Annotated in this window: 46 protein-coding genes (2 of these 46 only partly in view); 29 read left to right on the top strand and 17 right to left on the bottom strand. The window is 68.3% G+C overall.

All coding sequences use genetic code 11. The features are described 5' to 3' along the window. From lepA to FHR84_RS14990, 6 genes are all read left to right on the top strand, one after another. Nucleotides 1-1242: the 3' portion of a translation elongation factor 4 gene (gene lepA / locus FHR84_RS14965; protein ID WP_179536124.1), read on the top strand. It extends 612 nt beyond the left edge of the window; 1242 of the gene's 1854 nt are visible here — the last part of the coding sequence; its start codon lies off the left edge, out of view; the stop codon is at nt 1240-1242. Nucleotides 1243-1421: 179 nt separating this feature from the next. Next, the gene (locus tag FHR84_RS14970) at nt 1422-1895 is read left to right on the top strand and encodes an OsmC family protein (protein ID WP_179536125.1); all 474 of its coding nucleotides are present in this window, start codon (nt 1422-1424) and stop codon (nt 1893-1895) included. A gap of 645 nt (nt 1896-2540) precedes the next feature. After that, nucleotides 2541-4904 (top strand): arylsulfatase, encoded by a 2364-nt coding sequence (locus FHR84_RS14975; protein WP_179536126.1) that lies wholly within the window; start codon nt 2541-2543, stop codon nt 4902-4904. Next, nucleotides 4897-5853, top strand: a complete 957-nt coding sequence (locus FHR84_RS14980) for a formylglycine-generating enzyme family protein (RefSeq protein WP_179536127.1) — start codon at nt 4897-4899, stop codon at nt 5851-5853. Before FHR84_RS14975 ends, FHR84_RS14980 begins: the two co-directional genes overlap by 8 nt. A gap of 127 nt (nt 5854-5980) precedes the next feature. Then, on the top strand, nt 5981-6889 hold the full coding sequence (locus FHR84_RS14985) for a LysR family transcriptional regulator (protein ID WP_179536128.1): 909 nt from the start codon (nt 5981-5983) through the stop codon (nt 6887-6889). A 557-nt stretch (nt 6890-7446) separates the two neighbouring features. Then, entirely contained in the window at nt 7447-9069 is a 1623-nt protein-coding gene (locus FHR84_RS14990) for a BCCT family transporter (protein WP_343075289.1), read from the top strand. A 274-nt stretch (nt 9070-9343) separates the two neighbouring features. On the opposite strand, the gene FHR84_RS14995 is transcribed toward FHR84_RS14990, so the two are convergent. Further along, nucleotides 9344-10816, bottom strand: coding sequence for an XRE family transcriptional regulator (locus tag FHR84_RS14995; protein ID WP_179536129.1), 1473 nt, complete (start codon nt 10814-10816; stop codon nt 9344-9346). Between the two features lie 116 nt (nt 10817-10932). Between FHR84_RS14995 and aceA the strand changes: the two genes are divergently transcribed. The 7 genes from aceA to FHR84_RS15030 all read left to right on the top strand — a co-directional run bounded on the left by aceA (nt 10933) and on the right by FHR84_RS15030 (nt 18851). After that, nucleotides 10933-12255, top strand: coding sequence for an isocitrate lyase (aceA, locus tag FHR84_RS15000; RefSeq protein ID WP_179536130.1), 1323 nt, complete (start codon nt 10933-10935; stop codon nt 12253-12255). Nucleotides 12256-12767: 512 nt separating this feature from the next. Next, nucleotides 12768-14267, top strand: coding sequence for a CoA-acylating methylmalonate-semialdehyde dehydrogenase (locus tag FHR84_RS15005; protein ID WP_179536131.1), 1500 nt, complete (start codon nt 12768-12770; stop codon nt 14265-14267). A gap of 179 nt (nt 14268-14446) precedes the next feature. Continuing rightward, nucleotides 14447-15628: an acyl-CoA dehydrogenase family protein gene (locus FHR84_RS15010; protein WP_343075290.1), complete on the top strand. Its 1182-nt coding sequence runs from the start codon at nt 14447-14449 to the stop codon at nt 15626-15628. Then, entirely contained in the window at nt 15625-16683 is a 1059-nt protein-coding gene (locus FHR84_RS15015; RefSeq protein WP_179536132.1) for an enoyl-CoA hydratase/isomerase family protein, read from the top strand. The genes FHR84_RS15010 and FHR84_RS15015 overlap by 4 nt, the downstream gene beginning before the upstream one ends. A gap of 54 nt (nt 16684-16737) precedes the next feature. Further along, nucleotides 16738-17628, top strand: coding sequence for a 3-hydroxyisobutyrate dehydrogenase (mmsB, locus tag FHR84_RS15020; protein ID WP_179536133.1), 891 nt, complete (start codon nt 16738-16740; stop codon nt 17626-17628). 200 nt (nt 17629-17828) lie between these two features. Next, the gene (locus FHR84_RS15025) at nt 17829-18113 is read left to right on the top strand and encodes a hypothetical protein (RefSeq protein WP_179536266.1); all 285 of its coding nucleotides are present in this window, start codon (nt 17829-17831) and stop codon (nt 18111-18113) included. A 360-nt stretch (nt 18114-18473) separates the two neighbouring features. Beyond that, nucleotides 18474-18851 (top strand): barstar family protein, encoded by a 378-nt coding sequence (locus FHR84_RS15030; protein ID WP_343075291.1) that lies wholly within the window; start codon nt 18474-18476, stop codon nt 18849-18851. 104 nt (nt 18852-18955) lie between these two features. Here the strand turns inward: FHR84_RS15030 and FHR84_RS15035 are convergent, their stop codons facing one another. After that, the gene (locus FHR84_RS15035; RefSeq protein ID WP_179536135.1) at nt 18956-19732 is read right to left on the bottom strand and encodes an enoyl-CoA hydratase-related protein; all 777 of its coding nucleotides are present in this window, start codon (nt 19730-19732) and stop codon (nt 18956-18958) included. Nucleotides 19733-20011: 279 nt separating this feature from the next. Then, nucleotides 20012-21691 carry a delta-60 repeat domain-containing protein gene (locus tag FHR84_RS15040; protein WP_179536136.1) on the bottom strand — a complete coding sequence of 560 codons (1680 nt, stop codon included), beginning with the start codon at nt 21689-21691 and terminating at the stop codon, nt 20012-20014. A 287-nt stretch (nt 21692-21978) separates the two neighbouring features. On the opposite strand from FHR84_RS15040, the gene FHR84_RS15045 reads away from it, so the two are divergent. Next, the gene (locus FHR84_RS15045) at nt 21979-25110 is read left to right on the top strand and encodes an RHS repeat-associated core domain-containing protein (RefSeq protein WP_179536137.1); all 3132 of its coding nucleotides are present in this window, start codon (nt 21979-21981) and stop codon (nt 25108-25110) included. An 805-nt stretch (nt 25111-25915) separates the two neighbouring features. Here the strand turns inward: FHR84_RS15045 and FHR84_RS15050 are convergent. From FHR84_RS15050 to FHR84_RS15065, 4 genes are all read right to left on the bottom strand, one after another. Continuing rightward, complete coding sequence (locus FHR84_RS15050) at nt 25916-26116, bottom strand: DUF397 domain-containing protein (protein ID WP_179536138.1); 201 nt, start codon at nt 26114-26116, stop codon at nt 25916-25918. A gap of 22 nt (nt 26117-26138) precedes the next feature. Continuing rightward, a complete protein-coding gene (locus FHR84_RS15055; RefSeq protein WP_179536139.1) occupies nt 26139-26606 on the bottom strand; it encodes a DUF5753 domain-containing protein in 468 nt (155 codons plus the stop codon). Between the two features lie 166 nt (nt 26607-26772). After that, on the bottom strand, nt 26773-29256 hold the full coding sequence (locus FHR84_RS15060) for an ADP-ribosylglycohydrolase family protein (RefSeq protein WP_343075292.1): 2484 nt from the start codon (nt 29254-29256) through the stop codon (nt 26773-26775). 14 nt (nt 29257-29270) lie between these two features. Beyond that, nucleotides 29271-34334: a type VII secretion system-associated protein gene (locus FHR84_RS15065; RefSeq protein WP_179536140.1), complete on the bottom strand. Its 5064-nt coding sequence runs from the start codon at nt 34332-34334 to the stop codon at nt 29271-29273. 731 nt (nt 34335-35065) lie between these two features. Here FHR84_RS15065 and FHR84_RS15070 point away from each other — a divergent pair. Together FHR84_RS15070 and FHR84_RS15075 are read left to right on the top strand one after the other, a co-directional pair. Then, nucleotides 35066-36004: a DUF5818 domain-containing protein gene (locus tag FHR84_RS15070; RefSeq protein ID WP_179536141.1), complete on the top strand. Its 939-nt coding sequence runs from the start codon at nt 35066-35068 to the stop codon at nt 36002-36004. A gap of 183 nt (nt 36005-36187) precedes the next feature. Further along, the gene (locus FHR84_RS15075) at nt 36188-36982 is read left to right on the top strand and encodes an FkbM family methyltransferase (RefSeq protein WP_179536142.1); all 795 of its coding nucleotides are present in this window, start codon (nt 36188-36190) and stop codon (nt 36980-36982) included. A 161-nt stretch (nt 36983-37143) separates the two neighbouring features. On the opposite strand, the gene FHR84_RS15080 is transcribed toward FHR84_RS15075, so the two are convergent. From FHR84_RS15080 to FHR84_RS23320, 7 genes are all read right to left on the bottom strand, one after another. Beyond that, nucleotides 37144-37908 carry a sirohydrochlorin chelatase gene (locus FHR84_RS15080; protein WP_179536143.1) on the bottom strand — a complete coding sequence of 255 codons (765 nt, stop codon included), beginning with the start codon at nt 37906-37908 and terminating at the stop codon, nt 37144-37146. Nucleotides 37909-37923: 15 nt separating this feature from the next. Next, a complete protein-coding gene (locus tag FHR84_RS15085) occupies nt 37924-39279 on the bottom strand; it encodes a sulfate adenylyltransferase subunit 1 (protein WP_179536144.1) in 1356 nt (451 codons plus the stop codon). Beyond that, nucleotides 39279-40241: a sulfate adenylyltransferase subunit CysD gene (gene cysD, locus FHR84_RS15090; RefSeq protein WP_218862913.1), complete on the bottom strand. Its 963-nt coding sequence runs from the start codon at nt 40239-40241 to the stop codon at nt 39279-39281. The genes FHR84_RS15085 and cysD overlap by 1 nt, the downstream gene beginning before the upstream one ends. A 113-nt stretch (nt 40242-40354) precedes the next feature. After that, nucleotides 40355-41080, bottom strand: a complete 726-nt coding sequence (locus tag FHR84_RS15095; protein ID WP_179536145.1) for a phosphoadenylyl-sulfate reductase — start codon at nt 41078-41080, stop codon at nt 40355-40357. Then, complete coding sequence (locus FHR84_RS23315; protein WP_343075293.1) at nt 41077-41268, bottom strand: hypothetical protein; 192 nt, start codon at nt 41266-41268, stop codon at nt 41077-41079. The genes FHR84_RS15095 and FHR84_RS23315 overlap by 4 nt, the downstream gene beginning before the upstream one ends. Beyond that, nucleotides 41265-42977, bottom strand: coding sequence for a nitrite/sulfite reductase (locus tag FHR84_RS15100; RefSeq protein ID WP_179536146.1), 1713 nt, complete (start codon nt 42975-42977; stop codon nt 41265-41267). Before FHR84_RS15100 ends, FHR84_RS23315 begins: the two co-directional genes overlap by 4 nt. Before the next feature lie 123 nt (nt 42978-43100). Continuing rightward, on the bottom strand, nt 43101-43193 hold the full coding sequence (locus FHR84_RS23320) for a putative leader peptide (RefSeq protein WP_342751275.1): 93 nt from the start codon (nt 43191-43193) through the stop codon (nt 43101-43103). A 133-nt stretch (nt 43194-43326) separates the two neighbouring features. On the opposite strand from FHR84_RS23320, the gene hemW reads away from it, so the two are divergent. The 5 genes from hemW (at nt 43327) to FHR84_RS15125 (ending at nt 48616) form a co-directional block, all read left to right on the top strand. Then, nucleotides 43327-44553, top strand: a complete 1227-nt coding sequence (hemW, locus tag FHR84_RS15105) for a radical SAM family heme chaperone HemW (RefSeq protein ID WP_179536147.1) — start codon at nt 43327-43329, stop codon at nt 44551-44553. 203 nt (nt 44554-44756) lie between these two features. Then, nucleotides 44757-45782, top strand: coding sequence for a heat-inducible transcriptional repressor HrcA (gene hrcA / locus FHR84_RS15110; RefSeq protein ID WP_179536269.1), 1026 nt, complete (start codon nt 44757-44759; stop codon nt 45780-45782). Between the two features lie 89 nt (nt 45783-45871). Continuing rightward, nucleotides 45872-47050, top strand: coding sequence for a molecular chaperone DnaJ (dnaJ, locus tag FHR84_RS15115; protein WP_179536148.1), 1179 nt, complete (start codon nt 45872-45874; stop codon nt 47048-47050). A 372-nt stretch (nt 47051-47422) separates the two neighbouring features. Continuing rightward, on the top strand, nt 47423-48163 hold the full coding sequence (locus FHR84_RS15120) for a 16S rRNA (uracil(1498)-N(3))-methyltransferase (protein ID WP_179536149.1): 741 nt from the start codon (nt 47423-47425) through the stop codon (nt 48161-48163). A 93-nt stretch (nt 48164-48256) separates the two neighbouring features. Then, nucleotides 48257-48616 carry a histidine triad nucleotide-binding protein gene (locus tag FHR84_RS15125; protein WP_179536150.1) on the top strand — a complete coding sequence of 120 codons (360 nt, stop codon included), beginning with the start codon at nt 48257-48259 and terminating at the stop codon, nt 48614-48616. Nucleotides 48617-48661: 45 nt separating this feature from the next. Here the strand turns inward: FHR84_RS15125 and FHR84_RS15130 are convergent, their stop codons facing one another. Further along, nucleotides 48662-49489, bottom strand: a complete 828-nt coding sequence (locus FHR84_RS15130) for an MBL fold metallo-hydrolase (RefSeq protein WP_179536151.1) — start codon at nt 49487-49489, stop codon at nt 48662-48664. 187 nt (nt 49490-49676) lie between these two features. Between FHR84_RS15130 and FHR84_RS22495 the strand changes: the two genes are divergently transcribed. Genes FHR84_RS22495 through FHR84_RS15150 form a run of 4 tightly spaced genes read left to right on the top strand, consistent with a single transcriptional unit; the run spans nt 49677 to nt 53005 of the window. Next, complete coding sequence (locus FHR84_RS22495; protein ID WP_179536270.1) at nt 49677-50750, top strand: PhoH family protein; 1074 nt, start codon at nt 49677-49679, stop codon at nt 50748-50750. Next, on the top strand, nt 50747-51307 hold the full coding sequence (gene ybeY, locus FHR84_RS15140) for an rRNA maturation RNase YbeY (protein ID WP_179536152.1): 561 nt from the start codon (nt 50747-50749) through the stop codon (nt 51305-51307). The genes FHR84_RS22495 and ybeY overlap by 4 nt, the downstream gene beginning before the upstream one ends. 14 nt (nt 51308-51321) lie before the next feature. Beyond that, nucleotides 51322-52647 carry a hemolysin family protein gene (locus FHR84_RS15145; RefSeq protein ID WP_179536153.1) on the top strand — a complete coding sequence of 442 codons (1326 nt, stop codon included), beginning with the start codon at nt 51322-51324 and terminating at the stop codon, nt 52645-52647. Beyond that, nucleotides 52640-53005, top strand: coding sequence for a cytidine deaminase (locus FHR84_RS15150; protein ID WP_179536154.1), 366 nt, complete (start codon nt 52640-52642; stop codon nt 53003-53005). Before FHR84_RS15145 ends, FHR84_RS15150 begins: the two co-directional genes overlap by 8 nt. 64 nt (nt 53006-53069) lie before the next feature. Here FHR84_RS15150 and FHR84_RS15155 read toward each other — a convergent pair whose 3' ends face one another. After that, the gene (locus FHR84_RS15155) at nt 53070-53570 is read right to left on the bottom strand and encodes a MarR family winged helix-turn-helix transcriptional regulator (protein WP_179536155.1); all 501 of its coding nucleotides are present in this window, start codon (nt 53568-53570) and stop codon (nt 53070-53072) included. Nucleotides 53571-53648: 78 nt separating this feature from the next. On the opposite strand from FHR84_RS15155, the gene FHR84_RS15160 reads away from it, so the two are divergent. Further along, nucleotides 53649-55400, top strand: a complete 1752-nt coding sequence (locus FHR84_RS15160) for a chloride channel protein (protein WP_179536156.1) — start codon at nt 53649-53651, stop codon at nt 55398-55400. Nucleotides 55401-55424: 24 nt separating this feature from the next. Continuing rightward, the gene (gene era / locus FHR84_RS15165) at nt 55425-56333 is read left to right on the top strand and encodes a GTPase Era (protein ID WP_179536157.1); all 909 of its coding nucleotides are present in this window, start codon (nt 55425-55427) and stop codon (nt 56331-56333) included. A 134-nt stretch (nt 56334-56467) separates the two neighbouring features. Here the strand turns inward: era and FHR84_RS15170 are convergent, their stop codons facing one another. Continuing rightward, the gene (locus FHR84_RS15170) at nt 56468-56920 is read right to left on the bottom strand and encodes a DUF4190 domain-containing protein (RefSeq protein ID WP_179536158.1); all 453 of its coding nucleotides are present in this window, start codon (nt 56918-56920) and stop codon (nt 56468-56470) included. 211 nt (nt 56921-57131) lie between these two features. Between FHR84_RS15170 and FHR84_RS22500 the strand changes: the two genes are divergently transcribed. Beyond that, nucleotides 57132-57536, top strand: coding sequence for a DUF2752 domain-containing protein (locus FHR84_RS22500; protein ID WP_343075294.1), 405 nt, complete (start codon nt 57132-57134; stop codon nt 57534-57536). 28 nt (nt 57537-57564) lie between these two features. Further along, a protein-coding gene (gene recO / locus FHR84_RS15180) for a DNA repair protein RecO (RefSeq protein ID WP_179536159.1) crosses the window boundary here: on the top strand, nt 57565-57671 show its beginning. The gene runs 787 nt beyond the window's last position; the window shows 107 of its 894 coding nt (coding positions 1-107); its start codon is at nt 57565-57567; the stop codon falls past the right edge of the window.

Consider the following 57671-nt stretch of genomic DNA (forward strand, 5'->3'; position numbering starts at 1 on the left):
ATCTTCGACTCGGTCTACGACACCTACCGGGGTGTCATCACCTACATCCGCGTGGTCGACGGCAAGATCACTCCACGGGAGAAGATCCGGATGATGTCCACCGGGGCCACCCACGAGTTGTTGGAAGTGGGGATCATCTCGCCGGACCAGAAGCCCTCCGAAGGGCTCGGGGTCGGCGAGGTCGGTTACCTGATCACCGGGGTCAAGGACGTCCGCCAGTCCAGGGTCGGTGACACCGTCACCTTCGCGAAGAACGGCGCGGAACAGGCGCTTCCCGGTTACCGGGACCCGATCCCGATGGTTTACGCCGGGCTTTACCCGATCGAGGGCTCCGACTACCCGGTCCTGCGGGACGCGCTGGACAAGTTGCTGCTCAACGACGCCGCGCTGACCTACGAGCCCGAGACCTCGGGAGCCCTCGGCTTCGGATTCCGCTGCGGTTTCCTCGGACTGCTGCACCTGGAGATCACCAGGGCGCGGCTGGAGCGCGAGTACAACCTGAACCTCATCTCCACCGCACCGAACGTGGTCTACAACGTCCTGCTGCAGGACGGCACCGAGGTCGAGGTCACCAACCCCTCCGACTGGCCCGAGAACAAGATCCAGGAGGTGCGCGAGCCGATCGCCAAGTGCACCGTGATCGCCCCGTCCGAGTTCGTCGGCGCGATCATGGAGCTGTGCCAGAGCCGGCGCGGACAGCTCGACAGCATGGACTACCTCTCCGAGAGCCGCGTCGAGCTGCGCTACACCATGCCGCTGGGCGAGATCGTGTTCGACTTCTTCGACCACCTCAAGTCGCGCACGCGCGGTTACGCCTCCATGGACTACGAGGAGTCCGGAACGCAGGCCGCGGATCTGGTCAAGGTGGACATCCTGCTGCAGCACGAGCCCGTGGACGCGTTCAGCGCGATCGTGCACAAGGACAACGCCTACTCCTATGGCGCGCGGATGGCCTCGAAACTGCGCGAGCTGATCCCGCGTCAGCAGTTCGAAGTACCGGTCCAGGCCGCGGTGGGATCGCGGATCATAGCTCGCGAGACGATCCGCGCCATGCGCAAGGACGTTCTCGCCAAGTGCTACGGCGGTGACATCAGCCGTAAGCGCAAGCTGCTGGAGAAGCAGAAGGAAGGCAAGAAGAAGATGAAGACGGTCGGTCGCGTCGAGGTCCCGCAGGAGGCCTTCGTGGCCGCGCTGTCCACGGACGACTCGGCCAAGGACGACTCCTCCAAGGGCAAGAAGTAAGGACTCACGGAGCTTTGCGGGGGCGGCCGGGTGCCTCATGTGAGTCGGCACCGCGGGATCGTCGCGGTGCGCGTGGAGCGGACCGCTGCCCTTCGGCGCGTTCGTCTCCCCGCGTGTCAGGGGGCCGTAGTTGAATCGCTTCCCGTGGTCACCGATGCGGATTTCGGGAGGGGACAGCAATGTCCGAAGGGCACGAATACACCACTGTGGTGCGGTGGACGGGCAACCGGGGCAGCGGCACCGAAACGTACCGTTCCTACGGTCGCGAGCACGTCGTCGAAGTGGCTGGCAAGCCCGTCCTGCACGGATCCGCCGATCCGGCCTTCCTGGGTGATCCGGGGCTGATGAACCCGGAGGAACTGCTGGTCGCCGCGCTCGCGGAGTGCCACATGCTCTGGTACCTGGGGATCTGTGCCTCTTCCGGGGTGGTGGTCACGGACTACCGCGACCCCGCCGCGGGCACCATGGTCGAGGAAACGGCCGGAGGCGGGCGGTTCACCGAGGTGGTGCTGCGTCCGGTCGTCACCGTGCGGGACGAGTCGATGCGGGAGAGCGCGTCGAAGGCGCACGAGCAGGCGCACCGCAGGTGCTTCATCGCTAATTCCGTCAACTTCCCGGTACGTCACGAGCCGGAGATCCACGCGGAGTCCTGATCGAGGTTGCCCGCTCGGTTCTTGTGGCGGTGCGAACCGCTCGGGTGGTCGTTCCGGCTCCGGCGGCGCCGAAGCCGAAGTAGCGCACCGGTCGTCGAGGCGACGGGAAAGCACCGATCAGCGCGAGGCCGCTTCCGTGCGGCACCGGCCCGGGACCGGTGCCGCACTCGTCCGCGGGGCGCTCCCGCCGCGGGAATCGTGCGCGCACCGGATTGATCCGAATGCCCTTGGCGCTCGCTCGGGCGACCGCTCGGACCCGCGAGCTGCGGTGGCAGCGATGCGCCCTCTCCCCGTCTTGTGGTTTGCGATACCCATATAGAAATTATCTATGGGATAGATTCAAAAATTGTCTGAAGTGTGCCCCGCATGGTCTCTGCGCTGGGGATTGAGTTTGCTTTTTTTCGATTCTGCGGCGATGTCGCGGGGGAGATTGGCCGCGGCGGGGGTTGCGTTTGTTTCGGTGTCGGATAGTATGCCCGTCGAATAACGGCAGAGCTCGGTCCTTTAATTGTCCGCGCCTGTTGTTCCGCCGCGGGTTCACGTGTCGAACGATCAAAGGCGATCTTTTCTGGCTACCGTGGTTTTCCGGTTTTGAGCGGTCCGGATCGCATGCTGTCGCAATCCCCACAGTGCAGGAGGTCGAACATGGGAGACGCGGAGATGTCGCGCACACGTCTGCCGATCTCGGGAAAGCCCCGGCAGAATCCCACCTCATTGGACATCCACTCGCAGGACCCGCCGTTCACTCCCCCGGAGCAGGTGAGCGCCCCCGAAGGAGCACCGAACGTGGTCGTCGTGCTGCTCGACGACATGGGCTTCGGAGCTCCGAGCGCCTTCGGCGGACCGTGCGAGATGCCCACCGCGGAGCGGTTGGCCGCGGGCGGACTGCGCTACACGCGTTTCCACGTCACAGCGGTCTGTTCCCCGACCAGGCAGTCCCTGCTGACCGGACGCAACCACCATTCCGTGGGGATGGGGGTGACGACCGAGATGGCCAGCGCCGCGCCCGGCTACGACGGGACACGTCCCCTGAGCGCGGGAACGATCGGGCAGATCCTGGCGGGCAACGGTTACAACACCGGCGCTTTCGGGAAGTGGCACCAGACCCCGGCACGGGACGTGAGCGCGGCCGGGCCGTTCGACCGCTGGCCCACCGGTGAGGGCTTCGAGAAGTTCTACGGCTTCCTGTGCGCGGAGATGAACCACTGGTACCCGGTGCTGTTCGACGGAACCACCCCGGTGGAGCCCACGCGCCGCCCGGAGGACGGCTACCACCTCTCCGAGGACCTCGTGGACCGCGCGATCGACTGGGTCAGGGACCAGAAGTCGCTCAAACCCGACAACCCGTTCTTCGCGTACCTGCCGTTCGGAGCGACCCACGCCCCGTACCACGTCCCGAAGGAGTACCGGGACAAGTACCGCGGGGCGTTCGACCACGGCTGGGACCGACAGCGCGAGATCACCCTGCGGCGGCAGAAGGAGCAGGGCGTCGTTCCGCCGGACACGGAGCTGGCCCCGTGGGCTGAAGGGGTTCCGCACTGGGACGAGCTCTCCGAGGCCGAGCGCGAGTCGGCGGCTTCGCTGATGGAGCTGTACGCGGGTTTCGCCGAACACACCGACGACCAGATCGGTCGTTTCGTCGACGCGCTGGAGGAGCGGGGGGAGCTGGACAACACCCTGTTCATCTACATCCTCGGGGACAACGGAGCCTCCGCCGAGGGCGGGCTCGGCGGGACCCTCAACGAGCACCGCTACGCCAGCGGCATCCCGGACGACGCGGAGACGATCAACCGGTACCGCGAGGAGCTTGGAGACCCCAGCACGCACGCGCACTACCCGGTCGGTTGGGCGCTGGCGATGAACACGCCCTACCAGTGGACGAAGCAGGTCGCCTCGCACTTCGGCGGGACCAGGGACGGGATGATCGTCCACTGGCCGCGCGGTATCGCCGAACCGGGCGGGATCCGCAACCAGTTCCACCACGTCATCGACGTGCTGCCCACGGTCCTGGAGGCCGCGGGGATTCCGGAGCCCGCGGAAGTCAACGGTGTGCCCCAGCAGTCCGTCGAGGGCACGAGCATGGTCTACACCTTCAACGACTCCGCTGCCGCCGACCGTCATCGGATCCAGTACTTCGAGATGGTGGGCAACAGGGGCATCTACCACGACGGCTGGATGGCGGTCACCCGGCACGGAACCCCGTGGGAAATGGTGCAGGACGGTTCGGAGAGCAACTTCGACGACGACCGGTGGGAGCTCTACAACACCAATGTGGACTGGAGCCAGGCCCGCGACATCTCCGCCGAGTACCCGGACAAGCTGCGGGAGCTGCAGCAGCTGTTCCTGGTCGAGGCCGGCCGCCACAACGTCTTCCCGCTCGACGACCGCATGACGGAACGGGAGAACCCGCGGGAGGCCGGGCGACGTGACCTGCACGGTGATCGCAGGACGATCACCTTCCCCGCCTCGGCCTCGCGGTTGACCGAGGAGACGGCTCCCAACGTCAAGAACCGTTCGCACACGCTCACCGCGCGCTGCGAGATCCCCGAAGCCGGGGCTGCGGGCGTCCTGGTGGCCCAGGGCGGGCGTTTCGGCGGTTGGTCCCTGTACGTGCACGAGGGCAGGGCCTGCTACGCGTACAACTACTTCGGTCTCGAGGTGTACCGGGTGCGGGATTCCGAACCGCTGAGCACGGGGGAACACGAGATCGTGCTCGAGTTCTCCTACGACGGAGGTGGTGTCGGCATGGGAGGCACCGCGACCCTCTCCGTGGACGGTGCGAAGGTCGCCGAGGGGCGGGTCGGAGCCACCATTCCCTACTACTTCGCCTTCGACGAGACGTTCGACGTCGGTGTGGACCGCGCTTCGCCGGTCACCGAGGACTACCCCGTCGTCGACAACGCTTTCACGGGAACACTGCACGCGGTGCGCGTGGACCTCGGCGACGACCTGCACAGCGACAGCGACAGCGAGCTGGGGCGTGAAAGGTTCAGGGCGGCCCATGAGTGAGCGGGATGAGAAACCGGCCTGCTGCGCCCCCTCGGCGGGACGTGCCACGACGTCGTCCGTGGAAGAGCCGGTGGGCGGGGGCGAGGTCCGCTCCGGTTCCACCGCGGGACTCGTGCGGATCGACGGAGGCGTCTTCCGCATGGGCGAGGAGCGGGAGCACGCCTACGCGCAGGACGGTGAGGGGCCGGTGCGCGAGGTGCGGCTCGATCCGTACTGGATCTCTCCCACGGTGGTGACGGTCGCGGAGTTCGCCGCTTTCGTGGACGCGACCGGGCACCGGACCGACGCCGAGCTGTGGGGGTGGTCGTTCGTGTTCGGCGGCCTTCTCCCCGACGAGTTCCCACCCACGCGAGGGGTGGCAGCTGCACCCTGGTGGCGCCAGGTCGAGGGGGCCTACTGGTGGTGCCCGGAGGGCCCGCACTCCGATGTGGTCCAGCGTTCGGAGCACCCGGTCACGCACGTGTCCTTCCGGGACGCGCACGCCTACTGCGCCTGGGCGGGGTTGCGGCTGCCGACCGAGGCGGAGTGGGAGTACGCGGCGCGCGGCGGCCTGGACGGCTGCGCCTTCCCGTGGGGCGACGAGCTGGAACCTTCGGGCGAGCACAGGATGAACGTGTGGCAGGGTGAGTTCCCCGGGCGCAACGAATGCGCCGACGGCTGGTACGGCACCTGCCCGGTGGACGAGTTCGCCCCGAACGGTTACGGGCTGTACAACATGACCGGCAACGTGTGGGAGTGGTGCGCGGACTGGTTCGATCCCGATTACCCGGCCGGAGACGTCGGAACGAACCCGAAGGGGCCTCCGGGAGGGCAGCGCCGCAGCGCACGTGGTGGTTCCTACCTGTGCCACGAGTCCCACTGCCGTCGTTACCGGGTGTCGGCACGGCAGGGTGTTACCCCGGACTCCTCGATCGGCAACGTCGGTTTCCGGTGTGTCCGCGACGTGTAGTGCCGCTTCGGCCGGTGTGCCCGTTCCGCGGTCAGGAGCGGGCACCCGGCGAGTCGCTCCGCGGGCCCTCCCGAGCCGAGTCAGCGGGGTCCTGCCGGTCGAGCACGGCGAGTGGAAGGTCGGATGCATGGAACGCAGGGAGCTGGAGTACTTCCTGGCCATAGCCGAGTGCGGGAGCTTCACCGCGGCGGCGCAGACGCTGCGCGTCGCGCAGCCCTCTCTGTCGCACGCGATCGCGACGCTGGAGACCCGACTTGGAGGCAGGGTCTTTCACCGGCTCCCCCAGGGCGTTTCCCTGACCCCGGCGGGCGAGGCCCTGATAGAGCCCGCGCGCCAGGTGATGCGCGACCTGAGCACGGCGACCGAATCGGTGCGCGAGGTGCTCGGTCTGGCCGGAGGGAGGCTGGACATCGTCGCGCAGACGACGTTGGCGGTGGACCCGCTCGCGGAGCTGGTCGGGTCGTTCCTGCGCGCGCACCCGAAGGTCGCGGTGCACATCGCCGATCCCGAGCTCGGCCGGGACGTGACGGCCGCCGTGCGCGCGGGCGAGTGCGAGCTCGGCATGGTCGACTCGACGGAGGAGGTGGTGGAGGATCTCGCCAGCATGGTGCTGCCCGGCAGGGAGATCCAGGCGGTGCTGCCGGCCTCGGCGGCACCGGGGGACCGCGCGGAGCTGACTCCGGCTGACCTCGCCGAGCTGGACTGGGTGAGCACCCCCGAGGGAACCGCGACCCGCGAAGTGATCGAGAACACCGTGGGCGTCCAGCGCGGCGGTCCGAACGTGATGGTGGAGACCGCGCACCAGGCCATGATCGTGCCGAGCGTGCTGGCCGGAGCGGGCGCCACCCTGCTGCCCGCTTCGATGGCCGGTGAGGCCGGAAAGCAGGGGGCCACGATCATGTCGCTGCGCCCCCGGGTGATCCGCCGCGGGGTGCTGTTCTGGCGTCGCGGCCCGCTTTCTCCCTCGGCGGCGGAGTTCGTGCGGCTGGTCGAGGAGCTCGTGCGACGTGGGCCGGGAGACCGCTCCCGAGGGTAGTGGTGTGGTGCGGGGGCGGACCGACGGCCGCCGTTCGCCCCGCACCGCGAAGTGGAGCGGGTCGCCCCACGCCGGAAGGCGAGACGATTCGACTCGGAATCGTGCGTCTTTCCGGGACCGAGAGGGTCGATGGCCCGTGGATTGTTCAAGACCCGCTTCGGATGGCAGCGATCAGGGCGCCGAACGGCGAATACGCCACCGGTTTCCTTGATCTGCTGGAATTCTGAGCAATCCTGGTTGTGCTTTTCCTCGGTGTGAGGCACCGCGGGAGGAAGGGAGGTGTGGTATGGCGAGGTTGGCGTTGGCGGGGTGGCCGCCCGGCTGGTAGGCGGGGCGCTGAAGATGACGTTCGAGGTTTCGGTGTCCCGAGCTTCGTTGTCACGGCCATCGCCGGGAAATGCTCGAGATCGCTCGCACCGGACTCCGAACCGCCCGCGAGGGATTCGGATGCTCCGCCGAGTTTGAGTTCGCTGCGCACGCCGGGCTCCGTGACTCCAGGGATCGTTGACAGCGTCCGCTTTGCCCGCATGTCCCCGACATCGTAGATAGTGATTTCTGTGCAAACATCAAAAACGAATCGTTCCGCGGTCGGATCCGTTTTCTTCGTCTCCGTCGCGGCCACGGCGCTGGTCGTCCTGTGGGGCGCGGTGGCGCCGAAGAGCTTCGGCGCGATCACCAATCGAATTTTCGACCACGTCGTGCTGGATCTGAGCTGGTTCTTCCTGCTCGCGGCGAACCTCTTCCTGGTCTTCGTGATCTACCTGGGGCTGAGCAGATACGGCAGGATCAAACTCGGGAAGAAGAACGACAGCCCCGATTTCGGTCGCTTGTCCTGGTTCGCCATGATGTTTCAGGCCGGCATGGGGCCCTCCATCATTTTCTGGGGCCTGGCCGAGCCGCTGTCGCACTATGCCAACGTGCCGTTCGGTCTTGCCGAGCCCGGCTCGCAAGAGGCCGCCGGGGTGGCCGTTCAGTACTCCTTTTTCCACTGGGCGCTGCACCCCTGGGCGATCTATGCCACCGCCGGCCTGGCCGTGGCCTACTTCACCCATCGCAGGGGTGAGAAGGCACTGATCAGCGCCATCTTCCGGCCCTTGTTCGGAGACCGCGTGGACGGTCCCCTGGGAAAGACGCTCGACATCCTGGCGGTGCTGGCGGTCGTGTTCGGTATCGCCGTCGCCCTGGGACAGGCCGGACTGCAGTTGACAGCGGGGCTCGGTCAGACGTTCGGGCTGCCCACCGTGGTGTTGGTGCAGCTCGTGGTCCTCGGCCTCACCACGGCGGCGTTCATGATCTCGGCGACGACGCGGATCGAGCACGGCATCAAGTGGCTCGCCAACATCAGCATGCTCATCGCCCCGCTGCTGCTGGTCTTCTACTTCGTCGTCGGACCGACCGTCACACAGCTCAACGTCTTCACCGAAGGCATCGGTGACTACCTGACCAACATCGTTCCGATGAGCTTCCGGCTGGACGCGTTCAGCGCCAACACGGAGTGGTTGGGGAGCTGGACCGTTTTCTACTGGTCCTGGTGGATCGCCTGGGCCCCGTACGTGGGGATGTTCATGGCTCGCATCTCCCGTGGACGCAGCATCCGCGAGTTCGTCGGCGCCACCGTGCTCGTTCCCAGCTTGGTCAGCGCGATCTGGATCGCCGTGTTCGGTGGAGCGGCGCTGCAGCTGGCTCGCGCCGGGCAGGCCTCCGACATCGCCGAGACCGTGGCGCAGAGCCCGGCTGCGGGGATGTTCGTCTTCATCCAGGAGTACCCGCTGCCCCTCCTCATGTCGATCATCACACTGGTGGTGCTGTGGGTGTTCTTCGTGGCCAGCGCCGATTCCGGCACCGTGGTGCTGGGCGAGCTGTCCAGCGGTGGCTCCCCGAATCCCAAGGTCTGGGTCCGGCTTCTCTGGGGACTCCTGCTGGCGGGCGTCGCGGCGGTCCTGCTGGTCTCCGGTGGGCTCGGCGCGCTCCAGAAGGCCTCGGTGCTCATCGGGGCACCGTTCGCGATCGTTCTGATCGGCATCTGCGTGGCCTTCTTCAAGACCCTGTCGAGGGAGCACGGGCCCCGCGTGGAGGAACAGCCGTGCGGCCGGCCCGCCGACTCCGAGCACCAGGAGGATCAGGAAGCCCGGAGGACCGGGAGCGAGGAACCTCGCGACGAGCCCGTGCACCTTCCGTGACTACCGCGGACGATCACGGCCGTCCGCGGTAGCCGGATTCCGGTCCCGGTGTTCCGGAGCCGGGGTCATCGTGCTCGGATTGGTGGAGTGTGTGCTGTGGCCGAGGAGACCAAGGGCGAGTCGCAGGCCGAGGCCGGCGGCGGGATCGCCCTCTCCCCGCGGCTCCGGCGCACGGGCCACCACGTCGGCTCGATGAACGCGCCACGTGGAGGGGCCGATCGGTGTCCGGCCGGTCGCCGTCCGGCTTGATCGGCCCCGTCCCGGGGCCGCCGTGTCACTGGTGCGACTCCAGGAACGCGTAGACGTCGGCCTCGTCCACGCCGGGGAAGGTGTCCGAGGGCAGCGCCGAGAGCACGTGCGAGTGAGCCCGGGCCGACGGCCAGACCATTCCCTGCCAGCGATTGGCCAGTTCGGTGGGGGGACGTTGGCAGCACTCCCCGTTCGGGCAGCCCGACTTGGAGTGGTTCGTGGTTTCCCGCCCCCGGAACCAGCGCGATTCCGTGTAGGGAACCCCCAGCGTGATCGCGAAGTCGCGCCCCCTGCTGGGGTCGACGTGGGCGACGCACCAGTGCGTGGCCCCCGGCTTGTCGGTGTACTGGTAGTGGGTGGAGTAGCGGTCCGGCGAGGCGAAGACCTGCCTGCCCGCCCAGTACCGGCACATCCGCTGTCCCTCGATCGCCCCGGTGGGGTCGGCGGGGAACTCCAACCCGTCGTTGGCGTAGGCCTTGTAGATGATTCCGGTCTCGTCGTTGCGCACGAAGTGGCACACCAGGTCCAGGTACTGGGTCGCCAGGTTGGTGAAGCGGTGCGCGGCCATCTCGTAGGAGACGGAGAAGACGTCGCGGAGGTCCTCCACGGCCAGGTCGCGGTCGGCCTTGGCCTGGCGGAGGAAGGGGACCGCCGAGCTCTCCGGGATCAGCACTGCGGCGGCGAAGTAGTTCGCCTCGACGCGTTGGCGCAGGAAGTCCGCGAAGTCGCGCGGCTGCCGGTGCCCCAGGCTGAGGTGCCCGAGGGTCTGCAGCAGGATCGTCCGCGGGCTGTGCATGCCCAGGGACTCGCGTCGCAGGAAGATCCTCTTGTGGCGCAGGTCGGTGACCGAGCGCACGGAGCGGGGCAGGTCGGTGACGAACCGCAGGCCGTATCCGAGATGGGTCGCGATGGACTGGATCAGTCCCTCGGAGAGCGGGCCGCCGTGGTAGCCGACGCGGCGCAGTATCTCGTCCGCCGACCTCTCGATCTCGGGGAAGTAGTTGCCGTGTTCGCGCATCATGCTGCGCAGCTCGGCGTTGGCCGCGCGGGCTTCCTCCGGGGTGGCGACCCGTTTGGTCTCCCTGCGGCGCAGCTCCTCGTAGAGCGCCAGCACGTGTTCCAGCACGTCGGTGGGGACCCGCTTGGTGACTTTCAGCGGTGGAACGTCGAGCTGCTGGTACAGCGGGTCGAGCTGTGCCTGCTCCACGGCTATCTCCAGCTCGGCACGCCTGTTCGGCGGTTTCTTCGACAGCAGCTCGTCCACCGTGCTGCCGAGGGCAGTGGCGAGTGACCTGAGTAACGAGAGCTTGGGTTCGCGGTGCCCGTTCTCCAGCAGTGAGAGCTGCGAGGGGGCTCTGTCCACGCGTTTTCCCAGCTCGGAAAGGGTGAGTCCTGCTGCTTTGCGCGTGTGGCGCAGCCGCTGGCCGAACACCAGCAGGTCCTGCTCCGTGGAAAAAGTACCGGCTTCTTCCGCTGTCTCGGTCGTGAACTCCGACATGAGCTTCACTGTAGCAGAAAAAATACGAAATTTTGCTTCGATGGCTCCTCGTTTTTTCTTGCTGTAGCACCAACACTGGGATCAACAGGCCGCAAGCGATCGGAAAGGTGAAAGCCATGAGCCCTCAACCCGGCACCCGCGAACAGGCTCTGCAGGCAGCCAAGGACCTCCAGCACGACTGGGAGACGAACCCGCGCTGGAAGGGCGTTGAGCGCACCTACTCCGCAAGCGACGTCATCCGCCTCCGCGGCTCCGTGCAGGAGGAGAACACGCTGGCCCGGCTGGGCGCCGAGCGCCTGTGGGAGCTGCTGCGGGACAACGACTACATCCACGCCCTCGGCGCGCTGACCGGAAACCAGGCCGTCCAGCAGGTCCGCGCGGGTCTGCAGGCCATCTACCTGTCCGGTTGGCAGGTCGCCGCCGACGCCAACCTCGCGGGCGAGACCTACCCGGACCAGAGCCTGTACCCCGCGAACTCGGTCCCGCAGGTGGTCCGCAGGATCAACAACGCCCTCAAGAGGGCGGACCAGGTCTCCTGGGCCGAGGCGCTGGACCCCGAGGCGACCGAGGTGGAGCAGGAGGACCGGCACTGGCTGGCCCCGATCGTCGCCGACGCCGAGGCCGGGTTCGGCGGTGTGCTCAACGCCTACGAGCTCATGAAGGGCATGATCCAGGCGGGTGCCGCCGGTGTGCACTGGGAGGACCAGCTCGCTTCCGAGAAGAAGTGCGGCCACCTCGGGGGCAAGGTGCTCATCCCCACCAGCCAGCACGTCAAGACGCTCAACTCGGCGAGGTTGGCCGCTGACGTCGCGGGAGTTCCGACGCTGGTCGTGGCCCGCACCGACGCGCAGGCGGCCACGCTGCTGACCAGCGACGTGGACGAGCGGGACCAGAAGTTCGTCACCGGCGAGCGCACCGCCGAGGGCTTCTACAAGGTGAACAACGGCCTCGAGCCGTGCATCGAGCGCGGTCTCGCCTACGCGCCCTACGCCGATCTGATCTGGATGGAGACCTCGACTCCCGATCTGGACGTGGCCAGGAAGTTCGCCGAGTCGATCAAGGCCCAGTACCCGGACAAGATGCTGGCCTACAACTGCTCTCCCTCGTTCAACTGGCGCAAGAACCTGGACGACAGCACCATCGCCAAGTTCCAGCGGGAGCTCAGCCAGATGGGCTACAAGTTCCAGTTCATCACGCTGGCCGGCTTCCACGCGCTGAACCACGGCATGTTCGACCTGGCCAAGAACTACGCCACGGACGACATGGCCGCCTACGTCGACCTCCAGGAGAAGGAGTTCGCGGCGGAGAAGGACGGCTACACCGCGACGAAGCACCAGCGCGAGGCGGGCACCGGTTACTTCGACCAGATCAGCATGGCCGTGAACCCCGAGTCCTCGACCACCGCTCTGGCCGGCTCCACCGAGACCGCACAGTTCTGATCCGACGGTCCGGCCGTCCCGGCGGAGGGTGACGGCGCGTGGGCGGGCTTCTTGCGGCGTCGAGCCCGCCCGCCCGTCCGGCCCTCGGGGCAGGGGCGCACCCGCCGAGAGGAGTGTCGGACGAGCTCGGCGGAGTGGAGTCCCTCCGGAACGGTCCGTTCGGACCATGACTCCCGAAAACCGTGAACGTCCCGCGGGACGTTCACCCAAGACGCACCAGCGGCCCTGTGGCGGGGTGTGATGATCGCGATGGTGCGAGTGGGCGGGAACCCGGATCGGCGGGTTCCCGCCCACGCTTGTGCGCCCGGGGCGTCCCGGGCGATCCGCCGTTCGTGGCGTGCGTGAAACCTTCCCGGAGCCTTCCGGTCCGGCCCCTCCGCTCACACAATCGTGTTGTGGCGTAGAACACCCTGTTGCGTGGTGGCACGATCGATGAATGATTGGGCTACCAAAAGTTTGGCTTCCTAGTGGTGGAAGCGGGCGAGCGGTCCAGGGGAAGGGTGCGTAGCGGAATGACCAACGAGCTCGAGCACTTCATCGGCGGCAAGCGCGTCGCGGGAACCTCGGGGACCCAAGGCGAGGTCTTCGATCCGAACACGGGAACGGTCCAGGCCAGGGTGCCGTTCGCCACCTCGGGGGAGGTGGACGCCGCCGTGCGCGGCGCGGCCGAGGCACAACGCGAATGGGCGAGTTGGAACCCCCAGCGCAGGGCGCGGGTCCTGATGAGGTTCCTCGAGCTGTGCAACGAGGAGATGGACTCGCTGGCTCGGCTGCTGGCCTCCGAGCACGGCAAGACCGTGCCGGACGCGCGCGGCGACGTGCAGCGCGGCCTCGAGGTCGTCGAGTTCGCCGCGGGAATCCCGCACCTGCTCAAGGGCGAGTACACCGAAGGAGCGGGCACGGGCATCGACGTCTACTCGATGCGGCAGCCGCTCGGTGTCGTCGCCGGCATCACCCCGTTCAACTTCCCGGCGATGATCCCGCTGTGGAAGGCCGCCCCCGCGATCGCCTGCGGTAACTCCTTCGTGCTCAAGCCGTCCGAGCGCGACCCCTCCGTGCCGCTGCGCCTGGCCGAGCTGTTCGTCGAGGCGGGGCTGCCCCCCGGGGTGCTGAACGTGGTCAACGGTGACAGGACGGCCGTGGACGCGCTGCTCACCCACCGGGAAGTGGAGGCCGTCGGTTTCGTCGGCTCCTCCGACATCGCCGAGTACATCTATTCGACCGCGGCCGCGCACGGCAAGCGCGCACAGTGCTTCGGCGGCGCGAAGAACCACATGATCATCATGCCGGACGCCGACCTGGACCAGGCGGTCGAAGCCCTGGTGGGAGCGGGATACGGCTCGGCGGGCGAGCGCTGCATGGCCGTATCGGTGGCCGTGCCCGTCGGGCAGCCCACGGCGGATGCGCTCGTCGAGAAGCTGAACGAACGGGTCCGGGGACTGCGGATCGGCACGAGCTTCGACGAGTCCGCGGACTTCGGCCCGCTGGTGACCGAACAGGCCAAGAAGAAGGTCGAGGACTACATCGAGCTCGGCGTCGGTGAAGGGGCCGAGCTGCTGGTCGACGGTCGCGGATTCCGGATGCCGGAGCACGAGGACGGCTTCTTCCTCGGCGCGTCCCTGTTCGACAACGTCACCCCGGACATGCGGATCTACCGGGAGGAGATCTTCGGGCCGGTGCTGTCGGTGGTGCGTGCCGCCGACTACGAGGAGGCGCTGCGACTGCCCAGCGAGCACGAGTACGGCAACGGTGTCGCGATATTCACCAGGGACGGGGACTCGGCCCGCGAGTTCGCCGGGAGGGTGAACACCGGCATGGTCGGCATCAACGTTCCCATCCCCGTGCCGATCGCATACCACACGTTCGGCGGTTGGAAGCGCTCCGGATTCGGGGACCTGAACCAGCACGGACCGGACTCCATCCGGTTCTACACCAAGACGAAGACCGTCACCTCCCGTTGGCCCTCCGGGCGCAAGGAGGACGCCAGCTTCACCATTCCGACGATGCACTGACGCGCTCTGCGTGGTTGGTCGGGTGAGCGGCACGTGAGTCGGCGTTCGTCCGTTCGCGGACCGGGGGTGATCCCGCCCGGTCCGGGAGAGGCCACGGCCGGTGCCCCGCGGGGCGGGCCCGGCGACACGCGAGGAAACGACGCCGCGAACCGGCGTCCCCGATCGAGCAGGAGTACCAAGTGACCGCTTCCGTCGCATCGGCAGAGACCCCGCTGTCCCCGTTCGCCCTCACGGAGGACCAGCGAGCTATCAGGGAAACCGCGGGCGAATTCGCCACCGAGCGCATCGCCCCCCACGCGGAGGAGTGGGACCGGGAGAAGCACTTCCCGGTGGACGTGCTGGGCGAGGCGGGTGAGCTCGGCATGGGCGGTGTCTACATCGACGACCAGTACGGCGGGAGCGGGCTCAGCCGGTTCGACGCCGCGCTGATCTTCGAGGAGCTCGCCACCGGCTGCCCCACCATCGCGGCCTACGTCTCGATACACAACATGGTCGCCTGGATGATCGACGCCTACGGGGACCAGCGGCAGCGCGCCGAGTGGTTGCCCGAGCTGTGCTCGATGCGCAGGCTGGGCAGCTACTGCCTCACCGAACCGGACGCCGGATCGGACGCGGCCGCCCTGAAGACCAGGGCCGTGCGCGACGGGGACGACTACATCGTCAACGGGGTGAAGCAGTTCATCTCCGGAAGCGGCTACGCGGGCGTCTACGTCGTGATGGTGCGTACGGGCGAGCCCGGCGCGAAGGGAATATCCACGCTGGTGATCGACGGTCGCAGCGAGGGGATCTCCTTCGGTCCGGAGGAACGCAAGATGGGGTGGAACGCCCAGCCGACCAGGCAGGTCGTCTTCACCGACGTGCGGGTTCCGGCGCGCAACAGGCTCGGCGAGGAGGGCATCGGCTTCCGCATCGCCATGTCCGGTCTGGACGGGGGCCGGCTCAACATCGGGGCCTGTTCACTGGGCGGCGCGCGGAAGGCTCTGGAGCGAAGCACGAACTACGCCACGGAGCGTCACGCGTTCGGCTCGCCGATCGGCGAGTTCCAGGCGCTGCGGTTCAAGCTGGCCGACATGGCCACCGAGCTCGAGGCGGCCCGCACCCTGCTGTGGCGGGCGGCTGCCGCGCTCGACGCCCGTGATCCCGAGGCCACCCGGCTGTGCGCCATGGCCAAGCGGCTGGCCACGGACAGCGGTTTCAACGTGGCCAACGAAGCCCTTCAGATCCACGGAGGTTACGGATACCTTTCCGAGTACGGATTGGAGAAGATCGTACGTGATCTCCGGGTGCATCAGATCCTGGAAGGTACGAACGAGATCATGCGGCTGATCATTTCCCGTGGACTGTTGGAGTCTGTTTCATGACGAGCCAGGAGAACGACGAGCAGCAGGTGCTGTTCGAGGTGTGGGGAGCACTCGGCCGGATCACGCTCAACCGGCCGAAGGCCCTGAACTCGCTGACCTACGACATGGTCCGGGCGGTGCTGACCGCGCTGGACCAGTGGCGCACCGACGACAGGGTGCGCGCGGTGCTCATCGAGGGCGCGGGCGACCGCGGACTGTGCGCAGGTGGGGACATCCGCGCGATGTACGACGCGATCAAGGAGGGCGAACCGGAACTCACCGAGACGTTCTGGGCCGCCGAGTACCGGATGAACGACGCGCTGGCGCGCTATCCGAAGCCGGTCGTGGGAATCATGGACGGCATCTGCATGGGTGGCGGTGTCGGGATATCGGCCCACGGTTCGCACCGCGTGGTCACCGAGCGCTCCAAGGTGGGCATGCCCGAGGTGGGGATCGGATTCGTCCCCGACGTCGGCGGCACCTACCTGCTCTCGCGCACCCCGGGGGAGCTCGGCACGCACATGGCACTGACCGGTGGTCCGGTGAGCGGTGCCGACGCGGTGCACTGCGGGCTGGCCGACCACTACGTCGCGAGCGGTGACCTCGAGGAACTGATCGCAGCGCTCGGAGCGGGCGACGTGGAGGCAGCACTGGAGAAGTACTCCACCACGCCTCCGCGCTCCGAACTGGGCGAGGCGCGCGAGTGGATCGACCAGGTCTACGGGCGCGACTCGGTCGAGGAGATCCTGGAGGGGCTGCGTGCGCGGCCCGAGTCCGCCGCGCAGGAAGCCGCCCGGACGATCGCCACCAAGTCGCCGACCTCGCTGAAGGTCACCCTGAGGGCGCTGCGCGCCGCGCGTGAGCTGGACTCGCTGGAAGAGGTGCTCGATCAGGAGTACCGCGTCTCGCTGTCGTGCACTCACCTGGGCGACTTCGTCGAGGGGGTGCGCGCGACTCTGGTGGACAAGGACCGCGACCCCTCCTGGTCGCCAGCCCGGCTCGAGGACGTCGACGAACAACGCGTCGCCGCCTTCTTCGCACGTCCCACCGGCGGGGACCTCGGTCTCTCCGGCTGAGGTCCGGTGCCCCTCGGTGGTCACAATGTCGGATCACGAGAAAGGTGGATGGCCATGGCTGTCATCGGATTCATCGGGCTGGGACACATGGGCGGGCCCATGTCGGCGAACCTGGTCAAAGCCGGACACACCGTACGGGGGTTCGACCTTTCGTCCGATGTGCTGCGGAGCGCGGCTGAGCACGGGGTGACGGCCGTGGACTCGGCCGTCGACGCGGTCGACGGCGCCGACGCCGTGATCACGATGCTTCCGGGGGGCAAGCACCTGCTGGAGTGCTACGACGAGATCCTCGGGTCGGTCTCCGGAGCCACACTGCTGATCGATTCCTCGACCGTGGACGTCGCGGACTCCCGGCGGGCCCACGAGCTGGCCGGGCAGGCGGGGCTGGAGTCGGTGGACGCACCGGTTTCCGGCGGCACGGCCGGGGCCGAGGCCGGAACGCTGACTTTCATGGTCGGAGGTGGTGAGCAGGCCTACCGGTCCGCGCAGGAGTTCCTCGAACCGATGGCTCGCAAGGTGATCCACTGCGGAGGAGCGGGCAACGGTCAGGTCACCAAGATGTGCAACAACCTCATGTTGGCGGCTTCGATGCTGGGAGTGGCCGAGGCGTTCGTGCTCGGGGAGAAGCTCGGTCTCCCGCACCAGGCGCTGTACGACGTCGCCTCGGTCTCCACCGGGCAGTGCTGGTCGTTGACCACCAACTGCCCCGTGCCGGGCATGGTGGACACGAGCAGGGCCAACCACGACTACGAACCCGGGTTCGCGGCCGAGCTGATGCTCAAGGATCTCGGGCTCGCGGTTTCGGCGGCCGAGCGCAGTGGTGCGGACACGGAGGTGGGGCGGCTCGCCTCGAGCATCTACGAGCGCTTCAACTCCGAGGGAGGCGGCGGCTACGACTTCAGTGCCGTGATCAATTCCATCAGGCAGCGCTCGGCGGAGAGCTAGAGGAGCTCCCGGCGGAAGTTCGTCCGGCGGATCCGATTCCCCGGAGCGTCCGGGACCCGGGGAGCCGCTTTCCCGTCGGGGAGCTGTTTTCCCCGATCACGGGAGTGGGGTGGCCACGCGCGGGCGACAACCGGGCTCGCGGACGCTCCGGGACACCCGCGCACGTTCTCGAGAACCTCGGGGTACGCTGACCCCTCGTGATGGGCGAACTGGTCGCGTTGTGGGACGGGGTCGCGTCGTGGCTCGTGATGCTTCCCTACCCGTTCCAGGTGACGCTGGTACTGGCCGTGCTCGTCCCGCTGTGCTGGCTCGTCGCTCGCCTGGTCGACCGGGTCACGGACGAGGTCGCGGCCAAGCTGACGAGGGTTCGCGATGCCGAACCGCCGTTGCGCAGGCGGGAACGCTACGTTCGCGGACGTGCCGGTTCCGGTTTTGGTGTGAGGTGGCGACGTGTTGGACCGGGGCGGCGCAGTGTTCACTCGTGATCGATTCCGCCGGAGGCGAGGGTGAATTCGCGCGCTCGCATAACGCTCGTGCTGCTTGTGATGATCGCTCTGGTCGTGTTCGGCTGGGTGGCCGAGCACGTCGATGTCGTCTGATCGATGTTTTCCGATCGGATCGTTGGTTGGGGCGGGGGCCGCTACCCGATGTCGGGGCACCCGCAGCGAGAGCCCGCGAGAGGTTCACGCCAAGTGACCAGCTATGACAATCTGAACGTGAACATCTTGATGAATGGTCGCGAAGGAATCGTCCGCGGGTTCGGCGGGCGATGAGATCGAATTGCGCGGTTGTCGATGATGAGTCCGGTTGGTTTTCTGAAGCGGAACGCGAGGAAGGAAGCCGTGGTGCCCGAGCCAGCTCCGCTGCCCGTGTTCGACACTACCGAGGAAGCCGTGCGGCAGATGCGCGCCGCAGGCGCTTTCGTGCACGTCGTGGACGGGTCCGAAGTGTTCAGCAAGCGGATGATGCTGGACGCCGTGGCGGCCGAGCTCTCGTTCCCGGAGTGGGCGGGTCGCAACCTGGACGCGCTGCACGACTGCCTGATCGACCTGTCGTGGCTGCCCGCCGGGGAGCACGTGCTGGTCTGGTCGAACCACCGCGTGCTGGCCGAGCACGATCCCAAGGCTTACCGGGGGGTCGGCTCGGTGCTGGTGGCCGCGGCCCAGGAGTCGGGGGAACGCGTCTTCCGGGCGGTCTGCGCCGAGGACGGTAACGCCGAGTAGCGGAGTGCTTCCCCGCGTGCTTCTCTGCGGTCCGCGCGGGGCCGTCCGAAGTCGACGGCGGGACCGGGCAGGGGCCCACCGCCGGTGAGACCCTGCCCGCGGTGCTATTCGGACCACTGCGCCCAGGAGGGCGCGCGCTTCTCGGCGAAGGCCCGCATTCCCTCCGCGGCCTCCTCGCTCGCGAAGTGGTGGGCCGACAGCTCCAGCATGTTCGCGAAGTCCGTTTCGAGGCCCTCGGGGCGCGACGTCCGGAGCATCTCCTTGGTGGCGGCCAGCGCGTTCGGAGCGCCCTTGGCCAGCATCTCGCTGTAGCGGGCCACTTCGGTCTCGAGCCGATCGGCGGGTACCGCCGAGTTGAGCAGGCCGATGTCCACCGCGCGTCGCGCGTCGAAGGTCTCTCCGGTGAGGAACAGCTCGTGGGCCTGCCGCGCCCGCAGCAGCGGCAGCACGGTCACCGAGATCACGGCGGGCACGACTCCGATGCGTACCTCGCTGAAGGCGAAGGTGGCCTCCTCGGCGGCGACGGCGATGTCGGCGGCGGAGACCAGGCCGAGCCCACCGGCTCGCGCGGGGCCGGCCAGTTTCGCGACCACCGGTTTCGGACTGTTCCAGATCCGCTCCACCAGCCGGGGGACCTCGTTGATGCCCTGGTTCTCGGCGCTCTCGGAGCGGGACTCCTTGAGGTCCATCCCGGCGCAGAACACGGGTCCGGTGTGGTCCAGCACGATCAACCGCGTCGAGTCGTCCGCCGTCGAGTCGTCCAGCGCTCCGAGCAGTTCCCCGCGCAGTTGTGCGGACAGCGCGTTGCGGTTGTGCGGCGAGTCGAGCGTGATCGTGGCGACCCCGTTGTCCACTTCGCGATGCACGAGTTCGTCAGCCATGCGGGCAGCCTAGCCGCGCCGGGCACGTGTGACGACACCGCGGGAGCACGCGGTGCGGTCCCCGGGGAACCGCACCGCGTCGGAACCGTTGTACGGCTACCGCCACTGGTGGGAAGCGGAGGCAACGTACCCGGACTCCGGTGTGCGGGAATCCGCCGGACTATCCGGAGTCGCCCGATCGAGTTCTTCGCTCAGAATCGCGTCGATCGTGTGGTTCGCCCGCCGCAACGACAACACCAGCCAGATCACGCCGAGTGTCAGTGCCACAGCGAGCACGGGTCAGTCCTCCGATGCCGAGATGGTGGTGCTGGGGGAACCGATGGCGTTGCCGTCGGTGTCCACCGCGCGGATGCGGTAGGTGCCTGCCGTGTGCTCGGTGTCGGTGTAGCTGAGTCGCGGCGTGTTCCAGGGACGGTTGCGCTGGGTGACGGTGTGGATCGGTTCGTCGGCTCCCCTGCGGATCACCTCGTAGCGGATGTTCGTGGTTTGGGCCGACCAGGTGGTGTTCCAAGTGATCGTCACGTTGCCGTCCGCGTCCCGGGAAAGGTCCGGAGAGGTCAGCAACGCTTGCTTGGGTCCGTTGTCGACGGATCCGGGGACGTCGCGGGCACCGAACAGGGCGAGGCTCTGCCGGTCTTTCCCGTTGACGGTGGTGAACTCGCCACCGACCAGCACGTACTCACTTGTCGCGTCGACCGCCCACGGGCCGTGCTGCCACGCCGAGCCCGCCGGTCCCTGGTCGGTGTTCGGGAACCACGGCAGCACCCCGGGCACGGGATCGCCTTTCTCGACGTGGTTGGACGTAGCCGTCGCGGTTTCCGTCGCCGTGGTCGTTTCCGCCAGCAAGCGGTAGTACTGGTCGTCGGTGACTTCGTCCATGGCCGCGCAGTCGTGGGTGTGCGAAGCGCTGTAGAGGATGCCGTCGGCCACGGCGACTCCCTGGGTGTCTCCGTAGCACCCGTCCCACCAGTCGGCTTCGCCGGTAGCGATGTCGATGGCGGTGCGTCCTTCGAACCGGACCTCGTTGTTGCTGTGGTCGTAGGCGCCGAAATAGGCGGTGCCCGTGCTGTCGGTAGCGATGTCGGTGACCACTTCGCTGCCTGCGGGCACGCGGGCTTGCCAGGAGACGTTCGCCCCCGAGGTGTCGTCCACGGCCATCATGGCGCGGCGCTGTTCCCCGTTGACCGCGTTGAAAGCACCACCGAGCAGTACACGTTGCTGCGCCGGCGCGGCTTGGACGGTGAACACCTCGTTGTCGACGGACGGGTTCCACGAGGTGAGGCTTCCGTCCGTGTCCACGGCGGCCAGGCGTTGACGAGCGGTGCCGTCGACGGCGTCGAACGCTCCACCGAAGTAGACGGTGTTCTCGGTTGCGGACAGGCCGCGGACACGACCGGTGGCACGGGGATCGAAGTTCGGGTCCAGCTCGCGCGATGCGGTGTCGAAGCGGGCGATGCGGGAGCGCCATTCTCCGTTGACCTGATCGAAGTCCCCGACGACGTAGAGCTCGGAGCCGTCCGGGGAGGCTTCGAGCTGAAACACCGAGTCACAGGCCCAGGCAGGTCCTTCGACCTCTCGGCAGTACGGGCCCGGGTAGTTCTGGAGTGTCTGACTGACGGCGACTTCGGGGGTCCAGGGCAGCAGTTCTCCGGTGTCCAGATCGAACGCGAGGAGGTTGTGCCGGGTGACCTCACCGTCACCGCCGGGCGCTACTCCGTCGGGGCGTGCCTTGGTGAACATGCCACCCGCGTAGGCGGTGTCTCCGACGATGGTCACCGAGAAGATCGTGCCGTTGGTCTGCGGCGTGGGCATCGAGCCTGCGGTTACCGGAGTCGGCGTGGATTCGGCTGCTTCGGCTGCGGAAGCCTTCGTGGTAGCGACTCCGGGAAGCAGCACGGCACCGGCCGCGATGCCGGCGGTCAGTACCGCCCGCCAACCTCTTCGACGGGCAACGAGCATGGGATTTCCTCCGTGGGGACAGCACCGGGTTCGGATGTCTGGTCCGGCGGTGTGGGGCCGAGTTCCACACCGCCGGCGAGGAAACGTAGATGTAGTTGGATTACGCAACAAACTAAAGTGGTTCAGGACACACCGCTCTGCTCCGTGCGGAGGTCATCCACAGATGAGTGCGATCACAGTTATGATTTCGTGCTGTTTCGGGTCGACTTCGTTGAATTATCAGTTTGCCCGGTCCCGGGCACGAGTGGTGCCAGGCCGAGCGGGACGAACCGAAAGAGCGACGAAGCATGAGTTCAAGACATCGCTCGGTGCGTGGCAGAGTGCTGAGCGGCATCGCCGTGACAGGCATATCCGCACTGATGATGAGCGTTCCGGTGGCTTCGCAGGCCGCTGAGCAGCAAGGAGGAGCCGCACCGGTGCCGAGCACCGGTCTGTCCGAACCGGACAGCGCATGGACGCCTCCCGAGAACGTGAATCGTTCTCCCGAGGGAGGGGTGGCACCCGCCGAACAGTGGGACGCTCCGGGCAAGGAGCGGTCCTCCAAGAGGCGGACCGCTGCCGCGCAGAGCTCCGCCTCGACGGTGAGTTGCGAATCGGGGCAGGCCACCGGGGTACTGCCGCAGTATCCGATGGAACGGTTCCGGATATCGGACCGAGTCCAGATCGGGGTGAACACGTTCAACGGCAACATGGTCGCCACCGCCCGGGATCTCACCATCAGGGGAACCGGGCAGAACCTGTCGTTGAATCACGTCTACAACAGCAAGCTCTCCGGTGGGGGTACCTACGGTTCCGGCTGGAACATCAACGCGGGTGGCGACATCGGGTTGACGTTCGAGGGTGACGACGCGGTGCTGCACGGGGCCTCGGGCTACTGTGCGACGTTCACCGCGGACGGTTCGGGAGGTTTCGATCCCGCGCCCGGCGTGGACGCCGAACTGGCGCAGCTGTCCGACGGCAGCTACGAACTCACCTGGAACGGCTCCAACAAGACCTGGTCGTTCACCGAACAGGGGTGGTTGTCGGCGCAGGCCGATCGCAACGGCAACGCCAACACCTACCGCTACAACGACGACGGCACGCTGGCTTCGGTGACCGACTCGCAGGGGCGGGTGACCACCTTCAGTCACGACAGCGGCGGGCGGATCACCGGCATCACGGACCCGACGGGTACTTCCGCAGGAAAGTACACCTACAACGATGCCGGACGGATGACCACGTTCACCGACCGTGGTGGAAACCGGTATCTGCTGAACTACACCGACTCGGGCAATCTCTCCCGGCTCACACTGCCGGACTACAGCCAGTACGTCTTCAGCTACAACAGCGCTGACCAAGTGACCGAGGTCCACGAGCCCAACGGGACCACAGTGGCCGTCACCGAGTTCTCCTACGGTGACCACACGACGACTCAGACCGATCCGAACGGCAACGAGACCGTCTACACCTACGACGAACGCGGTCGCCAGATCAAGGCGGTCGACGCGCTGGGCAACGAGCAGTCGAAGACCTGGACGCCCAACAGCGACGTGCAGACCAACACCAACGGGTTGAACAACTCGACCACCTCGGAGTACGACCGGCTGAACAACCTGGTGGGCACCAAGTTGCCGACCGGGGCCGAAACCACCGTCGGATACGACAGTTCGACTCACCCGCACCTGCCCACCTCGATCACCGACCCGCAGGAGCGGACGAAAACCCGTTCCTACGACGAGGCGGGCAATCTGACCGAGGTCCGTTCCGCCGATCTCGACAAGACACTGCGGGCCAACACCTACAACTCCGACGGGACCCTGGCCAAGCAGGTCAACGGCAACGGTGCGGCCACGACGTACTCCTACGACGAGGCGGGCAACCTCACCGAGATCCAGCAGCCGGGTCCGCTGGGGTCGATCACCTACACCTACGACGCGTTGTCCCGGGTCACCAGCGTCACCGACGGAAACGGCAACACCACCGAGTACTCCTACGACAAGCTCGATCGTGTGGTGTCCGTCAGTCACAACGGCACCGTGTCGCAGACGATGAGTTACAACTCTCTCGGTAAGATGACCGCGCGGGAAACCTCGTCCGCCACGACCACGTTCACGTATCTGCGTGCCGGGCTGATGACGGAGAAGAAGCGTTCCGCCGGTGGTTCGACGGAAACCATCTCGTACGAGTACGACCCGGCGGGCAACATGGTCTCGATGACCGACCCGAACGGGGAGACCACGTACTCCTACGACGCGGGTAATCGGCTGATCTCCATGACCGATGCGAGCGGTCAGACCACCACCTTCGGTTACAACGCCGCAGATCAACGAACCAGCGTCACGTTCCCCGGTGCTGGTAAGCAGACGATGACCTACGACGCAGCCGGTCGTCAGACGGGGATCACGGTCACCGACACCGACGGGATCACGAAGTTCGACACGAGCTACTCGTACTCCGCACCGGATGGTTCGGACACCACGCTGTTGCAGTACCGGAACATCAACGGCACGGGGAACAGCTATGACTACGACGCGCTGCAGCGCATCACTTCCAGCAACTCGGGTGCCGGCTCGTACGGCTACGACACCGCCTCGAACATCACCAGCGGTCCGAACGGTACGAGCTACACCACCAACGCCGCCGACCAGCTCACGGAGAAGGGAGGCACCAGCTACGACTACGACTCCGCGGGAAACCTCACCGGCAGCAGTGACGGGGCGAGCTACGAGTACAGCGCTGCCAACCAGCTGACCGGCGCACAGCTACCCTCGGGCAGTATCGACAAGGCGGTTTACGACACCGCGGACCAGACCACGCCACGTTCGATCACCGAAACCACCGGCGGCAACACGGTGCAGCACGTGTTCACCCACACAGCGATGGGGATCACCAGTATCACCGACAACGGGCAGCGGACCGGCTACTTCCGCGATCCCGCGGGGAAACTGATCACCAAGACCGGGCCCGACGGCAAGCGTTACAACGCGATCACCGATCAGCGTGGCACCGTGCTGGCGCTGCTGGCCGAGGACGGCACCATCGCGGGCAGTTACGAGTACGGCACCTACGGCGAAACCACCGCCACCGGAAAGGCAGCCGAGGAGAACCCGTTCCGCTACAACGGCTCCTACCAGCTCGACACCGGTGACTACATGTTCGGGCACCGCTACTACGACACCGACACGAAGTGGTTCACCCAGACCGACCCCAGCAGGCAGGAGTCCAACCTCTACGCCTACGCGGAATGCAACCCGACCAACCTCTCTGATCCGACCGGGCTCAATGCGTGCTCGAGAAAATACTTGTACGGTTCAACAGTTATTACTGCAGGGGGTGTTGTAGTGGGCGGTTTGGCTACGGGAGGGGCAGCCTGGGCACTTGGTGGAGTTTTCGCGGGTGCGAGCCTGATTAACGCTTGGGGTGGTCACTATGAGTGCTGATCTGTATTGGCTTAGGATGATATATGAAGTCTCGCCGTTACAGCGGAAGAAAGTTTTACATTTTTTTGCTGGCGACCTCTTTGGTGGGCTTCGCGTTTAATTTATTCATAATTTGGAAATGGCAAAACTTTCTCGTTTCTTGGGTGGTGTTCGTTGTCTCATTGGGGGTGCTTTTGAGTGCGAAGAATTTACGTGGAGAAAAACGAAACATGTAGGATTGAAAAATGGTTATCCTCGAGGTGATATGTAGATAAATTGACTGCTTGTCGGCCGGAGTGGATTGTATCCGCTCCGGCTGTTCGTTTCGGTGATTGGTGTGTGTCGAAGGATGTGCAGATGAATTTTCTCTATGGCGACTCGGGGTGAGTCTGGTAGTAGTTTTGTCGCGTTGATTGATTAAGTAAAGTTTCGTAGAAGGTTAAGGGGATGGCACGTGACAGGGAGATCATGTTTGATGCATGCGGAATTGATCTTCTGGAGTTTGCGCGTGCTGTGTTGTGCTGTTTTATCGTTGATGTTCTCATGTGTCCTCCATTGATGATATCACAAGAAACCTCCTGCAGCGGAGGCAAAGACACGTGTCGTGCGATGACCGATCAGTAGAATTAAGAGAAAAAGAAGAAGTGTTCCAAAGCGCGTAAGCTGTAAACGCACCCCGAGTCGCGTAACGCGGTCGACCAAGAAGAAGAGAACAGACGGCAGAGCCGCCTAGGGAAGACGGAAGTACTGTAACGGTGAGTGGTCGGCCGCGTCGAGCGAAGGGGCCCCACCGGAGGGCGGGACCTCCTTCGTTGTTCGGCGTTGCTCAGCGGTCGAGTTCGCCGATTTTGACGCTTTCGAGGAAGCCGGTGAAGCTGGTTCGGTCGAAGACCAACGCGCTGCCGGTCGGGTCCTTGGAGTCCCGCACGGCGGTAACCGCGTCGAGGTAGTCCGCGACCTCGACGCACTGGCCGCTCGTCCCGCTGTACGAGGACTTCCGCCACGTAGCCGATAACAGGTCGGTCATCGTCTGGTTCTCCTTGTCGTTCTCACAGGGACGAAGCCAGACTAGCCACCAGTTCCATCGAGGCGCTCGCGTCGAGTGCGCGGGAGCTCATGAGGTCGAACACGGTCGTGTAGTGCTCGATGTCGGCGGGACGCTCCAACCAGACCGCTCCTCGCTCGTTCTCCAGGTAAACGGCGTCCGTGTTCAGGTTCTCGGGAAACCTCAGCAGGGAGAACGCGCTCTTGCTGCCCGCGTGTGCTCCGGCGGCGAATGGCACCACCCGGATGTTGATGTTCGGTTTCTCGGAGAGTTCGATCAGGTGTTCGAGCTGCTCGCGCATCACCTCGGGTCCGCCGACCAGTCTGTGCAACGCGGCTTCGTCGAGGACGCAGCGTAGCCGAGTGGGGTTTCCCGCACGATTCAAACGTTCCTGGCGTTGTTGGCGAAGTTCCACCTGGTGCTCGACTCCGGTTCTGGAGGGAGTCGGACACGCTTCGCCGATGAAGGTCATGGCGTAGTCGTGAGGTCGACGCCAACAGCGGTTCCCGAAACCTTCGTCAACACCGAGCTCGTCGCCGGACCCGCGACCGGAGCGACCTCACGCCGAACCTCCGGACATCGCCGAGCCACCCCCGTTGACCGAAGTGGAACGAGCCCGCTCCGGGCAGCCGGACAACTCAGCTCGCCGGGTAGCGCTCGAACCACTCGGAGGTCTCCGGGGGAGCGGGTCCGAACTCGAGGGTGGCGTCGGTGGCCATTCGCTCCACGGTGTCGCGCAGCTCCAGTTCGAGGAACCAGTGCTCGCCCATGGTCTCGGGGGAGGACAGCGCCAGCAGCCCGCCGCTGACGGCCCCGCACGCGGCGCTGTTGCCGGAGTGGTTGACGGCGGTCCGCAGCCCCTGGGCGAAGTCCCCGTGCGCGCTCAGCGCGGAGTAGAGCCCGATCCCGAGGGCCTCCACCGCCTTGAACCCGGATCCGAGGGTGTTCTCGACGTGCTCGGGCGGGACCACACCTGACTCGGCGAGTTCGAGCGCCGCGGTCACACCGGCGCGGACGTTACCGCTTTCGGGGTGCTCGTCCAGCGTCTCCAGCGCGGCGGTGATCCCCTCGGGGATGCTCGCCCCGCGCAGCAGCCGCGCGACCAGCACCGCCAGCACGCCCGTGCTCAGCCTGACGTCGCGGTGACCGTGGGTGAGGGAGGCGAGCTCGGCGGCTGCGTGGAAGGTCTCCGCGTCCTCCCGGCTCCACAGCGCGGCGGGCACGGCACGCAGCAGCGCGGTGCTGCCGTCCGAGTCGTTGTCCGGGGTCTCCGGCGCACCCATCTCCCGCTGCCCCTTGGCGAAGGCGATCAGCGTGCGCATCATCGTCCTGCCCGGGGTGCGGGTCTGGAACAGCGCCCGCTGCTCCACGAGCCACCCGTCCGGTTCCGGTGCGGTGGACAGGAACTCGCCCGCCGCGCGCGCCCAGCTCAGGTGCTGGGTGTGCAGCCAGCGCTGGCAGGCGTGCTGCACCTGCCGGGTCGGAAGCCGCGGGGAGTCGTCGCCCCGCCCGGCCACACCCGCGCGGACCACCCCCTCCAGGGTGAACAGCAGCAGCTGGGTCTCGCTGCCGATCCGTCCGGACGGATATCCCGCCGGTACGTACTCCCGGATCCCCTCGGAGCCGTAGCGGTCCCTGATCTCGCGCCAGGTCTCCGCGGTGACGGCCCCACCCAGGGCCTCCCCGGCGGCGCAGCCGCGCACGCACCGCACGAAGCGGGACTGCCAGGCCGCACCATCGGGTTCGTGCCCCGGCACCTCTTCCCGCTCCGGCTCCTCCGGACGGACCGGGTGGTGGCCCATCCACTGTGGAGTTCTTTCCGGACGGGGACCGAACTCGGACGCGGCTTCGGCGGTGACCCGCTCGGCCAGCGGCGCGACGGACGGCGCGCGGTGCGGGCCCAGGTCGAGGAGTTCCGGGCCGTGCAGCGCTCCGAGGAGCTGGCCGCAGAGCATCGCCGAGGCCACGGTGTCACCGCCGTGGTCGGATGCGACGCGCAGTGCCCCGGTGAAGTCCCCGGGACAGCCGAGCGCCGCGCGCAGCGCAACCGCCAGCGCCCCCGATCCGGTGCTCCCGTCCGCGGCCGCTTCCAGGTTCCTCCGGCTCGGCACCAGTCCGGCCGGGCGGAACCGGGCCAGCCGCACGGCCTCGGCCGGTTGCTCGCACGGCCGGTCGTGCGGCAGCAGCTCCAGGGCAGCGACCGAACTCCTCTCGAGGTCCTCCCCACGCAGCAGCGCGAACAGCACGGCGGCCAGCACCCCGGCGGGGCGGTACCCGTCCCGTCCTCCGTGGGTGAGCGCGGCGATGCGCTCACCCAGCACGAGGGCCGAGCGCGCGTCCGCGGCCCACAGCGCGGCAGCCGCGCCGAGCGGAACGGCACCGGCCGAACCGGCGGAATTCACGGGCTCTTCCGGGGAACCGGGGCGCTCACCCGCCGCGATGCGGGCCAGGGAGGTCAGCGTCACGGGGTCCCCCTCGCCCGCCGTCCGCATCCGCGCGTCGGCGGCCAGCCCCCCTTGCGGTCCGGTGCTGTCCGGGCGGTGCGGCACGCACTGGTTCCAGGCGATGCCGCGCGAGTACAGCCAACGCTGCTGCCCCCGGAGCGCGGCCGAGACCGGATCGGCCTCCCCGCGCGTCCTCCGCTCCGCGTGGGCGTGGACCAACGCCTCCACGACGGACAGCACGGCGGTGGTGCGGGCGGTGGCCGCGGTGTTCCCGCGGACGAACGCCTCCGCGACCGCGCAGCCGTGCAGCATCCCCAGCAGCCGTCCCTGCGCTTCGGGGAACTCCCCGAACAGCCCCGCCCGCGCGGAGTCCGCCCCTTCGGAGGGGGAGTCCTGCGACCACGTCAGCCGGTGCAGCAACCCGGTGGCCCACAGGGGCCGCGCCGGGTCCGCGACGAGTCCACGCCAGACGGTCAGCAGCCGTCGCCGCCGCTCGTCCCCGGCCTCGTCCGGAGCCCTTCCGGCACGCAGGACCGCGAGTAATCGTGCTTCGTTCTCGTCCAGGGCGCTCGTCCTCTCGCCTACGCCGCCCGCCGTTCCAGCGGTGCTCTGTCGAGGGTGCTCTCGTTCCGCCGTCCGAGCGACAGGTGGGACGGCGTCGTACGACCGGGTCGCCACACCGATGTATCGGTTCAGCCGCCGCTCCCGTTACGCGCGGCCTCCGCCTCCGGGTAGCGCAGCGTCCATTCCGGGGGCTGTCCACCGGCGGTGAGTTCGGGGAGACGGTCCCGGTCCGCGAGCAGCGTGTCCACGACTTCGCGCAGCTCCAGCGAGTCGGTCCACTTCGCCGGAAGCGAGTCGTCCCCGCGCGCCGCTCCCAACAGCCCACCGCAGATGGCCGCTGTGGCGGAACTGTTCCCGGAGTGGGTTCCCGCCAGCGTGACGGCGCGCTGCCACGAGTCCGGACGGGAGAGCGCGGCCAGCACCGCGATGCCCAGCGCGCTCGGTGCCTGCCAGCCGGTACCGAGACGATGCAGCGTTTCGGGGGCCGGACTGCCGCGCTCGGCCAGCCGTACCGCCGAGCGGAGTGCCCGCGCCGTGTTCGCCCCTCCCTCGTACTTGTCCAGTTCGGTCAGCACCGTCTCGACCGCCTCGGAGAGGGGGGCCTCGCTCGTCAGCACGTTGACCAGTCCCGCGAGAGCCCCGGCGGGCAGGTATCCGTCCGGGCTCCCGTGGGTCAGCACGGCTGCCTCCGCACCGAGGGCGAAGGCCTTGCCCGGATCGGGAACGAACAGCCCGAGCGGCGCGGCGCGTGCGGTGGCGAGGAAACCGTCCGCCGAGTTCGGCGGGTTCAACGGGCTCGGAACGGTACCGTGCTCGTCCGAATCGGCCAGCGCGGCGAGACTCGCGTGATCGGGGAACCGTTGTTCGTTGAGCTCGGGCAGCGCGGCAGGCCACGTCCCGCTTCGCGGAGGCGCGAGCGGAACTCCCTGGGTACGAATCCACTGCCGCAGGCTCGCGCGTATGCTGTCGACCGTGCTCGTCTCGGACTCGTACAGCTTCCGCCGCAGTTCCGCCCGGATCGCACCGTGCAGCACGAAAACGAGCTGTTGGGTTATGGCGCTGCCCCGGCCGTGACCACCGAAGACCTCGGGGAGCCCGCTCTCCGGGTCCGCCGGTTCCACCTGGTCCGCCCGCGTGAACATCAGCGGGGAGCCGAACGCGTCACCGCAGGCCGTGCCGAGCACGCAGCCCGCGATCCGCTGGCCGGTGTCCAGACTCAACGGTGCTTCCCCCGGAAGCCCCGCCGGGGTCTCGGCCTCCGCGCCCCGCCGTCCGAGCAGCCTGCCGGCCTCGTCCGGTCCGAACGCTTCCACCGCCAGGGCGCGCAACCCCTCGTAGAGCTCGGCGGGGACGTGCTCCTCGCCGTCCTGCACGCGCCGCCACGCGGTCAGCAACCGGGACTCCGCCGTGGACAGCGCGCCATCGGGGGCGTCCGCGTCGTCGGTGTCGGTGTCCGCGTCGGTGGTCGGGGAGTCGTCGGAGTCGGCGTGCCGTTCCTCCGGCCGGGTTCCGGACGATTCGGACGAGGGCTCCGATGCGGTGGAAGCGGGCTCGGTGGTTTCCCGCTCGGAGGTGTGCCGTTCATCAGTGTGCTGCTCTGCGGTGCTCTTCCAGTGGATCCTCAGCTTCGTCGGCTCCGTTCCCGGGGAGTCGGTCGTGCCGCCGTCCGCTTCGGAGCGGCCGGCGGCCTGGAACGCCGCCACGGTGACGGCTTCGTCCGCGGACCCCGGTGGCGGGGAAGTGTCCGCGGCTTCCGCGTCGGAACCCGGCTCCGCCGTTCCCGGCACGTGTTCCGGAACGTGCGGTTCGCTCGTGTCCGCCGCGTCGGGCTCGGACTCGGCAGCCCCGGCCCCCTCTGCGGCCGCGTTCTCCGAGAGGGGGAGCTCGTCCTGATCCTGCTCAGCGGTGGTTTCTTGCTCAGCAGCGACGATTCCACGCCCTGCGGTGGCCGTCTCTTCCGGCCCCGCGGTGTCCGCGGCAGTGATCTCGGTGAAGTCGTCCGTTTCCGCGGTGGGGGGCTGTACGGTCAACCAGCTCCGCGACCGAGCCGCCGCTGGCTCCTCCGCGGCGGACGGAAGCGGATAGCGCTCGTACCACTCCGGCTCGTCCGGGGGTTCGGGGCCGAACTCGCGCTCGGCGTCGGCCGCGATCCGCTCGATCGTCTCGCGCAGCTCGAGGGCCCGCACCCATTCGGACGGAATGGAGTCGGCGGACAGCGCCGCCCCCATGATGTTGCCGCAGACGGAAGCGGTGGAGTCACTGTCGCCCGAGTGGTTGACCGCGAGCAGCACCGCATCGGCGAACGAGCCGGGATGGGTCATCGCCGCGTACACGGCGATCCCGAGCGCCTCCTCGCCGACCCATCCGCCGCCGAGCTGCCGCGCGATGACCTCGGGGCCGGTTTCCCCGGCGGCGGCGAGCTCCGCGGCCCGTTTCAGGCAGGCCGTGGTCTCCTGGTGCTCGTCCCAGGTGGACAGTTCACGCAGCGCCCTGTCGAGGGCCTCCCGCACGGTGCGTCCGTCGAGGAGGACGCGCACCAGAACGGCGAGGGCACCCGCGGGCAGGTACCCGCTCGGATGACCGTGTGTCAGCACGGCCGTTCGTACTCCCATGCGGAACACTTCCGAGGGGTCGGTGGACCACAACGCGGCCGGCGCCGCGCGCATCACCCCGCCACAGCCCTTGGAGTCGTTCAGCGGGCTGTCCACCGAACCGGTCCTCCTGCCGCTGGCGAACCCGTGGAGCGCCTGGATGCACGTGGTCCCCGGGGCGCGTCGGGTGAACAGTTCACGCACCCGGATCAACCAGCCGTCCGGAGCGTGCGCGTCCCCGGGGGCACGCGCGTCCTTCCAGTCGAACCCCTGGGTGTGCAGCCAGCGTTGGTAGGCGTGTTGGACCAGTTCGGCCGGATCGGTCGGCTCGCCCGAACGGCGGCCGACACCGGCACGGATGATCCCGTCCATTGTGAACAGAGTCATCTGGGTGTCGTCGCTGACCACGGCCGAACCGGCCGCCGAGTCGGGAAACCCGGTGACCCCCTGGGGCCCGAACCTCTGCCGGATCGTCGGCAGCGAATCGAACTCGACGATGTAGCCGAGAGCGTCGCCGACGGCTCCGCCCAGCAGCGAACCGAGCAGCCCGCCCGAGGTGGAGCACCCGCTCCGGGAGTCCTCGGTCGTCCGGGACTTCCCGGGCTCGTCCCGCGCGGGCTCGGCGTCCTCCACCTGGTTCTCCGGCTCCGAGGCGTCTTCCGCGGGGTCCGAGCCCTCCCCGTTCTCCGCGGTCTCCGGCCCCTCCGCGGCGAAGACCTCTGGGCCGGGGAAGGCGGGCCCGAACTCCAGGGCGGAGACATCCCCCCTGCCCGGATAGCGCCGGGCCCACTGCTCGTCCTCGGGGGGATTCGCCCCGAACTCCAGCAGCGCGTCCTTGGCCAGGTTCGTGATCGCTTCACGGGCGTGCAGGTCCCGTAACCACACTCCGGGCAGCGCCGAGCTGCCGTGCACGGCACCGGCGAGGGCTCCGCAGATCGCCCCCGTCGAATCGCTGTCCCCGGAATGATTGACCGCGAGCAGCACCGCACCGGCGAGGCTGTCGGTGCTCAGCACCGCGCAGACGGCGATGGACAGCGCCTCTGGGGCCGACCAGCCGGCCCCGAGCACGTCCTTGAGGCGCTCGGGACTCGGTTTCCCGTGCTCGGCCAGGCTCACCGCGGAGGCCAGCGCCCGTTCCGTGGTGGAGTCGGGAGCGTGCTCGGCGAGGATCGAGCGGGCCTCGGTCAAGGCCTCGGGCAGCTGCACACCGTCCAGCAACCGACGCAGCAGCACCGCGAACACTCCCGCGGGCAGGTAGCCGCCGGGGGAGCCGTGGGTCAGCGCGGCGCAGCCCGCGGCCAGTTCGAACACCTCGCGCGGGTCGGTCGACCACAGCGCGGCCGGGAGCGCGCGCAACACACCGCCGTGCGCGTCGGAGCGGTACAGCGGGGCACCGATGCTGCCCGGAGTCCCCGCGGAGACGAACTCGCGCAGGGCGCTTATGTTGCTGCTGGCCGGTGAACGCACCGAGAAGAGCTCGGGGAGCTCGACCAGCCAGCCGTCCGGTTCGGGATGTGTCTCCGCGAAAGGCCCCGCCGCGCGCTGCCAGGAATACCCCTGGGTGTGCAGCCAGCGTTGCAGGCCCAGCTGGACGGAGGCCAACGGTGTGGTGGCGGCGCCCGAGCGGACCGCGACGTGTCCCCGGATCATCCCCTCGACGGCGAACAGGGCCAGCTGCACGTCGTCGGTGAACTCCCCCGCGTGCTCCCCGCCGCGGTCGTAGTCGGTTATGCCCTCCGCGCCGTAGCGGCTCCTGATCTGCTCGACCGGGTAGAACTCGACGGGCGCTCCCAGCGCGTCTCCCGCCGCCGCGGTCAGCAGACTCCCGAGGAAACGGTCCCCGAACGGTTCCGTGCCGACCGGTTCGCGCTCGGTGGACTCAGCGGGCCCCGGCTCCGCCTCCGGGGCGCTGCCCTCGGAGGCCCGCACCGGTTCGGCCTCGGCGGGGGCCTCGTTCCGGGAGTGCCCGTTGGACCGCTCGACGTTCTCGAGGTCGGCCCGCGCGGTGACGGAGGTGGCCTCGGCGGGGCCGCCGCCCGCTCGGCCCGCGGGGGCGTCGTTGATCTCCACGGGAAGACCGGCGGCCCGGATCAGGTCCTCGCAGGGGACGCGGACCTTGGTCGAGCTGGCGGGGTTCACCTGGAGGTCGACACCGACCGGGCGCATTCCCGCGAGGGAGCGCCCGGTCATGCGTTGCCAGCTGGTCCAGTTCTGCGGCAACTGCGCTTCCGAGGTGAAGACTTGGAGCTGCCTGCGCCCGGAGTGGTGTTCGAGGGTGAACAGGCCGTCGCCCTGCGGCTGCGCGAACAGGATGAGCTCGGCCTCCAGCAGCGCCCCCAGCAGCGTCTGACCCGGCGCGTAACCGGTGCTCGTGAGTTGCAGGGCCCGTTCCACGTCGTTGGCGGGAGCGGGCAGACGCAGTGCCACGGGGGAGGGGCGGTAGTTCGGGTTCGGGGAGAACTCCTCCGTGAGCTGCCCGCGTTCGTCCACGCGGAATCCCCCTATGAAACCCCACGGCGGCACCTCCGCGCTGGGGTCGGTGAAGATCGGATCCACCACGTACAGCCAGCTGTTCGGCTGCTGCGCTGCCTGTTCCCGCATCGCGGGTGTAATAGCCGGTCGGCTCGGCTGCTGACTGCTCATCTCCCCCGCTGCTTCCCGTGTCAAGTTCGTCGGTGTGCCCCAGGGAACCCCCTCACCTGCCGGAGGCGACCTCCCGTGGAACGCGCCCGATCGGGCGTGACGATCGGACGCGACCAGACAAGCGATCGGTTCCGCGCGTCACTGCACGACCGTTACTGTCTCATGACCTTGTGGAATGAATATCGGTATATCCTGTTTACCAAAAGCGAAGGACCTGGACGTGTGCTGTGACGGGGCCCGACCTCGGGAACCGATGACCCGGCGGCGACCGGAGCGTCGGGGGTAACTTCCGTGCCGCCGCCGGGCGGACGCCCCGAGGGCGCCCCACGAGCATGGCGGTGAATCCGGTCCCGGTGGGGCGAGTCGCTCCGAATTACGCCGAAAGGCTCACGGGGTTCTGCTGCTTCGGGAGTCGCGGAGTTCTTCCGGTGCCGAGCCGGGATCCGGGGCGGTCGGGTAGGTGCGCGTGATCCGGCACGGGTCGTGTGCTCGCGTTGTGCTCGGAAGAAGCTTCCCGGAGGCTCTTGTCGTCTCCGCGCGCGTGGAGCGGTCCACGCTACTACTTTGAGGCGCGGGGGCCATTCACTCGCAAATCGATGCGTGCGGCGAGGCAACTTTTGCGTTCTGTACGCGTCCCCCGGGGTAGCGGGAAGGAAACACTGCGATGCAGGAAGGTGGACGTTGTCCGTATGCGTAGGACTTTCGCTGTGGCGGCCGCGGCCTTGACCTTTTTCGGTGGTGTGGGAACGGCTGCCGCCGTGAACGCGCCCGAGGATTCCGAGGCGAATTCGTCCCGGGGCGCTTCGGAGCGGAACGGCCTGTTCACCAGCGTCACGGGAAAGCTGGTCCGGGGCGAATCGGGATATTCCATAACGGGGGAGAACAGCGGTGATCGGTATCAGCTGTCCTCGGATTCCGGAATTCTGCGTCCCTACGTCGGCGAGCGGGTCAAGGTCACGGGCAGTACCCCTGGCGGCCCGAGCGGCGGCGCCGACCGGTTGACCGTGCGCACGGTGGAACCGGTCGCCCGTGGCGAGCAGCTCCCCGGGCGCGGGACCACGGAACTGCGGTTCGAGGTGAGCACGGACGGGAACGTTCCCGACGGGATGACGTTCTACGGTCTGTTCGGCAAGCCCGGGCCCGACCCCAACGGCAAGGTGGCGGGCATCGAGGAACTCGGCGCGATCGCGCTGAACGATTTCGACGGTGACGGGGTGTACACCGCCCCGCTCGGGATGAAGCGGGACAGTCGGGTCGTGGCCCGCATCGCCGCGGGCAGCACCGCCACGGGGCCGCGCGAGGTGATCCACCCGCAGAGCATCGTGCAGCGGGACAACACGGTCGTGCTGGACGGGGACACCACGGTGTCGACGGACTACCGGGCCGTTCGTTCCTGCGGCGATGTCCCGTTCACTCCTGATTCGGACCACGGGGCCTTCGGGATACGGGCGACCGGGGTCGACTGCGGGCTCGCCCGTCAGGTCGCGGCCGACGCGGAGGACAACCTCGGGGACAGCTACCGCAGTCACGAGTTCACCTGCCTGGCCGACGAGTCCGACAGTGAGCTCGGAGGCTACGACTACACCTGCAGGCACGGAGTGCGGAAGGTGACTTTCGCGGCTTCCTGAGCCGTGCCCGTCCCTCCGGGAGGTCGCTCCCTCCCGGAGGGGTCTCCGGCGCGGCCGGGCTCGGTCCGCGCCCCTAGGGGAACACGTCGGGTGGCTGTTCGGGCACGTGCCGTATTCGACCTATGTGGACAAAAAATAGAGTGGGGAGGGAACTCGGGGCCGGATTTCGAAGGGGAACCCCACATGTCGGACGAACGGGCCGGTTGCGGAGGGCGTCATCCACGGGGCGCGGGAGCGGACTCCCGCTGCCGCCGCCTCCGCGCGCTGGATTCGGTGCTGCGGGGGGCTGCGCGGCTGTCGGTGATCGAACCGGAGGTGGACGGCCTGGGAGAGCTGGTGGGAACCGGTGCGGTGTGCTTCGACATCGGCGCGGCGTACGGGATGTACAGCTTTTCGCTGGCTCGTCTCGTCGGAACCGCGGGTGAGGTTCACTCCTTCGAGCCCCAGCGCAAGCCGTACCGGATTCTCGCGGCAGGAGCGAGGCTGGCCGGGGTGCGCAACATGCGCGTCGACCACGCCGCGTTGGGAAACCGCCCCGGAACGCGTGTTCTCACCGTTCCCACCCGGTTCGGTTTCCCGATTCACGGGCACGCCCATGTGAGTGACGATGTGCTCGTTCCGGGAGAAGGCGGTCTTTTCCGGGGAAAGCGTTCCGTGCCGAGCGAGACCTTCTCGGTGGACCGGATACGGCACGCTCGCGGTCTGAGCCGGATCGATTTCATGAAAATCGATGTCGAGGGATACGAGCCCTCGGTTCTGGAGGGAGCGGAGGAAACCCTGGAGAATTGTCGCCCGAAAATACTCCTGGAGATCGAGGAACGTCATCTCGCGCGGTACGGAACCGATCCGGAAAAAATCACGGGGTGGCTGAGCGATCTGGGATACGGCGCCCACGTGCGGCACGGAGGAGAATGGGAACCCGTGGAACGGGTTACCGGGTGGAAAAGGAACTACCTCTTCACGGCGCGGACGACGTGAGTTCCGCCGTGTGGCGCACCGGGACGGCGAGCCCGTGCGTTCCTGGTCGACGCACCCCGCAACGCCGCGAGGCCGCTCCCCGATGTCGGGAGCACGCTCGCGAGATCGCGAGAGGGTCCGCCGAGCAACCACCTGCGACAAGGGCGGACCGAGGACTCCGATCAGCCTGCGCGGGACAGCCGCGGCCGTTCCCTGCCCGCCCCCAGCGCGGACTCGTACCTGCGCAGCACGAGCTCGGCGATCCCGTGGTCGGCGCCCATGGTCTCGGCCAGCAGCGGAGCGGAGGTGCACTCCCGTGCGCGTTCGAGCACGCGGTCGGGAAGCCGCCCCGGGGCGAGGAACCACGAGCCGACGGCGAAACGCCGTGCGCCGGCGGCGCGCAGTCGCTCCACGGCGGTGGGGACGTCGGGCTCGGCGGCCGCGGCGAAGGCCGCGACCACCCCGGCCCACGAAGTGCCGCGCCGCCACGTTTCGGCCACGTCGGCGACGAGTTCGTTCGCCGGAGGATGGGCGGAACCGGCGCCGGCGAGTACGACACCGAGCTCCTCGTCGTCCGGGTCGGCACCGGCGTGCAACAGCCTGCGCCAAGCCGCTCCGCGCAGCCGCGGATCGGGTCCGAGCACGTCGGCCGTTCGGACCCGCAGCAGCGGGTTCCGCTCCTGCGCCTCGGCCACGGCGGTGGGGATGTCCACGCTCGCGTGGTAGGCGTGGCCGAGCAGCAGCGGAACCACCACCGCACTGCTGTGGCCGTCGGAGTGCACGGAATCGAGCACGTCGCCGAGAGCGGGGGCGGACAGGTCGAGAAAAGCCGTGCGCACGTCCAGCTCGGGGCGCACTGAGCGGACCACGTCCAGCAACCCCCGAATGGTGGCTGCCGAACGCGGGTCACGACTGCCGTGCGCCACCGCGACCAGCGGGGCGTTCATCCCGGTCTCCAGGAATCAGTCGGCTGCGGCCGCGGCCAACGGAGCCAGGGGGACACCGACGAGGCCCGCGGCGAGCGTCGAACCGTCGGAGGGATCGAGCACGATGAACGATCCCGTGCGCTTGCTGTTCGCGTACTCGTCCACCGGCAGCGACTCCGAGGTCTGGAACCGGACCTTGCCGATCTCGTTGAGCTCCAACCGCTCCGGGGACCCCACCCCGGACAGCTCCTGCTCGTCGAACCGGGTGGACAGCTCCGTGACCTTGGCCTGGACGGTCCGTGCTCCGTGCTTGATCAGCACCCGGGCACGCGGCGCGAGCGGCTTCTCGGCCAGCCAGCAGACCGTGGCTTCGATCTCGTCGGTGACTCGGGGCTGGCTCGCGGCTGAGACGATGACGTCACCGCGCGCGATGTCCACATCGTCCTCGAGCAGGACCGTCACCGAACGGCCCGCGGCGGCACTGGGAGCCGAGCCGTCAGGTGTGTCCACCTTGGCAACCCTGCTGCGTGCTCCGCCGGGAAGTACGGCGACCTCGTCCCCCTCCGAGACGACCCCTGCCGCCACCTGGCCCGCGTAACCGCGGTAGTCCGGGTGCTCGGCGGTGCGCGGACGGATGACGTACTGCACCGGAAGCCGGAACGGGGCGTCGTGCGGGTCGGGCGCGACGGGAACGGTCTCCAGGTGCTCCAGCAGTGACGGGCCCGTGTACCAGGGAGTGCGCTCGGAGCGCTCCACCACGTTGTCGCCGTGCAGCGCCGAGACCGGAACGGTGACCACGTGGTCGTCGGAGTAGCCGAGTGCCCTGGCGTGCTCGGCGAACTCGGCCGCGATCGAAGCGTGCACCGACTCGTCGAAATCGACCATGTCGATCTTGTTGACCGCGAGCACCAGCCTGGGAACCCCCAGCAGGGCGAGGACGGCCGCGTGCCTGCGGGTCTGCTCCAGCACCCCCTTGCGGGCGTCGACGAGCAGCACCGCCAGCTGAGCGGTGGAGGCCCCGGTGACGGTGTTCCTCGTGTACTGCACGTGCCCCGGGGTGTCGGCGAGCACGAAGGTGCGCTTGGGCGTGGCGAAGTAGCGGTAGGCGACATCGATGGTGATGCCCTGCTCCCGCTCCGCGCGCAATCCGTCCACGAGCAGCGACAGGTCCGGCTGGCTCAGCCCGCGGTCGGCGCTGGCCCGGTGCACGGCCTCGAGCTGGTCGGCCAGCACCGACTTCGTGTCGTGCAGCAGGCGTCCCACCAGGGTGCTCTTGCCGTCGTCCACGGAACCCGCGGTGGCGAGCCGAAGCAGATCGGTGTGCACCGGGAGAGCGACCTCGGTGCCGCTGTCCGGTGCGAATCGCGTGAGGGTCTCGGTCTCGTCGGTCATCAGAAGTAGCCCTCCCGCTTACGGTCCTCCATGGCGGCCTCGGACATCCTGTCGTCGGCCCTCGTCGCTCCGCGCTCGGTCAGGTGGCTCGCGGCGACCTCGGCGATCACGTCGTCCACCGTGTAGGCCTCGGACTCCACCGCTCCGGTGCACGAGCCGTCGCCGACGGTGCGGTAGCGCACCGTCTTCTCGACGACCTGCTCGTCCTCGCGCGGTCCGCCCCAGGGGCCCGAGGTCAACCACATGCCGTCCCGGTCGAAGACCTCCCTGCGGTGGGCGTAGTAGAGCTCGGCGAGTTCGATCTTCTCGCGCTGGATGTAGCGCCACACGTCCAGCTCGGTCCAGTTGGACAGCGGGAACACGCGCATGTGCTCCCCGGCGCGGTGCTTGCCGTTGTAGAGGTTCCACAACTCGGGGCGCTGCCTGCGCGGGTCCCACTGGCCGAAGGAGTCGCGCAGGCTGAACACGCGCTCCTTGGCGCGGGCCCGCTCCTCGTCCCGGCGTCCGCCGCCGAACACGGCGTCGAACCGGTTCTGCTCGATGGCCTCGAGCAGGGGCTGGGTCTGCAGCGGGTTGCGGGTGCCGTCCGGACGTTCGCTGAGCCTGCCGCCGTCGATCCAGTCCTGCACCCTTTCCACGACCAGTCGCAGGTCGTGCCTGCTGACGAGCTCGTCGCGGAACTGCAGGACCTCCTCGAAGTTGTGGCCGGTGTCCACGTGCAGCAACGGGAACGGCACGGGTGCGGGCCGGAAGGCCTTCAGCGCCAGGTGCAGCAGCACCGTGGAGTCCTTGCCTCCGGAGAACAGGATCACCGGGCGGTCGAACTCCCCGGCAACCTCCCGGAAGATGTGGATCGCCTCGGACTCCAGCGCATCGAGGTTGTCCACTTGTGGCGGAGCCTCGGCTATCGCCGGATCTTCCGGCAGGTCGAGATTCTGATCCATGATCGCTTCCGTCGTCATCAGCGTGCCCTTACACAGTTATCAGTTCACCCCGTCGAGGGATGTCACGGTGCCGGTGGCACCGCCGGCCCGGTCACGGCAGCACCGCACCGTGCCATTCCACGCGCGTGGGTTCAGGCGTGCAGCCCGCACTCCGTCTTCGAGGACCCGGCCCAGCGGCCACTGCGCGGGTGCTCACCGGCCCCGGGCTTGGCAGTGCACGGCTGGCACCCGATCGAGGGGTAACCGGCGGGCACCAACGGGTTCACCAGCACGTTGTGCTCGGCTATGTAATTGTCCATGTCCTCGTCCGTCCAAGCCGCGAGCGGATTCACCTTCACCAGGTTGTTCCGGTCGTCCCAGGTGATCAGCGGAGTGTCCGCTCGGGTGGGCGAATCGACCCGCCGGAGCCCCGTGATCCACGCCTCGTAGCGGGCGAGGGTGTTCCGCAGCGGAAGAACCTTGCGCAGGTGGCAGCACCTTCCGGGGTCCCGCTCGTACAGCCGAGCCCCCTCGGAGGCGTCCTGCTGCTCCACGGTTTGCTCGGGCATCGCGTCGATGATGTTGACGTCGTACATCTGCGCGACCGCATCCCTGGTGCCGAGCGTCTCGGCGAAGTGGTATCCGGTCTCCAGGAAGAGGACGTCCACACCGGGGTGGACCTTCGAGACCATGTCCACGAGCGAGGCGTCCTGCATGTTGGAAGCGACGATCAGGTTGTCGCCGAAGGTCCGTGAGGCCCAGGAGAGCACCTCCTCGGCGCTCGCTTCGGACAGCTGCTCACGGCCCTGCTCCACGAGAGCTCCAAGCTCTTCGTCGCCACGCCGAACGCCGATATCGGGGGTGCTCTCCGCGGTCATGGTTGCTCGTCCTCCTCGGTCAGCGCCAATCCTGCGAGTCGTACCGTGAACACACGGCGGCACGCCTGGCATTTCCACGCGCCGGCAGGTTCAGCCTGCGGCATGAGTTCCTCATCACCGCAGTACGGGCAGTAGAACGGAACGGCCCTGCCTTCGGGGCCCGCGTCCGTCGAATGTCCCCCGTTCACGTTAGCGCCTCATCACTCACGCGGTTGGCCCACTCGGCAAAAGTCTCGTCGGAGGAGCGTTGTTCGAGGTAGCGACGCACCAAACGCTCCACATAATCGCCCACCTCGGCGGAGGTCACCTTGTGCCCCCGGATCTTGCGTCCGAAACCCGCGTCCCGGCCGAGTCCTCCGCCCAGGTGCACCTGGAAACCCTCGACCTGGTTGCCCTCGTCGTCCCGGACGAGCTGCCCCTTGAGGCCGATGTCGGCCACCTGAGTGCGCGCGCAGGCGTTCGGGCAACCGTTCAGGTTGACCGTGACGGGCTTTTCGATGTCGCCCTGCACGTCCTTCAACCTGCGTTCCAGGTCCTCGACCAGATCCGTGGCGCGGTTCTTCGTCTCGACGATGGCCAGCTTGCAGAACTCGATCCCGGTGCAGGCCATGACGCTGCGGCGCCAGGAGGAGGGACGCGCGTGCAGGCCGAGCTGGTCCAGCCCGGAGACGAGGCCCTCGACCTCGGGGCCGGGGACGTCGAGCACGAGCAGGTTCTGCTCCACGGTGGTGCGTATCCGACGCGACCCCACCCGTTCGGCGGCCTCGGCCACCTCGATGAGCTTGGAGCCGCTCACACGTCCGGCCACCGAGGTCACGCCCACGTAGTAGTTGCCGTCGACCTGCTCGTGAACCCCCACGTGGTCGCGCGGACCCTCCGGGAGCGGAGGAGCGGGCCCGTCGAGGAGCTCACGGCCGAGGTACTCGTTCTCCAGCACCTCCCGGAACTTCTCCGCGCCCCAGTCGGCAACCAGGAACTTCATCCTGGCCCTGTTGCGCAGCCGCCGATAACCGTAGTCCCGGAATATCTGCACCACGGCGTTCCAGACCTCGGGGACGTCCTCGAGCGGAATCCAGGTGCCCAGGCGCACGGCGAGCTTGGGGTTGGTGGACAGCCCCCCGCCGACCCAGAGGTCGAAGCCGGGGCCGTGCTCCGGGTGGTGCGCCCCGATGAACGAGACGTCGTTCGTCTCGTGCACCACGTCCTGGCGCGGGGAGCCGGAGATGGCCGTCTTGAACTTCCTGGGGAGGTTGGACAGCGACTCGTCGCCGATGTAGCGGTGGGTTATCTCACGGACGGCGGGTGTGCCGTCGACGACCTCGTCGGCCGCGATCCCGGCCACGGGGGAGCCGAGGATCACGCGCGGGCAGTCGCCGCACGCCTCGGTGGTGTAGAGCCCGACGGACTCCAGCTCCCGCCAGATGTCGGGCATGTCCTCCACGCGGATCCAGTGCAGCTGGACGTTCTGCCGGTCGGTGATGTCGGCGGTGTCGCGCGCGTAGGTCCGCGAGATCTCTCCGATGACCCGCAGCTGCTCGGTGGTGAGCGCCCCACCGTCCACGCGGATCCGCAGCATGAAGTAGGAGTCGTCCAGCTGCTCCGGCTCTATGGTTCCGGTTCGGGCGCCCGGGATGCCGGGGGCCCGCTGAGTGTAGAGCCCCCACCAGCGAAAACGGCCGCGCAGATCGGACGGGTCGATGGAGTCGAAACCACGCAGCGCGTAGATGTTCTCGATGCGGCTGCGCACGTTGAGCGGATTGTCGTCCTTCTTGGACTGTTCGTTGCCGTTGAGCGGTTCGCGGTACCCGAGCGCCCACTGTCCTTCGGCGCCGCCCTTGCCCTTGCGGGCGGGAGAACGGCGCTTCGGCTGGCTCGGTGCTTCCGTCGGGGGGACCATTCGGCCGACCTCCGGGATGACGTGGCGTTACTACGCCGCGAGGAGACTGTCTCGGGAAAGTTTGCTCACGGTTCGGAAAAGGGCGATTTCCGAACCGGGCGTCGTGGAGAACGCGGCGACGGACTAACCCGCGCTACGGCACAGCGCGCTCGACACCCGCCGCAGATCCAAGTAGCGCCGGGCGACCAGCAGCAGCTCGGTGGGGGTCGCGTCCATAGTCGTCAGCCTGCCAGGAGCTCACCGGGTGGTCCAGCGTCATCCGCATGTTGGGACGCTGTGACCGGCGTTACCCGGCGGTTCCAGGGTTCGGGATCCGGTCCGCACGTCGGTCACTGGGACACTGGGGGACGTGACCGCACAACCACTGACCGGTGAGACCCCTCCCGCGGACGGGAGTTTGCCCGAAGGGGCGTTGGAAGGCGTGGGAAAGCGTCCGTTCGGGGTTTACGTGCACGTGCCGTTCTGCGCCACCCGGTGCGGCTACTGCGACTTCAACACCTACACCGCCGACGAGCTGGACGGGGGCGGCAGCCTCGGAGGGTGGCTGGAAGCGCTCGGACGGGAACTCCGGCTCGGCGCCCGCGTGCTCGGTGGCCCGGAACACGCCCCCAGGGCGGAGACGGTGTTCGTCGGAGGGGGGACTCCCTCACTGCTCGGGGGAACCGGCTTGGCCGAGGTGCTGGACGCGGTGCGTGACTCGTTCGGCCTGTCCGCGGACGCCGAGGTGACCACGGAGGCCAATCCGGAGTCCACCTCGCCCGAGCTGTTCGACACGATCAGGAGGGCGGGCTACACCAGGGTTTCGCTGGGCATGCAGTCGGCGGCCGAGCACGTGCTGCGCGTGCTGGACCGCAGGCACACCCCGGGGCGGGCCGTGGCCGCGGCGGGCGAAGCGCGCGCCGCCGGGTTCGAGCACGTCAGCCTGGACCTGATCTACGGAACTCCGGGCGAGAGGACGCAGGACCTGCGTACGACGCTCGATGCCGTGCTGAGCGCGGGCGTCGATCACGTGTCGGCCTACTCGCTGATCGTCGAGGAGGGCACGGCGCTGGCCCGGCGGGTCCGACGCGGCGAGCTACCCATGCCGGACGAGGACGTCCTCGCGGCGAACTACGAGCTGATCGACAACGTGCTGAGCGGCTCGGGGCTGCGGTGGTACGAGGTCTCGAACTGGGCGTCCGACGAGAGGGCGCGTTGCAGGCACAACATCGGCTACTGGAGCGGCGGTGACTGGTGGGGTGCGGGGCCGGGCGCGCACAGCCACGTCGGCGGGGTCCGTTGGTGGAACCTCAAGTTCCCCGCGCGTTACGCCGCGACCCTGGGCTCCGGAAGCTCCCCCGCCGCGGGCAGGGAGGTGCTGACCGAGGAGGACCGCCGCATCGAGCGCGTGATGCTGGAGCTGCGCCTGGACAGCGGGCTTCCCGCGGAGGTGCTCGACCGGGGAGGGCTCGACGAGGCGTGGCAGGCCGTGGAGGACGGATTGCTCCGGGGCGAGCGACTGCGGGCGGGTCGCTGTGTGCTCACCGACCGGGGGAGGTTGCTCGCGGACGGGGTCGTGCGTCGTTTGATCGGTTGATCAGCCGGCCGCCCGGTGGAAGCGGCCCGTGGGACGTTCCGGTGGGAAGGGCCGAAACGGTCGGAGTGGGGAAACGGCGCCCCTCGCCTCTCGGCTGGGAGGGCGAAACACCGTAAACTCGAGTAGCGGACGGCAGGCACGACCCGTGTGTGCCGAGTCGGACGTGTCCGCCGGAGCGGGACGCGCCGGACGAGGAGGTGACGCTGGTGAACGCCGACGAGCGCCGTTTCGAGGTGCTGCGCGCGATCGTTGCCGATTACGTGTCCACCAACGAGCCGGTCGGTTCCAAGACGCTCGTCGAACAGCACGATCTCGGTGTGTCCAGTGCCACTGTGCGCAACGACATGGCCGTTCTCGAGGAAGAGGGACTGATCGCGCAGCCGCACACGAGCGCGGGTCGGATCCCCACCGATCAGGGGTACCGCACCTTCGTCGACCGGATCCACGAGATAAAGCCGTTGACCTCCCCGGAGCGCAGGGCCATCCACGCCTTCCTCGGGGGAGCTCTGGATCTCGACGACGTGATGAGGCGCAGCGTACGTCTGCTGGCACAGCTCACCCAGCAGGTCGCCGTGGTGCAGTACCCGACGCTGACCCAGTCGACGGTGCGCCACGTGGAAGTGGTGACCATCGCTTCGGCGCGTCTGATGCTGGTGCTGATCACGGACACGGGGCGGGTCGATCAGCGTATGGTCGACCTCGGGGACGTCATCGGTGAGGAGGACGTCACCCGGCTGCGTACCGTGCTCAATTCCGCGATGGCCGGCAAGCGGCTGGCCGACGCCTCCGCTTCGGTCGCCGAACTTCCGGAACAGGCGCCTCCCGAGTTACGTGAGACCATGTCGAGGGTTTGCGGTGTGCTCATCGAAACCCTGGTCGAGCACCCCGATGAGCGGATGGTTCTCGGAGGGACCCCGAACCTGACCCGCAACGTCGCGGATTTCCCCGGTTCGTTGCGGCAGGTGCTCGAAGCCCTCGAAGAACAGGTGGTCGTGCTGCGCCTGTTGGCGGCGGCCCGCGACTCGGAGGGTGTGACGGTCCGGATCGGTATGGAGAACGAGGCCGAGGAGATGCAGACCACCTCGGTCGTTTCCACCGGTTACGGTTTGCATGGGACGGTACTGGGGGGCATGGGCGTGGTCGGCCCCACCCGGATGGACTATCCGGGAACGATGGCAGCGGTTCGTGCCGTTGCGTCCTACGTGGGAGAGATCCTGGCGGGACGGTGACGTCCGCGTGGCAGGCATGTCGAGCGGCACCCATCCCTCGGGAATCTTCGGCATGTACCCGCTAGACGAGCAGAGGAAGAACGCACAAGGTGGCCAAGGACTACTACGGGATCCTCGGGGTATCCAAGGACGCGACCCAGGATCAGATCAAGCGGGCTTACCGCAAGCTTGCGCGGGAACTGCACCCTGATGTCAACAAGGAGGACGGTGCCCAGGAGCGCTTCCGGGAGGTGAGCACCGCCTACGAGGTCCTTTCGGATCCCCAGAAGCGTCAGATGGTCGATCTGGGCGGCGATCCGATGGACAGCGGCGGCGGTGGCGCGGGAGGACGCGCCGGTGGCGATCCGTTCGCCGGTTTCGGCGGCCTCGGCGACATCATGGACGCGTTCTTCGGCGGTGGCTCCGGAGGAGGCGCGGGCCGAGGTCCGCGCAGCCGTGTCCAGCAGGGTTCCGACGCGCTGTTGCGGTTGGAGCTGACGCTGGAGGACTGCGCACAGGGTGTGAACCGTGATGTCACGGTCGACACCGCTGTAGTGTGCGACACCTGTCAGGGTGGTGGTTCGAGTGCGGGAACCGCCCCCTCCACCTGCGACACCTGCGAGGGACGCGGCGAGATCCAGTCCGTGCAGCGTTCCTTCCTGGGCCAGGTCATGACCTCGCGTCCCTGCCCGGTGTGTCGCGGGCTCGGTGAGGTCATCACCGATCCGTGCCAGCAGTGCAGCGGGGACGGGCGAGTGCGCTCCAGGCGCACGATCACGGTCAAGATCCCCGGCGGTGTCGGTGACGGCATGCGGGTCCGACTCGCCGGAGAGGGCGAGGTCGGTCCGGGCGGCGGCCCGGCGGGTGATCTCTTCGTCGAGGTCGAGGAACTGCCGCACGAGCGTTTCGTGCGGGACGGTGCGGACCTGCACTGCAACGTCCAGGTGCCGATGACCGCAGCCGCGCTGGGCACCGTGGTCAACATCGAGACGCTCGACGACCAGGAGGAACTGACCGTCGAGCCGGGAACCCAGCCCGGTACCGAGTACGTGCTCAGCGGCCAGGGCTTGCCGAAGCTGCGTTCGAACGGACGCATCAGCGGCCACGGTGACCTGCACGTGCACCTGGACGTGGTCGTTCCCACCAAGCTGGACGACACTCAGGCGGACCTGTTGCGGCAGTTGGCGGCGGAACGGGACGAGGAACAGCCCGAACCCACTGTCAGCGCGAACGGCAACGGGCACCGCAGCGGGATCTTCTCGCGGTTCCGCGGGTTCGGTCACCGCTGAGACGGCCGAGGCGCGGGCGGCCCGCGCGGGCGGGCCGCCGTTCGGGCGGATAGCCCGCTCCGGCGAACCTCGCCGACCGAGCCGCGCGGCGGGGACGTTTCGCGCGAAACCGTCACTCTGGAACCGCTCCGGAAAGAACGCTTCGCGCGAAACGTTCCAAAGCTCCCCGGGACCCTTCGGCGCGGCAGCGCCGAACGACCACCCCGTTAGCCGGCACCGCCGGGGTTCTCAGTCGCGGGTCCCGCGAGGACGGCCTCGACGTGGCGTAGTGGATACCCGAATGTCGAGGATCCCGCGGCGAGCCCCGCCAGGGGCCCCGCGGACCCACCCGAGCAAACCGAGCCGCCGACCCTCCGAGCGAAGCGAGTTCCGATGCCATCCACTCTTCCGGTGTTCTCGGTCGACGAGTTGCCCGAAGGCGCGCACGCCCGGCTGGACGGCCCGGAGGGCAAGCACGCCGCCACCGTGCGCCGGATGCGCTCCGGGGCCCGGCTGATGCTGTCGGACGGACGGGGCGGACTCGCCGAGTGCCGGGTCGTGGAGGCGAGCAGGGACGCTCTCGAGCTGGAGGTGCTGGACCGGCAGCGGGTTCCCGGGCCGGAGCTGCGGGTGCGACTGGTGCAGGCACTTGTCAAGGGCGATCGCGGCGAGCTGGCCGTGGAGCTGGCGACCGAGGCCGGAGTGGACTCGATCACGCCGTGGCGGGCCGAGCGCTGCGTGGCCAAGTGGGACGACGGGCCCCGGGGGGCGAAGGCGCTCGAACGCTGGCGCAGTTCCGCGCGGCAGGCGGCGAAGCAGGCGCGCAGGGCCTGGACCCCCGTGGTCGAGGAACCCGCGGGCACCTCCGCCGTGGCGGAGTCGCTGTCCGACTGCGCGGCCGCGGTGGTGCTGCACGAGTCGGGGGAGCTCACGTTGCCGGAAGTCCCCCTGCCGCGACAGGGTCGGCTCACCGTGGTCGTCGGTCCCGAGGGCGGGATCACGGACGGCGAGTTGGACGCCCTGGTCGCCGCCGGGGCCAGGCCGGTCCGGCTGGGCCCCGAGGTGCTGCGGGCCTCGACGGCGGGAACCGTGGCCCTGGGAGCTCTGGGGGCCCTGACCGAGCGCTGGCGGTGACTCCCGGGCGGAGGGTCCCCGCTCGTTCCGGTGCGGAGTCCCGTGCGGGGCCGCTCCTCCGCCGGTGATCCGTTCACGGATAGTCTGTCCGGTATGAGCGAAGGCGAGCCCTCACTGTTCGAACGCATGATGTCCGGCGAGATTCCCGCGGACTTCGTGCACCACGACGAGCGCACGATCGCTGTCAGGGACATCAATCCCCAGGCCCCCGTCCACGTGCTGGTGGTCCCCCGGAAGCGGTACCGCAACGCGGCCGAGTTGGCCGGGGACGACCCGGAGCTGCTGGCCGAACTGTTCCGCGTGGCCGCGGACATCGCCGAACGCGAAGGCGTCGCGGAGTCCGGCTACCGGCTGCTGTTCAACACCAACGAGGACGCGGGGCAGACGGTCTTCCACGTGCACCTGCACCTTCTGGGCGGGCGGCAACTCGGAGCGCTGGCCCAGCAGGTCTGAAAGCCCCGGCGGCTCGGTTTTCGCGCGTGGTTCCGCAGGGGAACCTCAGCCGAGGTGGTCGTACTCCCCGCCGGTCCAGGCGACGTGACGCCGTGCGGAGCGCCGCACGGCTTCCTTGGCGCCGCCGAGCACCGCGTCACCGGCCAGCCCGCGGAGGTGGTCGAACTCGTACGGCTCCAGTCGCCGCACGACGCGTTCCACCAGCCCGGGCGAGAGCGGGATCCTGTTCGGGTAGCTGCGCATGAACGTCACCCACCCCCTGGCGGCCACCCCAGCGATCGTGTCCCCGGTGAGCAGCAGTCCGCTGCCCTCCGCGCCGTCCGCTACGTGCGCCACGGCCGAACCGGGGAAGTGCCCGCCGACCTCGACGAGGGTCACCCCGGGCAGGATCCGCTCCGTGGCCTCCCACTCGCGGATGACCGGGTCCTCGCGGCGCACCCACTCCCGGTCGGCGGAGTGCACCAGCACGGGGACGTCCCCGAAGCGGTGACTCCAGCTGACCTGCGAGCAGTACATGTGCGGGTGGCTGGCCACGACGACAGACACCCCGCCCAGCTCGGTGACCCTGTCCACCAGGGGCTGATCGATGTGGTTCGGCGGATCCCACAGCAGGTTGCCCTCCGGGGTCCGGACCAGGTGGGTCCAGTGCGGGATTCCGAAGCTCGGTTCGCGGCCGAGGCGGTGGAGACAGGGTTCGAGCTGTTCGTGCAGCAGCTCGTGACCGTCGGTGGCGAGCTCGTTCGGCGTCGTCCAGGACTGGCCGGTTTCGGGCACGTACTGTCGTTCGTCGGCGCAGATCGCGCACGTGGTGCTCGGGGGGTTCTCGGTGTCGGGATGTTCGACTCCGCAGGTCGCGCAGATCCACACGGTCATGAAGGCACCCTCGGGCTCGAAGCGGGCTCGAAGTCGAGCCGGTACGCTGCCGGTCCGTTCACGGAGTACCCCGGTGCCGGGAGCGCCACCGGTGAGGAGCATTCAAGTTGCCGGTTGCTCTACCATCGTAGTGGAAGGAAGCCAGTACCGAATCGCGCCAGAGCGCAGAAAGCAGGCCGGTAACAGCGTGGCCGGAATCGCAGCGGACGGGGCCGCGGCCCAATCCGGACAGCAGCCGCCCCAGACCCAGCAGACCCAGTCGACTCGTACCGTGCCGGATACGGCGGTCCTGGCCCTGCTCGGTTCCAAGGACGAGAATCTGCGGACGGTCGAGGAAGTCCTCGAAGCGGACGTGCACGTGCGGGGCAACGAGGTGACGCTCACCGGTGATTCCGCAGAGGTCACCTTCGCGGAGCGTGTGTTCGACGAGTTGATCGAACTGGTCTCCAAGGGCAATCAGCTCACTCCGGACATCGTGCGCCGCAGCGTGGCCATGCTCACGGGGGAGAACGGCGAGTCGCCCGCCGACGTGCTGGCCATGGACGTGTTGTCCCGCCGGGGACGCAGCATCCGTCCGAAGACAGCCAATCAGAAGCGCTACGTCGACGCCATCGACGACAACACCGTGGTGTTCGGCATCGGACCCGCGGGCACGGGAAAGACCTACCTGGCCATGGCCAAGGCCGTACGGGCACTGCAGGCCAAGGAGGTCAGCCGGATCGTTCTCATCCGCCCCGCCGTCGAGGCGGGCGAACGGCTCGGTTACCTGCCGGGGAGCCTCTACGAGAAGATCGACCCGTATCTGCGCCCGCTCTACGACGCGCTCTACGACATGGTCGATCCCGAGTCGATCCCGCGGCTCACCCAGGCGGGCACCATCGAGATCGCTCCGCTGGCCTACATGCGCGGCCGTACGCTCAACGACGCCTTCATCATCCTGGACGAGGCGCAGAACACCACGCCGGAACAGATGAAGATGTTCCTCACCAGGCTGGGTTTCGGCTCGCAGATCGTGGTCACCGGCGACGTGACCCAGATCGATCTCCCGGGCGGTCAGCGCAGCGGCCTGAAAGTGGTGCGCGAGATCCTGGAGGGCATCGACGACGTGTACTTCTGCACGCTGGACAGCCAGGACGTGGTGCGGCACCGCCTGGTCGGTGAGATCGTCAACGCCTACGACCGCTGGCAGGCACTTCAGGAGAGCGGTGGGAACGCGCAGTCGGCGGAACGACCCGAGGGGCGGGCACGGAAACAGGCATGAGCATCGAGATCGCTAACGAGTCCGCTGTCGGCGTTCCGGAGACGACCATCGTTTCCGTGGCGCGCTTCGCGCTGGACCAGATGGGGGTGAGCAGGCTGGCGGAGCTGTCCATCGTCCTGGTCGAGCTCGACGTCATGGCCGATCTGCACGAACGTTGGATGGACCTTTCCGGCCCCACCGACGTGATGGCGTTCCCCATGGAGGAGTACGAGGCGCCGCGCTCTCCGGAGTCCACCGACTCCGGTCCGGGGGTGCTGGGCGACATCGTGCTCTGCCCTGAGTTCGCCAGGGACCAGGCGCGCAACGCGGGCCACAGGATGGAGGACGAGCTCTACCTGCTGACGGTGCACGGAGTCCTTCACCTGCTCGGCTACGACCACGCCGAGCCGGAGGAGGAGCGCGAGATGTTCGGGCTGCAGAACCGGTTGCTGGGGGAGTTCCGCGAGGCCAAGACCGAGGCCGACCGCGCCGCGCAGCAGCGTGACGCCGATTCCAGGGTGCTCGGTGTGGTGGGGCTCGACGAATCGGCCGAGTCCGGTGAGGACGCCGAGAGGTAACGGGTGTAGCGCTGTTGTTCTCCGGAAGCGCGGTGCTGGTCGGGTGGGCCGTGTCGCTGGTGCTGGCCGCGGGACTGTTCGCGGCCGCTGACGCGGCGATAGGCACGGTCTCCCGGGCCAGGGTCGACGAGCTGCTCCGCCAGGGACGTGGCGGAGCGCGCCAACTCGGGCGGGTGCTGGCCGATCGCCCCCGGCACGTCAACCTGCTGCTGCTGTTGCGGCTGACCTGCGAACTCACGGCCACGGTGCTGGTGACCGTGGTGGTGCTCGGCGCGGACCTCCCGTCCGGCTGGTCGGTGCCGCTGGCCGTGCTGATCATGGTGGTGGTCTCGTACGTGCTGGTGGGGGTGGGGCCGCGCACCATCGGGCGGCAGCACCCCTACGGGGTCGGCCTCGCCGTGGCGGGTCCGGTCGCGTTGTTGGCCCGGGTGCTCAATCCGCTGACGAGGTTGTTGATCTTCGTCGGTAACGTGATCACCCCGGGGCGGGGATTCCGGGAGGGACCGTTCTCCTCGGAGGCGGAACTCCGCGAGCTGGTCGACCTCGCCGGTGAGCGCGGAGTCGTCGCCGCGGGCGAACGCGAGATGATCCACTCCGTCTTCGAGCTCGGGGACACCACCGCCCGCGAGGTGATGGTCCCGCGAACCGAGATGATCTGGATAGAGCGGTCCAAGTCGGCCCGGCAGGCGCTCACGCTCGGGCTCCGCTCGGGGTTCTCCCGGATACCCGTGATCGGGGAGAGCGTCGACGACATCGTGGGCGTGGTCACGCTCAAGGAATCGGCCAGCGTCGTGGCCGAGCGGGACGGCGCGGAGCAGCGCCCGGAGCCGCGCGTCTCCGAGCTGATGCGCGAGGCGAGCTTCGTTCCCGACTCCAAGCGGCTGGACGAGCTGCTCAAGGAGATGCAGCTCTCGCGGAGCCACATGGCCATAGCGGTGGACGAGTACGGCGGCACGGCCGGGCTGCTGACCATCGAGGACATCATCGAGGAGATCGTCGGGGAGATCACCGACGAGTCGGACCGGGAGGAGCACCGGCCGGTCGAGTGGCTCGACGAGGAGCGGGTCCGGGTCAGCTCGCGGCTTCCGGTGGCCGACCTGGCCGCGTTGTTCGGCGTGGAGCTGGACGACTCGGAGGTCGAGACCGTCGGTGGCCTGCTGGCCCACAACCTCGGGCGGGTGCCGCTGCCGGGAGCGGAGGCCGAGGTGTCCGGTTTGCGGCTGCGAGCCGAGGGCGGCAAGGACCACCGGGGACGGATCCGGATCAACGCGCTGTTGGTCCGCAGGGCCGGGGAGCCGAGCGCGCAGGACGACGAGGAAAGGAACAGGCAGCATGGGTGAACGCACCGAGGCAGCGCCCGAGGAGCTGGATTCCGAGGACGCCAAGATCGTGACACTCGCCCGGTCGGCGCGGGCGCGTGTCGGTGCCGCGGAGGGGGCCGCAGTGCGGGACACCGACGGCAGGACCTACACGGGGTGCACCGTCGAGCTGAGCGCCTTGCGGTTGAGCGCGTTGCAGGCCGCCGTGGCGGCTGCCGTGTCGAGTGGGGCGGAGTCGCTCGAGGCGGCCGCCGTGGTCACCGGGGCGGAAGAGCTCGACGAGGAGTCGGTGGCGGCTGTGCGTGCCCTGGAGAAGGGGGCGCCCGTTTTCCGGGCCGGGGGTGACGGCCGGGCCGTCGAGGTCTCGCGCGGGGGCTGATCGCCCGCGGTGTTCGCCGGGAGTCGGGTGACGGGGCGCTTCTCCCGGTTCTCCCGGTGGTTGTTCACTCCCATTTCGTGAGTCCCGCGTCGTAGGGCGAGGCGCGTGGTGGTGGTTCGTCCCCGGCTTCGGTGAACGCCTGCAGGGCCTGCACCAGGCCCGCGCGGTCCTCGTGGGGGATGCGTTCGACTATGGCCGCGATCTCGCTGCGGCGGTAGTCCGTCACCCGGTCCACCAGGTCACGCCCCGCCGGGGTGAGACCCACCGTCACCTCCCTGCGCGAGTCCGGGTTGCTCTTCCGCTCCGCCCAGCCTGCCGTGACGAGCCGGTCCACCGTCCGGGTCGCCGTGGAGGGGTTCACCCCGAGCATCTCGGCCAGCGAGACCAGTTTGAGCGGCCCGCGCGATCCCAGCGCGACCAGCAGTCGGAACTGGGGGAGCGTGATCGGCCCGGCGACCGCGGCGACCGATCTCGCCGAGACTCCCACCAGCAGCCGCGAAGCGGTCAGTACCGCCTCGGTGATCGCGTCCACTTCATCACCGTTGGGCGGTTCCGGATTGCTCATGTCGCCATTTTCACATTGACGTGCACAGGGCAAGAGTTGCATTATGCAAGTGTGATGGCGGAAGCCGGAAAACGATCGATGCCCCTTGCCGGACCGGTACGTGGGCAGCTCGGAACCTGGCTCCGCCAACGCGGTAGCGGCCTCATGGCTCTCGCCCTGCTGATCGGAGTCGGCTCCGGGCTCGGAGCTATCGCGTTTCGGTGGCTGATCACGTCCGCGACCGAGCTGCTCACCGGACGGCCCGAGTACACGACTGATCCCGGTGCCGCTCACGCGTGGCTGCCCGGCCTCGGCGTCTGGTTCCTCGTCCTCGCCCCCGCCGTGGCGGGACTGCTCTACGGTCCTCTGGTGTACTGGCTGGCCCCCGAGGCGAAGGGCCACGGTGTACCCGAGGTCATGTACGCCGTCTCCGAGCGCGGAGGACGGATCCAGCCACAGGTCAGCCTGGTGAAGGCCCTGGCGTCCGCGCTGTGCATCGGAGGCGGTGGCTCCGTCGGCAGGGAGGGACCGATCGTGCAGATCGGTTCGGCCCTCGGGTCGACGGTCGGGCACCGGTTCAAACTCACCGAGCGGCGGATGCGCGTGCTGGTGGCCTGCGGCGCGGCAGGCGGCATAGCGGCCACCTTCAACGCCCCGATGGCCGGCCCCTTCTTCGCGATGGAGCTGATCCTGCGCGACTTCGCCGTGGAGTCCTTCGGTGCGGTCGTGCTCTCCAGTGTCACGGCCAGCGTCATCGGCCGGGCGGTCATGGGCAACGAGGCCTTTCTGACCCTGCCCGACTTCCACCTGCAGAACCCCGGCGAGTTCCTGCTGTTCGCCCTGCTGGGAGTGCTGATCGGAGTGGTCGGGCTGCTCTTCAGCAAGGTGCTCTACGGGGTGGAGGACCTCTGCGACCGTCTCTGGCGGGGTCCGGAATGGCTGCGTCCCGGAGTGGGCGGTCTGCTGCTCGGGCTGCTCCTCCTGGTGCTTCCGCAGATGTACGGGGTGGGCTATCCCGTGCTGGGCAACGCCATTCACGGCAACTACGCCATCTGGTTCCTGATCATCCTGCTGTTCGGCAAGATGCTGGCCACCAGCCTGACCATCGGAATAGGGGGCTCGGGGGGCGTCTTCGCTCCGGCGCTGTTCGTCGGCGGTATGGGCGGGACCGCGTTCGGCACGATCGCCCACGGTCTGCTCCCCGGCATCGCCGGCTCCCCGGGGGCCTACGGGCTGATCGGCATGGGGGCCGCCTTCGCGGGCTCCGCCCGGGCCCCGATAACGGCCGTGATCATCCTGTTCGAGCTGACCGGACAGTACTCGATCATCCTGCCGCTGATGCTGGCCGTGGTGGTGGCGACGCTGCTGAGCAGGACCCTGAGCAGGGACACCATCTACACGGCCAAGCTGGCCCGGCGCGGCATCGACCTCGACGCGCGGCAGCGTCGCGGGCGGTTGCCCGATCGCACGGTGGCCGATGTCATGGAGACGCTGCCGGACAAGCTGACCACGAGCACCAAGCTCTCCGAAGCGGCCCAGCGGCTGGCCCAGAGCGTCGACTCGGTACTTCCCGTCGTGGACGAGAACGGGCGCTACCAGGGCTGCGTCACGGCCGGTGCCGTCGCCGAGGTGCTGGGCGACGGGACCGTGGACAACGGCGAGGTCGGGAAGCTGCTGGAGGTTCCTCCGGAGATCTCCCCCGAGAACAAGCTCGTCGACGCCCTCGACTCGCTGGTCTCCGTGGAGGTGTCGGCAGCCCCGGTGCTCGACGAGCGGGGGACCGAGCCCGTCGGTTGGATCAGTCACCGAACCCTGTTGAGCTGCATGGGGACCACCGCCAACACGCGCTGACGACCCTGCGGCGACAATGGGTCCGTGACCAGCTCAAGTGAAACACATCGATCCGGGTTCGCCTGCTTCGTCGGGCGGCCGAACGCAGGCAAGTCGACGTTGACCAACGCCCTCGTCGGCACCAAGGTGGCGATCACCTCCAGCAAGCCGCAGACCACGCGACACGCCATCCGCGGAATCGTGCACCGCTCCGACGGGCAGCTGGTCATCGTGGACACCCCCGGGTTGCACCGGCCGAAGACCCTGCTCGGGGAGCGGCTCAACGACCTGGTGCACTCCACCTGGTCCGAGGTCGACGTCATCGGCTTCTGCGTCCCGGCCGACCAGAAGATCGGCCCCGGTGACCGGCACATCGCGCAGGAACTGGCCAAGGTGACCAAGCGCACCCCAGTCATCGGGGTCGTGACCAAGACCGACCTGGTCGCCAAGCACCGCGTGGCCGAGCAGCTGGTGGCGATGCAGGAGCTCATGGACTTCACCGAGATAGTCCCGGTCTCCTCGGTGGACCACTTTCAGATGGACGTGCTCTCCGAGATCCTGGTGCGCCAGGTCCCGGAGGGGCCGCAGCTGTACCCGGAGGGTGAGATCACCGACGAGCCGGAGGAGTCGTTGATCTCCGAGCTCGTGCGCGAGGCCGCGCTGGAGGGGGTGCGCGACGAGTTGCCGCACTCCCTGGCCGTGGCCATCGACGAGATGGCCCCGCGGGAGGGCTACGACAACCTGGTGGACATCTACGTGTCCCTGTACGTGGAACGGTCCAGCCAGAAAGCGATCGTGATCGGCAGGAGCGGGGAGCGGCTCAAAGAGGTGGGGGAGCGTGCCCGCAGGCAGATCCAGGCGCTGCTCGGCAGCAAGATCTACCTGGACCTGCAGGTCAAGGTGGCCAAGGAATGGCAGCGGGACCCCAAGCAGCTGCGCAAGCTCGGGTTCTGAGTCCCGGTGGACGGCCGGTCCCCGGAGCCTCCGCGGAAGGTGTCCGACGCCGTCGACGGAAGCACCCCCCACGTGCGCTCGGCACCTCGTCCGGAGCGGAGCTCCGGCCGGGACCACGGCCGGAGTCCGGCCCGTCACATCGTCGTGGCAGCGCCTCCGACCATGAACGGCAGGCTGAGGCCGATCACCAGCAGGGTGACCCCTAGGAGAGCCAGCCCCAGCAGGCAGTAGCCGATCACGAGCCCCGCCATCGCCATGCCGTCCCCGCTGGTTCCGTCGCGGCGGATCTGCCCCCTGGCCACGTGCCCGAAGATCACACCGAGCAGTGCGAGCAGACTGCCCAGTCCCCAGAAGCACATGGTGAGGACGGACACCAGCGAGAGCACCATCGAGGCGATCGCCAGCCCGTTGTTGGGGGGCTGCACCCCGCCGTAACCGATGTAGAAGTTCTGGTTGGACGGGTACTGCCGTCCGGGTTGGTAACCGGGGTACTGCAAACCCCCGCCGTACGAGGACTGCGGGGGTTGCGGGAATCCGCCGCTGTTCGACGGTGGGTCGTGCGGTCCCGGTCCGTACGGGTTGGTCATCAGATTCTCCTTCGACTTCGCCGCGCAGATCCAATCACGGCGGAAGCCCCGTGCTGTGCCGTCCCGGAAAATCGACGTTTGGGTAGGATCACACCGTGGCGGGCCCGTACCGACCCGACCGGCGCGGTGGTTTCGACGTGGTGATGCGACGGACACCACCATCGGTGCGGTTCCTGCCCGTTCGGACGATCGGAGGCCTGCGGTGCGCGGCGTGCTCGTTCGCCCCCTGCTTCGACTGCCGCGCACGTTGTCGGCCGCCGCCGGTCTGGTGACCGCGGGCTCGCTGCTGGTGGTCTCACCGTTCGACTTCCCCTGCGTTTTCGCCGCGGCGGGCCTGGACGGGCCGATGTGCGGGGGCACCCGCATGCTCGAGGCGCTGTTGCGGGGGGACCTCCCCGGCGCGTTGGGCTTCAACGCGTTCGCCGCCCTCGTTCTCCTCCCGCTGGTCGCGGCGCTGCTGGTCGCCTGCGCGCGTTGTGAGCTGGGGCGCGGCCGGAGCTTCTGGCCCTCGGGGAGGCGCGGGTTCGCGTGCGCCCACCTGCTGGGGGGCGGCTTGGTGCTGTGGACGGTGCTGCGCAACCTGCCGGTGGAACCGTTCACGGTGCTGGCGACCTGACGGCACCTCTCGATGGGACGATGGGGCCGTGAGCCTGTATCGCGATGTCGGTGTCGTGCTGAGGGTGGGCAAACTGGGTGAGGCCGACCGGATCATCACTCTGCTGACCCGTCGCTACGGCAAGGTGCGGGCGGT

This window comes from Actinopolyspora biskrensis (assembly GCF_013408175.1).
Classification (GTDB): Bacteria; Actinomycetota; Actinomycetes; order Mycobacteriales; family Pseudonocardiaceae; genus Actinopolyspora; species Actinopolyspora biskrensis.

What these genes read in the sequence shown, in the direction of transcription:
- FHR84_RS14970 (WP_179536125.1), top strand. Translation starts at nt 1,422, where the DNA reads ATGTCCGAAGGGCACGAATACACCACTGTGGTGCGGTGGACGGGCAAC.
- FHR84_RS14975 (WP_179536126.1), top strand. Translation starts at nt 2,541, where the DNA reads ATGGGAGACGCGGAGATGTCGCGCACACGTCTGCCGATCTCGGGAAAG.
- FHR84_RS14980 (WP_179536127.1), top strand. Translation starts at nt 4,897, where the DNA reads ATGAGTGAGCGGGATGAGAAACCGGCCTGCTGCGCCCCCTCGGCGGGA.
- FHR84_RS14985 (WP_179536128.1), top strand. Translation starts at nt 5,981, where the DNA reads ATGGAACGCAGGGAGCTGGAGTACTTCCTGGCCATAGCCGAGTGCGGG.
- FHR84_RS14995 (WP_179536129.1), bottom strand. Translation starts at nt 10,816, where the DNA reads ATGTCGGAGTTCACGACCGAGACAGCGGAAGAAGCCGGTACTTTTTCC.
- aceA (WP_179536130.1), top strand. Translation starts at nt 10,933, where the DNA reads ATGAGCCCTCAACCCGGCACCCGCGAACAGGCTCTGCAGGCAGCCAAG.
- FHR84_RS15005 (WP_179536131.1), top strand. Translation starts at nt 12,768, where the DNA reads ATGACCAACGAGCTCGAGCACTTCATCGGCGGCAAGCGCGTCGCGGGA.
- FHR84_RS15015 (WP_179536132.1), top strand. Translation starts at nt 15,625, where the DNA reads ATGACGAGCCAGGAGAACGACGAGCAGCAGGTGCTGTTCGAGGTGTGG.
- mmsB (WP_179536133.1), top strand. Translation starts at nt 16,738, where the DNA reads ATGGCTGTCATCGGATTCATCGGGCTGGGACACATGGGCGGGCCCATG.
- FHR84_RS15025 (WP_179536266.1), top strand. Translation starts at nt 17,829, where the DNA reads ATGGGCGAACTGGTCGCGTTGTGGGACGGGGTCGCGTCGTGGCTCGTG.
- FHR84_RS15035 (WP_179536135.1), bottom strand. Translation starts at nt 19,732, where the DNA reads ATGGCTGACGAACTCGTGCATCGCGAAGTGGACAACGGGGTCGCCACG.
- FHR84_RS15040 (WP_179536136.1), bottom strand. Translation starts at nt 21,691, where the DNA reads ATGCTCGTTGCCCGTCGAAGAGGTTGGCGGGCGGTACTGACCGCCGGC.
- FHR84_RS15045 (WP_179536137.1), top strand. Translation starts at nt 21,979, where the DNA reads ATGAGTTCAAGACATCGCTCGGTGCGTGGCAGAGTGCTGAGCGGCATC.
- FHR84_RS15050 (WP_179536138.1), bottom strand. Translation starts at nt 26,116, where the DNA reads ATGACCGACCTGTTATCGGCTACGTGGCGGAAGTCCTCGTACAGCGGG.
- FHR84_RS15055 (WP_179536139.1), bottom strand. Translation starts at nt 26,606, where the DNA reads ATGACCTTCATCGGCGAAGCGTGTCCGACTCCCTCCAGAACCGGAGTC.
- FHR84_RS15065 (WP_179536140.1), bottom strand. Translation starts at nt 34,334, where the DNA reads ATGCGGGAACAGGCAGCGCAGCAGCCGAACAGCTGGCTGTACGTGGTG.
- FHR84_RS15070 (WP_179536141.1), top strand. Translation starts at nt 35,066, where the DNA reads ATGCGTAGGACTTTCGCTGTGGCGGCCGCGGCCTTGACCTTTTTCGGT.
- FHR84_RS15075 (WP_179536142.1), top strand. Translation starts at nt 36,188, where the DNA reads ATGTCGGACGAACGGGCCGGTTGCGGAGGGCGTCATCCACGGGGCGCG.
- FHR84_RS15080 (WP_179536143.1), bottom strand. Translation starts at nt 37,908, where the DNA reads ATGAACGCCCCGCTGGTCGCGGTGGCGCACGGCAGTCGTGACCCGCGT.
- FHR84_RS15085 (WP_179536144.1), bottom strand. Translation starts at nt 39,279, where the DNA reads ATGACCGACGAGACCGAGACCCTCACGCGATTCGCACCGGACAGCGGC.
- cysD (WP_218862913.1), bottom strand. Translation starts at nt 40,241, where the DNA reads ATGACGACGGAAGCGATCATGGATCAGAATCTCGACCTGCCGGAAGAT.
- FHR84_RS15095 (WP_179536145.1), bottom strand. Translation starts at nt 41,080, where the DNA reads ATGACCGCGGAGAGCACCCCCGATATCGGCGTTCGGCGTGGCGACGAA.
- FHR84_RS15100 (WP_179536146.1), bottom strand. Translation starts at nt 42,977, where the DNA reads ATGGTCCCCCCGACGGAAGCACCGAGCCAGCCGAAGCGCCGTTCTCCC.
- FHR84_RS23320 (WP_342751275.1), bottom strand. Translation starts at nt 43,193, where the DNA reads ATGGACGCGACCCCCACCGAGCTGCTGCTGGTCGCCCGGCGCTACTTG.
- FHR84_RS15120 (WP_179536149.1), top strand. Translation starts at nt 47,423, where the DNA reads ATGCCATCCACTCTTCCGGTGTTCTCGGTCGACGAGTTGCCCGAAGGC.
- FHR84_RS15125 (WP_179536150.1), top strand. Translation starts at nt 48,257, where the DNA reads ATGAGCGAAGGCGAGCCCTCACTGTTCGAACGCATGATGTCCGGCGAG.
- FHR84_RS15130 (WP_179536151.1), bottom strand. Translation starts at nt 49,489, where the DNA reads ATGACCGTGTGGATCTGCGCGACCTGCGGAGTCGAACATCCCGACACC.
- ybeY (WP_179536152.1), top strand. Translation starts at nt 50,747, where the DNA reads ATGAGCATCGAGATCGCTAACGAGTCCGCTGTCGGCGTTCCGGAGACG.
- FHR84_RS15150 (WP_179536154.1), top strand. Translation starts at nt 52,640, where the DNA reads ATGGGTGAACGCACCGAGGCAGCGCCCGAGGAGCTGGATTCCGAGGAC.
- FHR84_RS15155 (WP_179536155.1), bottom strand. Translation starts at nt 53,570, where the DNA reads ATGAGCAATCCGGAACCGCCCAACGGTGATGAAGTGGACGCGATCACC.
- FHR84_RS15160 (WP_179536156.1), top strand. Translation starts at nt 53,649, where the DNA reads ATGCCCCTTGCCGGACCGGTACGTGGGCAGCTCGGAACCTGGCTCCGC.
- FHR84_RS15170 (WP_179536158.1), bottom strand. Translation starts at nt 56,920, where the DNA reads ATGACCAACCCGTACGGACCGGGACCGCACGACCCACCGTCGAACAGC.